The following is a 57,671-nucleotide window of genomic DNA, read 5'->3' as shown; positions in this document are numbered from 1 at the left end:
GTTCCCAAGTCCCATGTGGAGCTGCTTGAGAGAGCAATTTAACGATGTAGGCGTTGATGCTCCGACCATCAGCGTCAGCAGCGCTAGATAGGCGTTCAAACAGGCTGTCATCCATTCGTAGTAAAAAACGTTTTTGCTTGTCTTTTGCCATAATTATTGCCTCCTGATGATAGCTTAATGATATCACTTTGATATTGTTCTGGCGATTTAAATGCCCACCACAAATTCTGATGATGTTCTGGTAAAAAGCAGGTGTTAGAAGCTGAATATGGGCAATGGTCGGGGTTGCCAACCTAGACTTAGCCCAATAAAAAAGCTTAGACGCGACTCGTCTAAGCTCATGTTTGCTATTCGAAACTGTTCTTAACGATGTAGCCATCCTTAAAGATCAGGACGGGGGCTTGACTGCCAACGCGAATCTTAAAGGTGTAACCATTACCCAATGACTTTTTCAGTGAAGCACTGGTCTTGGCAAAGCTATTGGCGAACTGTGGCCACTTTGCCTTTTTGGCTTGACTAGGATCTTGCTGTAAGGCCGCAATCGTTTTCTTAAGATTCGTATCCGTCACAGTGACTTCATAGGTCTTTGAAGCATGATCAAAAGTGACGGTGCCCATCTTGTTCAGTGACTTTTGTAACTGTTGTTGAATCTTTTTTTCGGTACTCCGGCGGTCAGTGGTCGTCGTGCTAGAACCAAATGCCCGTCCGGAATGTGAATTTAATTTTGCCTTTTTAACGGTGTGACTGGTGGTTGGTGCCGCTGGTTCATGCGACCAGTAGGGCAACTTCCAGACGGATAAACCGGTTAGGATCAAAGCAATTATCAGAACCAATCCGGGTCCAACTTTAGATTCGTGTCGTTGAATCGCAAGTGTTAATGAAAAAATAGCAATGATGGTGATCAAGCCACAAATAATGGCAAAGCCAAGAACCATAAAAGTTCCTCCCCACGGGTACTTGTTGATGACCAATTAAAATTGGTCAAACTTATTTTCATTAGTATAGCATGAATCAGTTACAGAATAAATTGGCACTACCTGGTTGCTCAAATAGTCGAACATTAGGTCATATGAGGGTGAAAACGCTTAAATTATCATTTTATAACCGAATATTAATTAAAAATATGTCGTAAAAGGTTAAGCTTTCCAGTATAATAAAGTCATCCCGTTAGACGACCACCTTGTCAGCTTGGGTGGCTACGGACAATGTAGAGAAATGAGGAGATTAGTGTGACCAACGTTTACTTAGCAGGACCGTTTTTTGATGATGAACAGATTTCCCGAATTGAACGCGTAGAAAAGGCCTTAGCCGCTAATCCGCGGGTTGACAACGTCTTCAGCCCCCGGTTAGGCGAGATTCCCGGTTTAACTGTCGGCACGCCTGAATGGGCCACGCAAACCTTCCAAATGGATATTCACGAGATCGAACAGGCCGATGTTGTGGTCGCTTTAGTCGATTTCGTAGACGACCAAGTGGATTCTGGGACCGCCTTTGAGATTGGGTACGCCTTCCATCTGCAGAAGCCGGTTGTGGTCCTGCATGAAAAGGACACCGTCTTAAACTTGATGATTGCCGAAGGCCTACACGCTTATCTGCGTGAAGCTGAAGCTTTGGCAGCATATGATTTCAGCACACTTCCTGAGAGTCACTACCAGGGGAAAGTCTTTTAGGTTTGATTCGTTAACAAAGGGTGGAATTAAGGGGAGATAATAACCTTAATTGCCCATCAGTTGCTTTTTGACACCTGTTTTGAGAGAACATAAGAAGGGTCTGAGACAAAAGTCTCAGACCCTTCAATTTATCCTAATTTAGTGAACATCGTCGCGGAACAGGCCCACAACTTTACCTAAAATGCTGACGTGATTCAAGATAATTGGCGCCATGGTGTCATTTTCGGGTTGCAACCGGAAATGATCGGCTTCCTTAAAGAATCGTTTGCAAGTAGCTTCGTTTTCTTCAGTCATCGCGATAACGACGTCACCATTGTCGGCAGATTGTTGCCGGCGGACAATGACTTGATCACCATTCAAGATGCCAATGTTGATCATACTTTCGCCACGAATCGTCAACATGAAGAGGTCGTCTTCATCGTGATCGAATTCAGGTGGAACCGGGAAGTAATCCGTGGCTTCCTGAACGGCTAGGATGGGTTCACCAGCGGTAACGGTGCCCAATACAGGAATCTGCGTTTGCTTTTCGTGAACGCCGAGTTCCTCCAAACCAGCCGGTGTGATTTCTAGGGCACGTGGCTTAGTTGGATCCTTAGTCAGTAACCCCTTCTTTGTCAGGCGGGCGATGTGACCGTGAACTGTAGAAGTTGAGGACAGGGCAACGGCCTCACCAATTTCGCGGACGGTTGGGGGATACCCTTTTTCATTGACCCGTTCCCAAATGAAGCGAAGAACGGCGATTTGTTTACTTTCAGAAGCTTTGCTCATATTTTTTGCCACCTCGTTCGTCATTCGTAGTATAGTTTAGTCTTAGTGTAGCATAGGTTGTCGTCGTTTTCAAACAGATGTTCGGGTAAATGAGTTGAATTCTGAAAATAACCCTGATATGATGGACTGTGACTTGAAAGCGGGGCGGGTCCCCAGCTACTGGCCAACGGGTTATTCGGTTGACCAACCGCGAAGTCATGCGGGTTGCCGTGATTGTGACGGCGACGAACACAATTAAATATTTTAAAGGAGGATCGTTCATGGCAGAACCAACAATGGACACCCTATTAACAAGAATCAATGAACTGGCACACAAGGCCAAGGCAGAAGGCTTAACTGATGATGAGACTGCAGAACGGGATCACTTGCGGAAGCAATATCTGAAATTGTTCCGTGAAAGCTTCAAGAGTCAGGTCGAGATGCTACAGGTCTACGATAAAAACGGGAAAGAAGTTACCCCAGAAAAAGTTCGCGAAATTCAACGAAAAAAGGGTCTACGGGATAATTAATTACGGAAGCGCGTCTTTTTCCGGGATTCGCGCTTTTAATTTGTCTTAAGTTTGTGTAGAATTGTTAAATGAATGACTTCAATGAAGGAGGGGAAATCGTCTTGGCAACTTGGATCTGGATCTTAATCGTCATCGCTGTCGGTTTAGCTTGTGCGGCCGGTGGCTTTTATGGCGCACGCAAGTACATGGAGAAATACCTGAAAGACAATCCGCCAATTAACGAAGACCAATTACGTGCGATGATGTTGCAGATGGGGCAAAAGCCATCCCAACGGAAATTACATCAAATGATGAACGCAATGCAACAAAATGCGTCTTCACCACGTAAGAAATAATCGTCTTGGTTTTTTCAGACTCGCTTCCAGATTTCTTGGAGGCGAGTTTTTTTAGTTGCATTTTATTAATATTTCGGTAAAATTAAAAAGTCTGCGTTATATTTTAATCATATTCTAATTTTAGGAGGGGTGTTCGTGAGTATCTTTCGCAAATTGTCGTGGTATTTCCGACTTGAATGGCGACGATATTTGACTGGAATCATTGGTTTATTGTTAACAGCCCTAATTGCCATTATTCCCCCGCGGATCATTGGTAACATGGTGGACGGCATTCACGGGCAATCAATGACTGGACGTTTATTACTCATTGATCTCGGTTTGATTACGCTTGCCGCGTTGGCGCAGTATGGAACGCGCTATATTTGGCGTAATGCAATTTGGGGTGGGGCAGCCCACCTGGAACAGCTGTTGCGGAACCGCTTGTTTAACCATTTTATGCGGATGGATCGGGTCTTCTACCAAAAGTATCGGACGGGAGACTTGATGGCGCACGCAACTAACGATTTGGAAGCTGTCCAACGGGTTGCTGGTGGCGGTATCCTGCAGTTTGCAGATGCCATCATTACCGGCGGTACGACGTTGATTGCGATGATGACGCTGATCGACTGGCGGTTGACTTTGCTAGCGATCATTCCGTTTCCATTTCTGGCAGTTATTTCTTGGTATCTGGGTCAAAAGATTCACCGGGCCTTTGGCGAGTCACAAGCGGCCTTCTCTCGACTGAATAACAAGGCTCAGGAAAGCATTAGCGGAATCAAGGTCATCAAGGCTCTCGGTCAGGATGATGCCGATGTGGCAGATTTCGATTCACAAGTTGACAGGACGATCGACATCAACCGCCGCGTCAACCGCTTGGATTCACTCTTTGACCCGTCGATCACGCTGGTCATTTCCATTTCCTACGTGGCAACCATCGTCTTGGGTGGGCTCTTTGTGGTCCACAACGTGATTACGATCGGTAACTTGGTTTCCTTCATTAGCTACTTGGCAATGATGGTTTGGCCAATGTTTGCTGTGGGGATGCTCTTTAACACCATGGAACGTGGGAATGCCAGTTATGACCGGGTCATGGAGCTTTTGGAACAAAAGACGCATATCATTGACCAGACGGACGGCATCACGGAACGACCACAGGGCACATTGGACTATCACGTTTCACAGTTCGACTATCCAGACGATGCTGGTGCTAGTCTTAAGCGGATCGACTTTACGTTACCAGCCGGGCATACGCTGGGAATCGTGGGGCGGGTCGGTGCCGGAAAATCAACGATTATGAAATTGATTCTGCGGGAGTTCGACAATTACAATGGTGAAATCATCTTTGGGGGTCACAATATCAAAGACTACGCTCTGGACAGCTATTTGCCAGCGATTGGTTACGTGCCGCAAGAGAGTTTCCTATTCTCAACCAATATTTTTGAAAATATTCGTTTTGCCCGTCCTGAGGCGACAAAGGAAGAGGTCGAGGCGGCTGCGGCCAAAAGCGACCTTGCTGGGCAGATTGACAACTTACCTGCTGGCTATGATACCCAGGTCGGTGAGGAAGGGATTTCACTGTCTGGTGGCCAGCGACAACGGTTGGCAATTGCCAGAGCGCTGTTGATCAATCCGGAATTGTTGATTCTGGACGATGCGCTATCTGCGGTCGATGCGGAAACGGAAGCCGAGATCCTGGCGAACCTGAAGGCTGAACGGGCCAACAAAACAACCATCATTTCCGCTCACCGGTTGAGTTCCGTCATGAATGCCGACGAGATTATCGTGTTGGACGACGGTCACGTGATCGAACGGGGGACGCATGATGAATTGATGGCGACTCACGGTTGGTATCAACGGATGTTTAACCAGCAACAATTGGAAACGCAAGTGAAGGGAGGCGTTCAATAATGGCAGATAAGCCTTACGAATCGGCGTGGGCTCACAGTATGACCACCAAGGAACAAGTCACGGTGATCGGTCGCCTGTTTAAGTTCGCTGCGCCTTACAAATGGTTCTTCATCGTGTCGGTCATTCTCTCAGCCACCATTAGTGCGGTCAACGTCTTCTTACCTTGGTTGCTGCAAATGTACATGGACCGTTATCTGCGGACCAGTAATGCAACGCTGGCCATCATGTGGATGTTTGCCGGCCTTTACTTTCTGGGTATGGTGACGCGAGCAATCATGCAATTTTGGCAAAACTACACGAGCACCATGGGCGCTGAATATATGCTTGAAAATGTCCGGCGTAAATTATTTAGTCAGCTTCATAAAAAGGGCATGCGGTACTTCGACCAGACGCCAGGAGGATCGATTCTTTCACGACTGATGAACGATACCATGACCTTTTCCAACTTTTGGGCCCTATTAAATACGTTAATGTTGGCAACTTTTGCGGTCATCTCGTCATTTATTGCCATGGCTGCTACCGATATGACTGTTGCTTTGTGGACATTGATTCTGGTCCCATTTCTGGCGTTAACAATTTGGTATTACCAACACTACAGTTCCAAAGTGTACCGCCGGATGCGGGAACGACTGAGCGAACTGAACACGAAGCTTGCTGAAGCCATCACGGGAATCAGTGTGATTCAGGAATTTCGGCAAGAGAAGCGGACGGCAACCAACTTTGAAAAGACCAATGAGGCCTATTACGATACGCGTAAAGCCATGATTCGGACGAACTCATTACTGCTGAGTCCCATCATTAACTTGTTCTACGCGCTAGGAACGGTCATTGTTCTGAGCATCTTTGGGATTCGGGGATTACACGAAGTTGTGGCGGCCGGGGTTATTTACGCCTTCATTACCTACCTGAACAACTTCTATAGTCCGATGAGCAACATGATGGACAGTCTGAGTGACTTTCAAAATGGGATGGTGGCCGGATCGCGGGTATTAAAGGTAGTTGATGACCAAACCCTCGCACCAGCCCAGCACCCCGTGGCCGATGCAAAGATTACGCAAGGAAAAGTTGAGTTTCGCCACGTTACTTTTGCTTATGACCAAGAACATCCGGTGTTAAAGGATGTCTCATTTGTCGCTGAACCGGGCCAAACGGTGGCCTTGGTTGGCCAAACAGGATCTGGAAAAACCTCGACGATCAACGTGCTCATGCGTTTTTACGAGTTTCAGTCCGGCGAGGTCTTAATCGACGGTCGCGATATTCGGGAGTACCCAGCCGAAGAATTGCGATCCAAGATGGGACTAGTTCTGCAGGAGCCCCAACTTTTCTATGGGGATATCCAGACTAATATTCGAATGTTCAATCCAGCTATCTCGGATGACCAAGTTCAACAGGCGGCACACTTTGTTCAGGCGGATGAATTCATTGAACGGTTGCCCCAGGGGTACGCCACTCCCGTTTTGGAACGGGGAACGGAATATTCTGCTGGGCAACGGCAACTGATCACATTTGCCCGTACGGTGGTCACCGACCCGAAGATTCTGATTCTAGATGAAGCAACGGCCAACGTTGATACCGAAACCGAAACAATGATTCAAAATGGGCTGGACCGGATTCAAGAGAATCGGACGACCATTGCCATTGCGCACCGGCTCTCCACGATTCAAAACGCTGATTTAATTTTGGTCCTGAACCAAGGGAAAATCGTTGAGCGGGGAACCAATGATGAGTTGATGGCGCAACATGGCTACTATTACGACATGATTCAACTGCAAAATGCAGCGCATGCAGAATAGATCGTCGTTCAGTGTGCGAGAAGAGAGAGTTCTTCACAGACGAAAGCCATCTTATCTAAGTCTAGCCAGGCAAACACTGCTGCTTAAAGACAAAAAGACCGCACCGGTTAATCCCTTTAGGGCTAGTCGGTGCGGTCTTTTGTGTAGCTGAGTCGCGAAAACTAATCTTTTTTGCCAGTGACGTCGACGTAATGGAAGTTCGGATCGATTTCCTGATCGAGCTTATCAAAGGCGGCTTGCATCTGTTTTTCGATTTGGGCTTGGCCCTCTTCGTTGAGCTTCAGCTTGCGGTCGATGGTGATTGGTGTGCCAAAAGCTACGGTGACCTGTTTGTGTGAAAACAGCCGTTTGAAGGTCAGTGGTCCTTGATACACGGCGGGAACTAAGGGAACACCGGCCATTTTAGCAATGACCGCGGCGCCCCCCTTAAGCTCTGCGGAGTGCCGGGAGCCCGAGGGAAACATGATCAGTGATAGGTCGCCTTGGCGTAAGATCCGGACGGGCGTTTTAATCGCGGATGGCCCGGGATGATCTCGATTTACCGAAAAACCATTGACATGGTAGAGCAGCCATCGGAAAATGGGGTTTTGGAACAACTCTTCTTTTGCCATGAAGCTGAACTTTCTGGGACTTGCGGCTAATGCAAAATAAACCGGGTCAAACCATGTTCGGTGAGGCCCAACCAAGACGTAGGGCCCATCCGGTAAGTCTTCACGGTGTAAGTAAGTGGCACGGCCGTTGACCAAAAATAAAATGGCCCGGATCAAGCCACGTAGAAATGAATAAAACATGTGTCGCACTCCTCTCGCAACGTTGCTATTTAATCCAGTATGCAAAAAAAGCGTCGCGGTTGCAAGTTATCTGAAAAATATTTGAAAAGGAAGTGGTGATTGTGACGACCTTAAGACCCGGTGAACGAATCGATCAATTATATAGTCAAGATATTCAAATCATTCAAAGTCCAGAGGTGTTTGCGTTTTCATTGGACGCCGTATTACTCGCTAATTTTGCGAAATTACCGTTGCGCGCGACGAGTCAGACCGTCGACCTGTGTGCTGGCAATGGGGCGGTAGGCTTGTTCATGAGTCATCAGACCCGTGGAAAAATTGCGGAGGTCGAACTCCAACCCCGTTTAGCCGATATGGCACGTCGGAGTGTTGCTCTGAACGATTTAGGCGACCAATTAACCGTCTACGAAGGGGACTTGGCAACGGTCAATCAGTGGATTCCCAAGGACTCCGTGGACGTGGTCACCTGTAATCCACCATACTTTGCTGACCTGCCGCAGAGTCAGAAGAATCCGAACCCCTATCTGGCAATCGCCCGTCACGAAATCACGACGGATCTCGCGACAATCGTGACGACGACCAGCGGGCTACTCAAAATGAACGGGAAGGCCTATTTTGTTCACCGACCAGATCGCTTACTACAGCTGCTAGAGTTGATGACTGCGAATCGCTTGGCACCCAAACGTGTCCGGCTGGTTCATCCTAAACCAGGTAAAGAAGCCAACATGGTCTTAGTCGAAGCAATCAAAGATGGCAAACCCGGTGGCCTACGTTTTCCAGCACCGTTAGTCGTTTACGATGAAAACGGGGAGTATTCAGCCGAAGTGGGGGCGCTACTCTATGGCAGCCACTAAAGCCTACTATTTCTATGTGCTACTCTGTGCGGATCATTCGTTGTACGGTGGGTTTACGACCGATGTTGCGAAGCGCTTTGCCACCCATCTTGCTGGCAAGGGGGCGAAGTATACGAAGGTCCATCGTCCACTGAAAGTCCTGTACAGCGAGTCGTTTGCAAGCAAACACGATGCCTTGCACGCCGAGTGGGCCTTCAAGCATCAAAGTCGAGCAAAGAAGCTTGCTTTCTTAGCTGAACGAGGTATCTCCATAACTGGGTAAGCGTTTGACTAAGCAAACGCTGTCGTCTATGGTAGACTGAATCTGTGTAGTCAACTAAGATAGTTCAGCACCCTAAGGAGGAGCTTATTGTGAAAATTATTGCCTATGGAATTCGAGACGATGAACAACCTTACTTAGAACAGTGGTCACAGCAACAGGGTATCACGGTTACAGCCGTCAAAGACCTACTGGATGACCAGACTGTCGACCTCGCAAAGGGGTACGATGGCGCGGTCGTTTATCAACAGAAGCCTTACACGGCAGAAGTTCTTGACCGGTTAGCTGCGAACGGAGTTACCAATCTCTCCTTGCGTAACGTTGGGGTCGATAATGTGGATGCAGATGCCGTCAAACGGAATGGGTTTAAGGTCACCAATGTGCCGGCTTACTCACCAGAGGCCATTGCTGAATTAACGGTGACGCAATTGCTGCGGTTGTTGCGGCGGACGCCAACGTTTGACCGGAAGCAAGCCAACGGGGATCTCACCTGGGCACCAGACATTGCTGATGAATTAAACAAGATGACGGTCGGTGTCGTTGCTACCGGTCGAATTGGTCGTGCAGCGATGAAAATCTATCAAGGATTCGGCGCAAAAGTCATTGCCTACGATGTATTCCACAATCCAGAGTTGGAGAAACAAGGCGTCTACGTGGATACGTTGGATGAGTTGTATGCCCAAGCTGACGTGATTTCCTTACATGCACCAGCAACCAAGGACAATAACAAGATGCTTAACGATGCGGCCTTTGCGAAGATGAAAGATCACGTCTGGATTTTGAACCCAGCGCGCGGGGCGTTGATCGATACGGATGCTTTGATTCGAGCATTGGACAGTGGCAAGGTCGCTGGTGCAGCGCTGGATGTATACGAGGATGAAGTTGGGATCTTCAACACTGACTTCGGCAGTTTCGATGCGATTCCCGACGAACGATTGAAGAACCTGATGAAACGGGAAAATGTGTTGGTTACGCCACACATTGCTTTTTACACCAAGACGGCTGTGAAAAACATGGTCCAATATGCGTTAAATAACAATAAACAATTGATTGAAACCGGACAGGCTGAAAATGAAGTTGCGTTTTAACTAAAAAAATGTGGGGCTAGCGGCGGTTGAGGTATCTCAACTAGCGCTAGTCCCACGTTTTGATTAGGCGTGTTTGATGTATAAGCAGGATCTGTGCGGATGTCTGCTGGCTGGTAAGGCGACTTAAGCCCTATGTTAGCTAGTTTTAGGTCCATTAGTGTGACTAGAACAGGTATAGCCAGTACTCCGGAACTTTCAACTTTTAGTTAAGTAACCCGCACAAAAACAGTGACGACTTACCCTGAAAGGAAAGTGTCACTGTTTTTGGATACGACTTAAGTTTCGGCAATGGCGGTCAAAGCAAGCAGTAGATCCTGCAGTTCGAATGGATCGCCAACGGTTTGATCCGGAATCCAGTCACCATCAGGCATAGCTAGATTTCGGTGATTAAACCAGAACGCTTGCCAGCCAGCTTTCTTGGCTGCACGAACATCCATGCTGTAGCAGTCACCAATGTAAACGACTTCACTCGCACGGAGGTTCAACCGGTGATTCATCAGGGTGAAGATCTCGGGGTCGGGTTTCGCCAACCCAGTCTCTTCAGACGTCATGATGGCATCCCGGTTGATCCACCGGTGCATCTCTAATTGCATCACTTTTGCCAATTGGTGTTGCGTTTTACCATTGGTGATGATGCCTAATTTATAATGTTCCTTGAGCTGATCCAAAGCGGTGGCTAGTCCAGGAAAAAGCTTGATTTTTTGCAGACCGGCGCAGTAAGCGTCTTGGAAAGCTAGGGCAATCTCGGTGGTCACCGAGGGTATATTTTGACTGTGTAAAGCGGCATTCAACCGTTTAACAGCCATTTCTTCGTGAGACCAAATACCGGCGGCGCTTTGTTGCCGGTAAGTTTGAAAGGCCAAACTGAGATCCGTGGCTTCGGGCAACTTGAGTAACGGTGCTAGTGCTGCCGTGAAGGGGGTCTTTTGGTCATAGAGCGTGTCATCGACATCGAAGACGACCGCTTTTATCATGCTACTTCCTCCTCATTTGTGACCTAAGCAGTTTACCATACTCTTCTGGGAAAGCCAATTTTATTGGAAAATTTAGGATTTTAGCTTGTGTTTAGTCAGTCAGTTTTGTATAATAACTTTCGGTGCGTATGCGCCAATTCACACCTCGCGTGATGACCGGAGGGGTGCTCGCTTGCGAGTTCTTCAGTCAATTGAGCGTGGGGGAGGAAATCAAAAACTATTTGGAGGCATTTTATCATGGCTGTTATTTCAATGAAACAACTGCTCGAAGCCGGTGTCCACTTTGGTCACCAAACCCGTCGTTGGAACCCAAAGATGAAGCAATACATCTTTACGGAACGTAACGGTATCTACATCATCGATTTACAAAAGACGGTGAAGTTGATCGACGTTGCTTACAACTACATGAAGGACGAAGCTGCTAAAGGCGCCGTTGTTCTGTTTGTTGGGACTAAGAAGCAAGCACAAGACTCTATCGAAGAAGAAGCTACCCGTGCTGGTCAATACTACGTTAACCACCGTTGGTTAGGTGGGACTTTGACTAACTGGGAAACTATCCAAACGCGAATCAAGCGTCTGAAGTCATTGAAGAAGATGGCTACTGACGGTACGTTTGATGTTCTTCCTAAGAAGGAAGTTTCTTTACTTAAGAAGTCTCAAGACAAGTTGGAACGTTTCTTAGGCGGTATCGAAGATATGCCTAAGTTGCCTGACGTTATGTTCATCGTTGACCCTCGCAAGGAACAAATCGCTGTTCACGAAGCACAAAAGTTGAACATTCCGATCGTTGCTATGGTTGATACGAACACTGACCCAGATGAAATTGACGTGGTTATCCCATCTAACGATGACGCTATCCGTGCCGTTCGTCTGATCACTTCTAAGATGGCTGATGCCATTGTTGAAGGCCGTCAGGGTGAAGACCAAGTTGACGAAAAGACTTTCGAAGGCCAAAAGTCCGATGCCGCTAAGGGCGACAAGAAGACCGCTGACAACTCGATGGAAGACATCGTTAACGCCGTTGAAGGCGACAACAAGTAATTAAATGCAAGGTGTCGTTCGCGGCACTTTCCAAATATTAGATTTAAAGCACCTTAGGCTGGCTTAATGTTTAGGACCGTTCATGGCCTGAGATTGAGTCAGTCTTTTTTGGTGAATTAGATGAATTGATAAAAGGAGGCCATTACACATGGCAAGCAAAATCACTGCGGCACAAGTAAAAGAATTACGGGACAAGACCCAAGTTGGGATGATGGATGCTAAAAAGGCCCTTGTTGCTTCTGAAGGCGACATGGACAAGGCCATTGATTTCCTGCGTGAAAAGGGAATTGCTAAGGCAAAGAAGAAGAGCGGCAACGTTGCTGCTAACGGTTTAGCTCGGGTGAAGGTTAGTGGAAACACCGCTGCCATCGTTGAAGTTAACTCAGAAACTGACTTCGTGGCAACGAACGACACGTTCAACGCTTTAGTTGACGAAGTTGCTGACACGATTGCTGCACAACAACCAGCCGACTTAGATGCTGCGTTAGCTTTGAAGGCTGACAATGGCGAAACGTTAAACGAAGCCATCATCAAGACGACTCAAGTTACCAGTGAAAACGTGCAATTACGTCGTTTTGCCGTTGTTAAAAAGACCGACGGCCAAGTCTTCGGTGCTTACTTACACCAAGGTGGCCAAATCGCTGCTGTCGTTGTCTTAGACGGTGCTGATGAAGCAACTGCTAAGGACGTTGCGATGCACGTTGCTGCGATCAACCCAGAATTCGTCTCTCGCGACGACATTCCTGCTGACCGTTTAGCACATGAACGTGAAGTATTGAAGCAAGAAGCTTTGAACGAAGGTAAGCCTGAAAAGATCGTCGAAAAGATGGTTGAGGGTCGTTTACACAAGTTCTTGTCCGAAATCAGTTTAGCTGACCAACCATTCGTTAAGGATGGCGACCAAACTGTGAGCCAATTCGTTGCTAGCAAGGGTGGCAAGTTAGTAACCTTTGTTCGTTACGAAGTTGGTGAAGGAATCGAAAAGCCAACTGTTGACCTGGCTAAGGAAGTTCAAGACCAAATCAACGGTTAAGCAAACCGTAAGAAAGCGTAGATTCCGCTAAGGGGCCTACGCTTTTTTATTAGCGTTGACGGGCTTGCCGAACAGCTGACACCTGATGTTAGTAAGTGTTCGGTGCGGTGGCGATAAGTGTGGTTGTCGTCGAGACCAAAATGGTTGCCGGACCACCAGTCAGCGGGTGAATACCCGATATAAAACTTTTTAGTGACAAACCTGGGATTTCGTACCCCCTGACTATCACTAACGGGGGTAAGTATGATAGAATTATTGTCAGAATACAATAGGAGGAAACACAATGGCGGACGTAAAGTATAAGCGGATTATGCTCAAACTCAGTGGCGAGGCTTTGGCCGGTGACAAGGGATTTGGGATCAATCCGCCAGTAATTAAAACCGTAGCGGAAGAGGTCAAGGATGTCTATAACTTAGGGATCCAAATCGCTATTGTGGTTGGTGGCGGTAACATGTGGCGTGGCGAAGCTGGCGCACAAATGGGCATGGAACGCGCGCAAGCCGACTACATTGGGATGTTAGCAACCATCATGAACGCATTGGCACTACAAGACAACTTGGAGTCAATTGGCGTGCCAACCCGGGTTCAGACTTCTATTGAGATGCGGCAGATTGCTGAGCCGTACATTCGACGGAAAGCAATTCGGCACTTGGAAAAGGAACGTGTTGTTATCTTTGCTGGGGGAACCGGTAGTCCTTACTTCTCAACAGATACGACCGCTGCTTTACGGGCAGCCGAAATCAATGCAGATGCCATCTTAATGGCTAAGAATGGGGTCGACGGTATTTATTCTGCTGATCCAAACAAGGATCCTAAGGCCGTTAAGTTTGACAAACTGACGCAACTGGATATTATCAACAAGGGCTTACATGTCATGGATACGACGGCTAGCTCACTTTCAATGGACAATGACATCCCATTTGTTGTCTTCAATTTGAACGAACCTGGTAACATTCGGCGGGTCGTTGAAGGCGAAAACATCGGGACTACAGTTAGGGGAAAATAGATATGGCTGATCAGATAATTACTACTGCAGAATCAAAGATGAAAAAGGCGGAAGAGGCTCTCAAGCGTGAATTGGGAACGATTCGTGCTGGTCGGGCCAACGCTAGTATTTTAAACCGGGTCATGGTGAACTACTATGGTGCACAAACACCATTGAATCAAGTCGCTTCCATCACGATTCCTGAACCTCGTATTTTGATGGTGACTCCATACGATAAGTCTGCACTTGAAGACATCGAAAAAGGAATCATGGAATCAGACGTTGGGATTACCCCTGCCAATGATGGGACGGCCATTCGGTTGGTCATTCCACAACTGACTGAGGAACGGCGTAAGGAAATTGCTAAGCGTGTAAAGGCCACTGCCGAAGAAGGCAAGGTTGCTGTGCGGAACGTTCGTCGGGACGCCATGGACAGCATCAAGAAGGGCCACAAAGACGGCGATTACACTGATGATGACTTGCACAACCTAGAGGATCAAGTCCAAAAGGTGACTGACAAGGCTATCAAGGGTGTCGATGCAATTGCAGCTGATAAAGAAAAAGAAGTCTTAACTGACTAAATCTGATTAGAGTAAGGAGCGTTTTAAGATGGCAGAAGATAACCAAGATCAACAAAACGTAGAAATCACCCCAGGCACGGAAGAGTTTGGGAAGATGGTTTTTCGTCTGAACAACGAAGTTAACGCTGAAAATATTTCAATCTTGAACTATAACGGTGCAGAACTGGAACAAATTCAAGACGGTGTGTATGCCCAACCCGCCTTTGTCAGTGATGACTTCAACTTGTTCTTCGTGGTAACCCAATTGATTGGGGACGATTGGATTGTTGCGTTCTCTAAGGCAACGATTGAAAACGGCAATGAAATTACCGATTTATCTGACCCACTACCAACTGGGGAAGGCTTGAACCTCTTAGGCCAAGTTAGTGCCGATGACGCCAACAAGCTGCTAAGCTACTTCGGCACGTTGGCAGATGCTAAACGTGGTGAATGGCGGTTAATCGAGTAATCAGCCGGTCAAAAGCTAAAGATTTCGCTCAATTTGGGGGCCGGGATAGTTTCCCGGCCCTTTTTTTGTTATGATGAGAGGTTGTAAAGACCAATGGAGGTGCGCTGTGTTTTCATTCTTAAATAAAAATCAATCGACGGGCGAGGTGGAAGAGCTTCACCTTGATGAAGCCAATATCCCCGCTCACGTCGCTATTATCATGGATGGTAATGGCCGGTGGGCGCAACAACGCCATTTGCCACGAATCGCCGGTCACAAGCAAGGGATGGATACTGTGAAGACGGTGGCCACCGCGGCTAGTCATTTAGGGGTGAAGGTGTTGACGCTGTACGCCTTCTCAACTGAAAATTGGAAACGGCCAACCGCTGAAGTCAATTACCTCATGAAGTTGCCCGTCGACTTCTTTGGAACGTTCGTGCCAGACTTGATCAAAAATAATATTCGCGTTAAAGTCATGGGCTACACGGATAAGCTACCGGCGGCAACGCAAAAGGCCGTTCGCGATGCGATTGCCGATACTGCGAATTGTACTGGGATGGTCCTGAACTTTGCGTTAAATTACGGTGGTCGGGCTGAAATCGTTACGGCAGTGCAGAAGCTTGCTGAAGCGGTCAAGGCGGGTAAGTTGGATCCGGCAGCCATTGATGAAGTAGCGATTGACCAGCAGTTGATGACGGCGGACCTGGCTGAGCTTCGTGATCCGGATCTGTTGATTCGGACAAGTGGTGAGGAACGTCTGTCGAACTTCATGTTGTGGCAAGTTGCTTATAGTGAATTTGTGTTTACGCAACAACACTGGCCTGATTTTGATCAGACGGCGTTAGAACAAGCGATTTATGAATATCAACAGCGCCACCGTCGGTTCGGTGGGTTGACGCCCGCTAAGGGGTAATTTTAAGAAACTAAGGAGCTTGGAAGATGAAACAACGGGTTATCACGGCGGTTGTCGCCTTAATTATATTTATTCCCATTATCGTTGCGGGTCATATTTGGATCGATATTGCGGGATTTGCACTGGGGCTAGTGGCCTTATCGGAAATTCTGATTATGCGCAAGAAGTTGTTGGTGAGTGCAGAAGCCATTATTTCTGGAATCGGGATTCTAGCAGTCATTGCACCACAGAGTTGGTGGGCGGATTTGCCAAAATTCCTGAGTCCTTGGTACATCGTGTACCTATTCGTGCTGTTACTTTTGTTACGGACGGTGGTGTCACGCAACCGGTTCTCCTTTGACGATGCTGGGGTGATTACCCTGAGCATGCTGTATATCGGAATCGGGTTTCATTTCTTTATTGCTGCCAGAGCGGTTAGTTTAGTTGCCTTGCTGTACGCGTTGTTTATTGTTTGGACGACGGATTCTGGCGCCTATATGATTGGTCGGAAGTTCGGTCGAAACAAGTTGGCACCGCACATTAGCCCTAATAAGACCTGGGAAGGGTCTATCGGGGGTTCCGTTGTCGGGACCATCGTTGGGAGTGTCTTTTGGTACTTCTTCCCAGTGGGTCATTTGAGTTTAGGCGTCATGATCCTATTGACGTTGATCTTCTCTGTGGTCGGTCAATTTGGGGATTTAGTCGAATCTGCGCTGAAACGCTACTATGGCGTAAAGGATTCTGGGAAGATCTTACCGGGCCACGGTGGTATTTTGGACCGGTTTGATAGCTTACTGTTGGTACTGCCAGTCATCCACTTGTTCGGTTTGATTTAGTCCTCGCTGTTCGCTTGCGCCGTCTAGGGTGCTTAGGGTATGCTAGGTGGCAGAGAAAAAAGTTGGGGAGTTACTACGAATTGAAGAAGGGACGACATCTGTGATTACGACGATTATTACCTTTATCATTGTGTTTGGAATCTTGGTCATCGTGCATGAATTCGGTCACTTTTATTTCGCCAAGCGCGGCGGCATTTTAGTGCGGGAATTTTCCATTGGGATGGGGCCCAAGCTCGTCTATCACCGGGGCAAGGATGGCACGACCTATACGTTGCGCTTACTGCCAGTTGGTGGGTACGTCCGTATGGCGGGCGCCGAAGATGACGAGGAAGAGCTAAAGCCGGGGACTCCCGTGAGTTTATACGTTGGGAACGAAGGCAAAGTTGAACGAATCAATACGAGTAAGAAATCAACACTATTTAACGGAATTCCGTTAGAGGTTACCGGTACGGATCTGGAAAATGAACTGTGGATCGAAGGGTACGAAAATGGGGATGAAGCTGAGGTCAAACGCTACCCAGTTGCCCATGACGCCACCATCATTGAAAGTGATGGGACTGAATTACAGATTGCCCCGAAGGACGTTCAATTTCAGGCCGCCTCGTTAGGTCGCCGGTTGATGACCAATTTTGCCGGACCGATGAACAACATTTTGTTGGCCATTGTGACCTTTATGCTGATGTCGTTTGTTCAAGGTGGTGTTGCCATGGGGACTAACCAAGTTCAGGTGGCAAGCGCTCCCGTTTCTGTTGCTAAAAAGGCTGGTCTGCAGTCCAACGACAGGATTACAGCAGTCAACGGTAAGAAGACGACGAGCTGGACAGATTTGAGTACAGCGATTCAGCCTTTAGCTAACAAGCAGACAGTTCTGACCGTTAAACGTGGGAACACGACCCGCAAGATTACGTTAACGCCGGCTGGTGAAAAGTCCAACGGCAAGACGGTTGGAATGATTGGCATTACGCAAGCACAGGACAAGCACATCGGTGCGATTCTTGCGTCCGGGTTTACGCAGACTTGGACGATGACCAAGGCCTTGTTTGGGGCGTTGTGGCACATGGTTTCCGGTCACTTTAGCTTAAATGACTTGGGTGGCCCCGTGGCAATCTTTGCGACGACCTCTCAGGCCACACAATACGGGGTGATTGGGGTCTTGAATTTCCTGGCCTTCCTGTCAATTAACTTGGCAATCGTCAATTTACTGCCAATTCCAGCCTTAGATGGTGGTAAAATATTATTAAACTTTATTGAAGCCATTCGACGCAAGCCGCTTTCAGAAAATGTGGAAGCAGCAATTACGTTGGTGGGGGTAGGGTTCTTGGTTCTACTCATGTTGTTAGTGACGTGGAACGATATTGAACGTTACTTCATTCATTAACAAATTCGGTCGTTACGAGAAGGGAATATTTAACTATGAAACAATCGAAACTACTCATTCCAACTTTGAAAGAAGTACCGAATGGGGCAGAAGCGCTTAGCCATCAAATGATGTTGCGGGCAGGATACATTCGGCAGGTCACTGCAGGAGTTTATGCTTACTTGCCATTGGCCTACCGGGTGGTTGAAAATATCGAAAAGATTATTCGTGAGGAAATGGATAAGATCGATGCCGTAGAGACGTTGATGCCAGCCATTTTACCCGCAACACTCTGGCAAGAATCTGGTCGTTACGAGACATACGGCCCCAACTTGTTTAAGTTTAAGAACCGGCACGACAGCGACTTTATTTTGGGTCCAACACACGAAGAAACGTATACCATGTTGATTCGCGATGCCATCAAGTCTTACAAACGCTTGCCGTTGGTCATGTACCAGATTCAGCCCAAATATCGGGATGAAGACCGGCCACGTTATGGGTTGCTTCGAGGTCGCGAGTTCATCATGAAGGACGCTTATTCTTTCTCCATTAACGATGAAGACCTTGACCGAATCTATAGTCAAATGGAACAAGCCTATGAAAACATCTTTGACCGGGTTGGCTTGAATTATCGGGCCATCGTTGGTGATGGTGGGGCTATGGGTGGCAAGGACTCCAAAGAATTCTCTGCCATCGCACCAGTCGGGGAAGACACCATCGTTTACTCCGATTCCTCCGATTATGCGGCTAACTTGGAGATGGCGAAGAGCCTCTTCATTAGCAAAAAGTCTCATGCCCAACCAGAGGAGCTAAAGAAGATTGCGACCCCCGGTGCGAAGACCATCGATGAACTGGCCGAATTCTTGGACGTTAAGCCGTCTGCGCTGGTCAAGAGTATGTTATACGTAGCCGACAAGGAACAACCTGTGATGGTTCTCGTTCGTGGTGATCATGAAGTTAATGAGACGAAGCTGAAGAACTACTTGGGTGCAGACTTCTTAGATCCGGCAACGCCTGAAGACGCGCAAAAGTACCTGAATGCGAACTTTGGATCACTTGGCCCAGTTGGCGTTGGCGAAGATGTCAAAATCTTAGCCGACCAATACGTGGGTGACATGGCCAACGTTGCCGTGGGTGCTGATGAAGATGGTTTCCACTACATCAACGCCAATGCCGGCCGTGACTTCCGGGTAGATGCTTATGCCGATCTGCGGGACGTCCAACCTGGCGATTTGTCGCCAGATGGTTCCGGCGTGTTGAAGTTTACGAAGGGCATTGAAATCGGGCATATCTTCAAGTTGGGGACCCGGTATTCAGACGCGATGAATGCCACGGTGCTTGACGAAGGTGGCCGGCAGAAGCCAGTCATTATGGGCTGCTACGGTATCGGTGTCAGCCGGCTATTGTCGGCGATTGCCGAACAACAAGCCGACGAAAATGGCCTGGTTTGGCCCCGCAATATTGCACCATTTGACATTCACTTGGTTCCCGTTAACCTGAAGAAGGAAGACCAAGCCAACCTGACGACCGAGCTGGAAGAACAGTTGACGGCCAAGGGTTACCGTGTTCTGACTGATGACCGCAAAGAACGGCCAGGCGTTAAGTTTGCTGATTCTGATCTCATGGGAATTCCTGTGCGGATCACGATTGGTAAGAAAGCTGGCGAAGGCATCGTTGAAATTAAGATTCGTAAGACTGGTGAAACGGTCGAAGTCATTAAAGACGAAGTTGCTAGCACCGTTGAGATCTTATTCAAAGACATTGACTAGCACACTTGAAAAGGCCAGCAAAGATGCTGGCTTTTTTCATTCTAATCGCATCGGTTGGACGACAATGGGTGCTGTGCAGAATGATAATCTGTAATAGTTGTATATCAAGATAACTTGTAAGCAAGACAGTTGAAAGGAGTTCGCTCGTGGACGAAGATCGCCATGCTTTATTTGAAAAGCTCTTACAACAATTAGATTTAACCAGTGCGGCCGAGCAACCGTACTTTCAAACAGCTACGATTGACCACTTGACGGTTCATGAACAATCACGGCGGTGGCATTTCTATTTAAATGTGCCCAGTATTTTACCATTTACGGCCTTTGCGGAATTCCAAAACCACCTGCAGATGGCCTTTCGGGAGATTGCAACGGTTGAAAATACCTTTTTAATCGCTGAACCGACGCTCACGAACCGTGCTTTAGGCGACTATTGGCAGTGGGTCGTCAAGAATAGTGGGCTGACCAGCAACTTAATTCAGGAGTTGTGTCAGTCCCAGGTACCGGAACTCGATCCGGATGGCCGGGTACTCTTGTATGCACAAAATGAGGTCGTGAAGGACTTCTTGAGTAATCAGGCGTTAGGGCCAATTGAGGATACCTACCGCAACGCGGGTTTCCCTAAGTTTAATATTCACGTCATGATCGATGAGTCGAGGTCACAAGCTAAGATTGACGAGTTCAAGGCCCGGCAAGAAAAAACGGACGCTCAACTTGCTCAACAGGCTGCGGCGGCCATTGAGAAAGCAAACCAGAAACGACAGAGTCAGGGCGATACACCAGCCGCTGAGGGTCCCACACAGATTGGGAAGACCATTAAGGGTGATCAACCCATCATGCGGATGGTTGACATTGTTCAAGAGGAGCGCTCGGTCATCGTTGAAGGTTACGTCTTTGACAAGGAAGTGCGGAAACTCCGTTCTGGTCGGCAATTGTTGACGATTAAGATCACTGACTATACGTCATCGATCGTGGTCAAAAAGTTCTCCCGCGGCGCCGAAGATGAGGCCCAATTTGCCGGAGTCACCGAAGGAAGCTGGGTCAAGGTTCGGGGAAGTGTCCAAGAGGATAGCTTTATGCGTGATCTGGCACTGAACGCCTACGACATCAACGAAGTTAAACATGCTAGTCGCCAGGACACGGCACCAGCTGATGAGAAACGAGTCGAGCTTCACCTGCACACGACCATGAGTCAGATGGACGCCACCAATCCCATTGAAGATTACGTGAAACAAGCGAAAAAATGGGGCATGCCGGCACTGGCAATTACGGACCACGCCGATGTGCAAGGCTTCCCCGCTGCCTTTAACGCTAGTGCTAAGGCCGGTATTAAGATGCTCTACGGGGTCGAAGCTAACCTAGTGGATGATGGGGTGCCAATTGGATATAACAGCGCACACGTGCCATTAGACGGTGCCACGTACGTCGTCTTTGACGTGGAAACCACCGGATTATCTGCCATTTATGACAAGGTCATTGAATTGTCAGCCGTTAAGATGCAGCACAAGAACGTCATTGACCAGTTTGAAGAGTTCATCGATCCGGGGTTCCCACTATCCGAGCAGACCACGAATTTGACGAGTATCACCGATGACATGGTTGCCGGGTCGAAGTCGGAAGAAGAGGTTTTCAAACTTTTCCGGGAATTCTGTGGCGATGCCATTATCGTTGGGCATAACGTGACGTTTGACGTTGGGTTCATGAATACGGGTTATCAACGGCACGGCATGTCGGAAATCAGTAATCCAATTATCGACACCTTAACGCTGGCGCGGTTCTTGTACCCCACACTAAAGAGTTACCGGTTAAACACGTTGGCCAAGCGATTCCACGTGAGCCTGGAACATCATCACCGGGCGGTCTATGATGCGGAATCGACCGGTCACTTGAACTATCTGTTCTTGAAGGATGCTGAGGACCGTTACGATATCCAGTACCATGATCAGTTGAACGATCACATGACTGATAACGATGCCTATAAACATGCGCGACCGAGTCATGCCATTCTAATTGCGAAGACGCAGGCGGGTCTGAAGAATATGTTCAAGCTGGTTTCTGCTTCCAACGTGGATTATTACTACCGGGTGCCACGAGTACCACGGAGCGTGCTCGACCACTATCGTGAGGGAATCATCGTTGGTTCCGCTTGTTCTTCGGGTGAAGTCTTCACGGCGATGATGCAAAAGGGGCAAGTCGAAGCGGCTGCTAAGGCGAAGTACTACGATTATCTCGAAGTGCAACCTAAAGCGGCTTATCAACCTCTGATTGACTCCGGTTTAATTGCCGATGAGGCAAACCTGAAAGAAATCGTTGGCAATATGGTCAAGCTGGGCCATGACTTGAACAAACCAGTTGTAGCAACGGGGGATGTGCACTACCTGAATCCCGAGGACTACATTTATCGAAAAATTCTGATTCATTCGCAGGGTGGGGCTAACCCGTTGAACCGGCAAGAATTGCCAGATGTGCACTTTTTGACGACCGACGAAATGTTGGCGGACTTTGCCTATTTGGGCGAAGACGTGGCCAAAGAAATCGTCGTGACGAACACGCAGAAGATTGCCAATGATATCGACGAAGTCCATCCTTTGAAGGATAAGCTGTATACGCCTCGAATGGAGGGTGCCGAAGACGAAATTCGGCAACGGACCATGGATACCGCCCATGCATGGTATGGCGATCCACTACCAGAATTGGTCCAGCATCGAGTTGACCGAGAATTGAAGTCGATCATTGGTAACGGGTTCTCCGTGATTTATTTGATTGCCCAACGGTTAGTAGCCAAGTCCAATAAGGATGGGTATTTGGTTGGGTCACGGGGGTCCGTTGGATCCAGTGTTGTGGCGACATTTACCGGAATTACCGAGGTTAATCCCTTGCCGCCACACTACCGCTGTCCTAACTGCCAGTACTCGCACTTCTACACCAAAGGGGAGTACAGTTCGGGATACGATTTACCCGAAAAGAACTGTCCAAAGTGTGGCACGCTGATGATTGGCGATGGGCACAACATTCCGTTCGAAACGTTCTTAGGATTCAAAGGAAACAAGGTTCCTGATATCGATTTGAACTTCTCTGGAGACTACCAACCCATCGCGCATAACTATACCAAAGTTTTGTTCGGTGAGAAGAATGTTTACCGAGCTGGGACGATTGGGACAGTCGCTGATAAGACTGCCTATGGGTACGTGAAGGCTTACGAGCGCGATACGGAACAGACTTTCCGGGGCGCTGAGATTGATCGCCTGGCGAAGGGGGCCACCGGGGTTAAACGGACCACGGGTCAACACCCCGCGGGGATCATCGTTGTGCCAGATTACATGGAGATCTATGACTTTACACCAATCCAGTATCCGGCCGATGATCAGACCGCTGCCTGGCAAACGACCCACTTTGATTTCCATTCGATCCATGATAATATTTTGAAAATCGATATTCTGGGACATGATGACCCGACCATGATTCGGACTTTGCAAGATTTGTCCGGGGTCGATCCGCAGACGATTCCAATGGACGACCCAGGTGTGATGGCCCTGTTCTCCGGTACGGATTCGCTGGGTGTCACACCAGAACAGATCCAGTCTAAGACAGGGACCTTGGGTGTGCCGGAATTTGGGACGCGCTTTGTCCGGGGAATGCTGGAAGAAACCCACCCCAAGAATTACTCGCAGTTGCTCCAAATCTCTGGTCTGTCCCACGGGACGGATGTGTGGTTAGGCAACGCTGAAGAGTTAATCAAGGCAGGAACCGCAACCATTGCTAACGTGATTGGTTGTCGGGATAACATCATGACCGACTTGATCAACTTCGGTCTGGATTCCGAAACCTCCTTCCAAGTAATGGAACACGTGCGGAAGGGTCGCGGGATTCCTGACGAGTGGCAAGAGAAGATGAAACAAACGGACTGTCCGGACTGGTACATTGATTCTTGTCTAAAGATCAAGTACATGTTCCCGCGGGCCCATGCCGCCGCTTATGTCTTGATGGCGTTACGGGTGGCTTACTTTAAGGTTTACTTCCCAATCATTTACTACGCCGCTTACTTTTCCGTCCGGGCTGACGACTTCGATGTTGTGGCCATGTCACAAGGGAAAACGGCTGTGAAGGCAGCGATGAAGGCAATTAATGACCAAGGAATGGATGCGTCGACCAAGGACAAAAACTTGTTGACGGTACTGGAACTGGCCAACGAAATGCTCGAACGTGGCTTCAAGTTCAAGATGATCGATTTGAACCGCTCCGATGCGGCCGATTGGATCATTGATGGCGATACACTAATTGCACCGTTCCAAGCCGCACCAGGGCTGGGGTTGAACGTCGCTAAGCAAATCGTGGCTGCCAGAAACGACCGCCCCTTTATTTCGAAAGAAGACTTGGCTAAACGGGGCAAAGTTTCCAAGACGATTATCGACTTCATGACAGAAAATGGGGTTCTAACTGGGTTACCAGATGAAAACCAGTTGAGCTTGTTTGATGACATGATGTAAGCCGGCCAGGCTACCAAGTTGCCTACTTTTAGGGCTACTGTTGTTGGTAGAACAGGCATGAACCGTACTTTGGAGCTTTCAACCTTTAGTTAACGACCTAAGACTGCCACTGTTATCTGTTTCTATTGGATAGCAGCGGCAGTTTTTTATCGTGTTTTGGAAAAAATTGGCGGTTGTCGCGGACGTAACAGTGACTGCTATAAAAGCGGCACCTCTAGTAGCCGTAGGGCAGTCGACTTTTAACCGATATTGCTGTAAATGAGCTAGCTAAACTCGTATGATTAACCAGTTGTAACCGCTTACAAAACGACTGTTTCATGTTATACTAGTGGTGAGGAATAATAGAACCATTAATAAACTTTACCGAAAGCGGGTGTTCACCATGTTACGGCGATTTGTAGGCTTACCAGATGGGTGGATTTTTCTAGCAGGTTATTGTTTGATTGGTTTGGGATATATTCTGTTCGGCACTCTGGCAACCGTGGCTGCGACCCCATTCTTGGCGTTGGTTGTGGCTTACTTCCTGGCAGCATTTGTACTGACGGTTATCAAGGCTATCAGTTTACGGGCGATGGCAACGACGCGGTTGAACTTTCTGGTGTTTGAGTTTATTACGGCAGCCGGATTCATTTTGCTCCTGCTGACGTGTGAATAGCAGGTGGCGCAATGGTTGCAATCGCCGGAGAACTGGTGTATTCTAGTGTTTGTAGTTAAACTCGTTTTTTAAATGAGTGAGCAGTCAATGCTCACTCTTTTTAATGGAAAAATGTAGGAGGCGGAATTTTTTGAGTACTGTCGTCGAGACCGTAACAGACCTAGCTCAGCCAATCGTGGCGCAGCATCAGTTTGAATTAGTTGACGTTGAATTTGTCAAGGAAGGTAAGAGCTGGTACCTGCGGCTCTACATTGATAAGCCTGGTGGTATCAACATTGAAGAATGCGCGATGGTCAGTGATGAGGTGTCCGAAAAAATGGACTCGCTTGATCCAGATCCTATTCCTCAAGCGTACTTCTTGGAGGTATCTTCACCGGGAGCTGAACGACCGTTAAAGAAGCCGGAAGATTTTGAACGAGCCGTGGGTGATTACATTCACGTTTCGCTGTATCAAAAGATCGGCCAAAGCAAGGTTTATGAAGGAACGTTAGTAACGTTGACGGATGATAGCATGGATCTCAAGGTTAATTTGAAGGGGCGCATTAAGACCCTGACGATTCCTCGCGATGCCATTGCGCAAGCCCGTTTAGCTATCAAGTTCTAACTAAATAAGGAGCGTAGCACACCATGAGTAAAGAATTATTGGGGGCCTTAGACGTCCTCGAAACGGAAAAGGGAATCGACAAACAAATCGTGATCGATGCCCTGGAAGCCGCTTTAGTTTCAGCGTACAAGCGAAACTACGATCAAGCCCAAAACGTTGAAGTCAACTTTGATCAACGGAAGGGTGACATTCACGTTTTTGCTGTGAAGAAGGTCGTTGACCAAGTCTACGATTCACGCTTGGAAGTTAGCTTAGATGAAGCCCTGACGATCAACAAGGGTTATGAACTGGGCGATGACATTAAGTTTGAAGTAACGCCAAAGAACTTTGGTCGTATCGCTGCACAGACGGCTAAACAAGTCATTTTGCAACGGGTTCGAGAAGCTGAACGAAACATCATTTACAACCAATACAGCCAATACGAAAATGAAATCGTTACTGGTGAGGTTGAACGCCAAGATTCTCGTTTCGTTTACGTGAGTTTAGGTAAGGTCGAAGCCGTGATGGGGCGTCAGGATCAAATGCCTAACGAAACGTACCGGATTCATGACCGAATCAAGGTTTACGTGACCCGTGTTGAAAACGCAACGAAGGGCCCACAAGTCTTCGTTAGCCGGACGCACGCCGACTTGTTGAAGCGTTTGTTTGAACAAGAAGTTCCAGAAATTTACGACGGGACCGTGGAAATCATGGCGATCGCGCGTGAAGCTGGTGACCGGGCCAAGGTGGCTGTTCGTTCAAATAATCCTGATATCGACCCAGTGGGAACGAGTGTTGGTCCCCGTGGTCAACGGGTTCAAACCATCGTGAATGAACTTGGTGGCGAAAACATGGATATCGTTGAATGGACTGAAGACGAAGCGAAGTTTATTGCGAACGCTTTGAATCCTGCCGAAGTCTTAGATGTTATCTTTGATCCCAATAACGAACGTGCTTGTGAAGTCGTCGTTCCTGACTATCAATTGTCCCTGGCTATCGGTAAGCGGGGCCAAAATGCCCGTTTAGCCGCTAAGTTAACCGGTTATAAGATTGATATTAAATCAGAATCCGAAGCATCTGCTATAATGGAAGCTGATCAGGAAAATGACGCGTCAGCAGACGTAGCTCCTGATAACGAAGATGTCGCCACTGACGACGTTGAGACGGCTGATGCAGAAGCTACGGTGACGCCAGCTACGGCTGCAGATTCAGTCGCCACTGATGATGCACCTGAAGCCGATGACGCACCTGAGACGGATGCCGCAGAACCAACGAGTGAAACTACCAGCGACGCTGACGACCAAACGGCCGAATAACGTCCACCTTAAGGAGGTTTGGGTCCATGAAACAACGGAAAGTCCCCATGCGCAAGGATATTGTGACCGGGGAAATGGCGCCCAAGAAGCAATTGGTCCGCATTGTCCGGAACCAAGAACAAGAGGTTAGTATCGATCCGACCGGCAAGCAGTCTGGCCGTGGCGCCTACATCAGTTTAGATGTGGCCATCGCTAAGAAAGCTAAGCAGGAACGGACTTTCGACCATACCTTTGGCGTTAAAATCGATGATCAATTCTACGATGATCTCATTGCGTACGTTGACCATCAGCAAGCACGGCGGGAATTATTTAACAATGACTAATTCTGAGCGCGCTTTACAATTGTTGGGGTTGGTTCGGCGAGCAGGTAAGCTGGTCACCGGCGAATCCTTTGTCTTAGCTGCTGTGCGTGACGGTTCTGCGAAACTTGTGTTAATGGCCAGTGATGCTGGTAAGACAAGTCAAAAACAGTTTCGTGACAAAACAACGAGCTACGATGTCCCATTGAATGAATCGTTTACCAAAGACCAGTTGAGCACGGCCATCGGGTCGGCGCGCACGGTCATTGCCATTACTGATCCGGGATTTGTCCGGAAGTTACACCAACTATTAGAGTAGCCACCTGACGTTCTCGTGATCGGTAGAATATGAAGGAGAGTGAAGATATGGGGAAAAAGCGAATTTATGAACTCGCCAAAGAAATTAATGTCTCCAGTAAACAGATCATCGCGAAGGCCGAAGAAAAAGGCTTTCCGGTGAAAAACCATATGTCAACGCTCGGCGAGAACGAAGAACGTCAGTTACGGGCTGCTTTTCAACCAAAGCAGTCAACCTCTAAAGCAACATCCTCGGCCAAACAACCCGTGAAAATGCAGGCTGCTCGGCCGGCTAACCACAGCAACGGGACGGGGAACCAGACGACCCATAAGGCAACTGCTAATGGCGGCAACAGTCATCAGGGGAAGCCAGCCAATAGCCGGCCGCACAGTAACAACAGTAATAATGGTGCGGCCAGTGGTAACCGAAATGCTAGTGGGAACAATAATCAACAACGGAACAACAATAAAAATAATGGCCAGACCGGCAGTAATCACAGTGAACAACACAATACCGGTACCGGCAGATTTGGTGGAAGCTTGAATAATAATACAAATAATAGTAATGGTCGGCGGAGTAGCAATAGCAGCAACAGTCGCGGGGGCCGGAATAACCGGAACAACCGCAATAACCGTCGCCGAAACAATAATAATAACCGTTATAAGAAGAATCAACGGATTAAAGATACGAACCAACACAAGGGCGCACCAGAACGTAAGAACAAGGCTTTACCAGAAGTCTTAGTCTATACGGATGGCATGAACGCGCAAGACTTGGCAAAGATCTTACACCGTTCTTCAGCTGAAATTGTGAAGAAACTCTTCATGTTGGGTGTCATGGTCAACCAAAACCAATCCTTGGACAAGGATACGATTGAAGTCTTAGCGGACGACTATGGTATCGAAGCACAAGAAAAGGTTGAAGTCGACGTTAGTGATATCGACAAGTTCTTTGACGCCGAAATGGCTAACAAGGATCACCAAGTATCACGGGCACCTGTCGTTACGATCATGGGTCACGTTGACCATGGGAAGACGACGTTGCTGGATCATTTGCGTCATTCTCACATTACTGAGGGTGAAGCCGGTGGGATCACACAGGCCATTGGGGCTTACCAAGTCCACTACAATGACAAGCTAATTACCTTCTTGGATACGCCAGGACATGCGGCCTTTACCGAAATGCGGGCGCGTGGTGCCGAAATTACCGACATCACCGTGCTGGTCGTGGCTGCCGATGATGGTGTCATGCCACAAACCATCGAAGCCATTCACCATGCGAAGGCTGCGGGGACACCAATCATCGTTGCCGTGAACAAGATCGATAAGCCGGGTGCTAACCCGAACCACGTCATGGAACAACTGACGGAATACGAATTGATTCCTGAAGACTGGGGTGGCGACACCATCTTCGTTGAAATTTCTGCGAAGTTTGGGAAGAACATCGACGAATTGCTCGACATGATCTTACTTCAATCCGAAGTGCTTGAATTGAAGGCTAACCCTGTTCAAAATGGTGCTGGTAGTGTGATCGAAGCACGTTTGGATCAAGGCCAAGGTTCCGTTGCAACCTTATTGGTTCAACAAGGAACCCTGCACGTTGGGGACCCAATCGTGGTTGGGAATACCTTTGGTCGTGTCCGGACGATGGTCAACGAACGTGGTCGGCGGATCAAAGATGCCGTACCTTCTACGCCAGTTGAAATCACCGGGTTAAATGATGTGCCAGAAGCCGGCGACCGGTTTGTCGTCTTTGATGACGAAAAGACGGCCCGGGCAGCTGGTGAAGAACGGGCCAAGGAAGCCTTGGTCAAGGAACGTGGTAACACCAGCCATGTGACGTTGGACAACCTCTTCGATTCCCTTAAGGAAGGCGAAATGAAGGAAGTTGACGTCATCATCAAGGCTGACGTTCAAGGTTCCGTTGAAGCCTTAGCTGGTAGTTTGAAGAAGATCGATGTTTCCGGTGTTCGGGTCAACATTATTCACTCCGCCGTTGGGGCTATCAATGAAAGTGACGTTACTCTGGCTGAAGCCTCAGACGCCATCATCATTGGGTTCAACGTTCGGCCAACACCACAGGCCCGGGCACAAGCCGATGGCGACAAGGTCGACATTCGCTTGCACAACGTCATCTACAACGCCATCGATGAAATCGAGACGGCGATGAAGGGGATGCTGGAACCAACCTACGAAGAAGAAGTTATCGGTGAAATTGAAGTTAAGGATATTTTCCATGCTTCTAAAGTCGGTACAATCGTCGGTGGGATGGTTACCGAAGGCTACGTGACGTCAGATAGTGACGTTCGCTTGATTCGTGATGGCGTTGTCATCTACGAAGGTAAGCTGGGCAGTCTGAAGCGTTTCAAGGACGACGTCAAGCAAGTTAAGATGGGTTATGAACTAGGATTGACTATCGAGAACTACAACGACATCAAGGTAGACGACGTTATCGAAGCCTACGTGATGAAGGAAGTTCCCGTTAAATAAAGATTCGGAGGCAAAACGTCTATGGCACAATATCGAGTTGGCCGGTTGGAACAAGAGATCCAACGGGAAGTTACGGATATTTTACTAAAGCGTGTCCGCGATCCGCGGGTCGAGGGTGTCACCGTTACTGGTGTGGAAGTCACTGGTGACTTGCAGCAAGCCACAATTTACTACAGCATTTTATCAGACAAGGCGTCTTCTGCTGAGAAGACCCAACAGGGACTCAATAAGGCCACTGGTTTGATTCGCTCTGAATTGGGCTCACGCTTAAGCATCTATAAGACACCAGAACTGACTTTCGAACAGGATTCGTCAGTCCGTTATGGGAGTCATATCGATGAACTCTTAAATGAACTTCATCACCGCGAGTAATTGCGGTCGTTAAAAGGCATTGGTCGGTGATGATCAATGCCTTTTTTGAACCAAAATTTGGAAGTTGGTGGTCGTCGCAGTTTTCAGGAGAGTTGTCAATCACCAGCCGATAACCCCTGGGGATCACTCGTCGAAGATTAACCCGTTGCCAAATCTGGGGCGGAATGTGGCGGGAAGAATGGCCAAAGTAGCGAGGAAATAGGAAATTGTGGTAAACTAAATGTTACGCCGTGTACGGTTTTTTTAGCAATGCACATGATCGTATTTTAGCTGTCAGTTCAAGTGTGGCAGATGACCTAAACGAATGATTAAGAAGATAAGAAGCGGAGGCACCATCATGGACGGGATTATTCCCCTGTACAAAGAACGTGGCTTGACCAGTTTTGACTGCGTTGCTAAGCTGCGTCACATTTTACACACGAAGAAAGTCGGTCATAGTGGGACGTTAGATCCTAGCGTCGATGGCGTTTTGCCGATCTGTATCGGTTCAGCAACGAAGGTTGTGCCTTATCTGATGGGATCCGGAAAGATGTACCGGGGAACCGTCACGCTAGGGTTAGCCACGACTACGGAAGATCTTGACGGTGACGTGATTGATCGACAACCACTGACGCAGCCGTTCACGTTGGCACAGTTGACTGCAGCCACGACCAAATTGACTGGGACGATTCAACAAACACCACCGATGTACTCGGCGGTCAAGGTGAATGGTCGTAAGTTGTATGAGTATGCCAGAGCTGGTGAGACCGTTGAACGGCCAACCAGGACCATTACCGTGGAGCACTTTTCGTTGACAGATGCGGGGACGTTTGACGCTGCAGCTGGGACGCAAACGGTGGCATTTGAAGTGGCGTGCTCCAAGGGGACGTATGTCCGGACACTTGCCGTTGATTTAGGCCGTCAGTTAGGTGTACCAGCTGTCATGGCTTCTTTAACGCGTCATAAGAGTGGCGGCTTTACGTTGGCCCAGACGGTGACCTTGGCGCAAGTTGAGGCCGCGATGGCTGCGGATGACCTGAGTACGATTCTACGGCCCATCGATTATGCCCTGCAAGATTACCCCCATGTCGCCCTCTCCGATAAGCTGTGGGGGCTGGTCAAAAATGGTGTTTTCCTAACGCCAGAGGAAATGGCCAGTACGGCGCCAGTCGTCGCGTTGACCTACCAGGGCCGGACTAAGTGCCTTTACCAGTGGGTGCCAGAAAAAAAGCAATATAAACCACTAAAAATGTTTACGGTTAATTAATTCTCAGTAAAGGAAGTTCACCATGGAAGTTATACGCATACATCATCCATTAGATTCACGTCAGATTCCTGATGAGCCAGTTGTCCTCGCCATGGGATTCTTTGATGGCGTTCACTTGGGTCATCAGGCGGTCATTGAACGGGCAAAAATGATTGCTCAGGCCAAGGGTGTCAAGTTAGCCGTATTGACCTACGACCATCATCCGGCACTGGTCTATCGGCCGCTGGAAGCCGATGACCGTAAATACTTAAGCACGACGGACCGCAAACTGCATCAGTTGGACCGGTTGGGCGTTGACCGGGTCTTTTTGGTCAACTATACCGGTGAGTTTGCTTCCCAGACGCCACAACAGTTCGTTGATCACTACCTGATTGGGTTTCATACGATCGTGGCTGTGGCGGGTTTTGATCACACGTATGGAAAAAAGGATGTGGCCACAATGGCACGGTTGCCTGAATACGCTCAGGACCGTTTTGAGGTCGTCACGGTTGCGGAAAAGGCTAGTGGTCATGAAAAAATCAGCTCTAGCCGCATTCGTCAAGCCATGAAGGCTGGTGACATTGATAAGGTCAACCAGTTGCTGGGCTACACGTATCGCTCAAATGGCCTCGTCGTTCATGGTGAAGCCCGGGGCCGCACGATTGGTTATCCCACGGCTAACGTGATGACGCCAGAAAATGAGTGGATCCCTGGAATTGGTATTTACACGGCACGGCTAAAAGTTGGGGCCATCTGGTATCCTGGAATGGTCTCTGTCGGTCGAAACGTGACCTTCGGCGATGATCGCCCCATTACGGTTGAAATGAACCTGCTTGACTTTCAGGGTAATCTATATGGGGAACCGGTCGAAGTGGAGTGGCACCACCGGTTACGGGGCGAAATTAAGTTTGCTGGCGTGGACCCGTTGGTTGTGCAATTAAAGCAAGATGAAGCAGCGACGCGTGAGTACTTTCAAGGCGTGGCCAACAAAATTTAGGAATGACTGAAGTGATGATCTTGATGGCCGAATAGGTTGATGAGGATGGTCACTTTTTTGATTGGTCATGGCAAAGGCGGTACGGCAGCGTGTCAACCGGAGATTGGGAGTTGATAGATTAGTGGCGAAGTCGTGACCATTTAGGTAGAATGGCACGGTTAACCTACAGGTGAGCAGGTTTAAGTGCCATGGGTCGAGCTTAAACGGGGGAGGTTACCTAGAAAAAGTCACGGTGGTTATGGCTTATGGCGAAGTTAATCAGAGTTGGAACCCGGTTGCTTTAATGAAAATAAGGTTAACTCGAAAGCAAAAAGAACTTTTTTAGCACTTAATAGCCGAGATTGCTAAAAAGTCTACCAGATTTCTTGACTTCAAAACCGGGTTTTGCTACATTATATATGTGTCTTAGCACTTGTATTGTTTGAGTGCTAAAAAAGGGGTGATTGTGATGCTTTCAGAAAGACAAATGATGATTCTGCGAGCCGTTGTCCGCGACTTTACTAACACCGGGGTTCCGGTGGGGTCAAAGGCACTAGCCAAGCAGTTGCCCATCCACGTAAGCTCAGCGACAATTCGTAATGAGATGGCGGCGTTGGAAGAATTGGGCCTGATTAAAAAGACCCACTCGTCTTCTGGCCGAATTCCTTCAGTTGAAGGCTACCGGTATTACGTTGACCATCTCGTCAAGCCGGATCCATTGCGACCCAACGATATGGACGTGATTCAATCGTCGTTAGGCGGGGATTTTCATAAGATTGACGAAATTATTTCGCAGTCCGCGACAATTCTGTCTAACCTGACGAGTTACACAGCGTTCACCTTGAAGCCGGAGTTGAAGGACAGTCGCCTCAGTGGATTTCGTTTAGTCCCATTGGGGAAACGGCAAGTGATGGCCATTCTCGTGACCGATAGTGGTGATGTGGAGAACCAAACATTTGACGTCAACGAGTCCGTCACTGGTGACCAGTTGGAGGCGGTCGTCCGTTTGATCAATGATCAATTGGTCGGCTTGACCTTACCAGAAGTGGTGAAGAAGTTACAGGCGGATATTCCGATGAAGATCGCCAATTATCTACAGAGTCCACAAGGGTTCTTGGATATCTTTGGGGATGTTTTGACCAGGGCAGCCCAAGAACGCTTCTACGTTGGCGGGCGGCTCAATCTACTGAACTTCTCTCAGGATAGCGATGTGGATTCACTGAAGTCGTTGTACTCGTTGATCGACAAGACCGACGACATCGCTAATGTCTTAGGTCGACCGGACGATAAGATCTCCGTTCAGATCGGTAATGAGATGACCAACGATGCGTTACGGAACTTCAGTTTGATCACCGCCACTTACGATGTGAACCAGCATGGCCGTGGCATGATTGCCATTCTAGGGCCCACGCGAATGCCTTATTCGCGAATGCTGGGAATTGTCGGTGCGTTTCGTGAAGAGCTCGCGAAAAAACTACTGGATTACTACCGGTTTTACGACGAGTAAAGAAAGGGAGGTTTTATCGTGGCTGACAAGCAACAACCGTCCACTGATGACCAAACGGCGACTAAAGCCGCCGCACAGCAATCCGCTGGCAAAGCCAAGGATGCGCAAGCAAAAGACCAACCAAAGACCGACTCGAAGGCCGCTACTGAAGCTGCTAAGCCAGTAGCAACGGCTGCCGAGGTCGCTGCACTGAAACAAAAGGCAAGTGACTTTGAAGATAAGTATCTTCGGGCCGAAGCCGAAGTGCAGAACATGCAGACTCGTTTCCAAAAGGAACAAGCCACGTTGATCAAGTATGATGGTCAGCAACTCGCTAAAGATGTGCTTCCCGTGATCGACAATTTGGAACGCGCTTTAGCGGTGGAGGCAACGGAAGATACCGCCGCACAGCTGAAGAAGGGTGTCCAGATGACTTATGATCATTTGGAGGATGCTTTGAAGCGAAACAACGTGACGGAAATTTCCGCCATCGGTCAAAAGTTTGATCCAACGCAGCACCAAGCCGTCCAGTCGGTCCCCGTTGAAGCGGGACAAACGGCTGATACCGTGGTGAAGGTGCTCCAGAAGGGTTATCTATTGAAGGACCGAGTTCTTCGACCAGCAATGGTCGTCGTTGCACAATAAATTTATAAATAAACTATAAAAGAGGGAATTTTTGATGGCAAGTAACAAGATTATTGGGATTGACTTAGGGACGACTAACTCAGCCGTTGCCGTTCTTGAAGGTAGTACCCCGAAGATTATCGCGAACAAGGAAGGCGCTCGGACGACGCCATCCGTTGTTGCATTCAAAGATGGTGAAACGCAGGTTGGGGAAGTTGCCAAGCGGCAAGCAATCACCAACCCAAACACGATTTCATCGATCAAGAGTCACATGGGTGAATCCGGCTACAAAGTTACTGTTGATGGTAAGGATTACTCCCCAGAACAAGTTTCTGCGATGATCTTACAACACTTGAAGGCCTTCGCTGAAGACTACATTGGTGACACGGTTGACAAGGCCGTTATCACGGTGCCAGCTTACTTCAACGATGCCCAACGGCAAGCCACCAAAGATGCCGGTAAAATCGCTGGGTTGAACGTTGAACGGATCATCAACGAACCAACGGCCGCTGCCTTAGCTTATGGCTTGGACAAGCAAGACAAAGATGAAAAAGTCATGGTTTACGACCTTGGTGGTGGGACATTTGATGTGTCTGTCCTGGACTTAGGTGATGGTGTCTTTGACGTTCTGTCTACGAACGGGGATACCCATTTAGGTGGGGACGACTTTGACCAAAAGATCATGGATTGGTTAATTGCCGGCTTCAAGGAAGAAAACGGTGTCGACTTATCCAAGGACAAGATGGCAACGCAACGGTTGAAGGATGCTGCTGAAAAGGCCAAGAAGGACCTTTCTGGTGTGACTGAAGCACAAATCAGTTTGCCATTTATCTCAGCTGGTGCTAACGGTCCTTTGCATTTGGAAAAGAGCTTGAGCCGGGCTAAGTTCAACGAATTGACCGCTGACTTAGTTGAAAAGACGCGGATCCCTGTTGAAAATGCGTTGAAGGATGCTGACTTACAGGCTAGCGACATTGACGTTGTTATCTTAAACGGTGGTTCCACGCGGATTCCAGCCGTTCAAGAAGCCGTTGAAAAGTGGACAGGTAAGGAATCTAACCACTCTATCAACCCTGACGAAGCCGTTGCCTTAGGTGCCGCCGTTCAAGGTGGGGTCATCACCGGTGACGTGAAGGATGTTGTTTTGCTTGATGTGACGCCATTATCCTTGGGGATTGAAACCATGGGTGGTGTCTTCACGAAGCTGATCGACAGAAACACGACGATTCCAACCAGCAAGTCACAAGTCTTCTCAACGGCCGCTGATAACCAACCAGCCGTTGATATCCATGTCTTACAAGGTGAACGGCCAATGGCTGCTGACAACAAGACGTTGGGTAACTTCCAGCTGACTGACATTCCTGCTGCCCCTCGTGGTGTTCCTCAAATCCAAGTTACTTTCGATATCGATAAGAACGGGATCGTTAACGTTTCCGCTAAGGATATGGGCACGAACAAGGAACAAAAGATTACGATCAAGAGTTCCGATGGCCTTTCCGACGACGAAATCGAAAAGATGATGAAGGAAGCTAAGGAAAACGAAGCTGCCGACAAGAAGCGTAAGGAAGAAGTCGACACTAAGAACGAAGTCGACCAATTACTCTTCCAGACGGACAAGACGTTGAAAGACGTTAAGGATAAGGTTTCTGATGATGAAATCAAGAAGGCTGAAGATGCTCGTGATGCCTTAAAGAAGGCCCAAGAAGCCAACAACCTTGATGACATGAAGACTAAGAAGGACGATTTGACGAAGATCATCCAAGACCTCTCCGTCAAGCTGTATCAACAAGCCCAACAAGCACAAGGTGCTCAGGGTGGTGCTGATGCGGGTGCTGCTGGTCAAGCTAGCGGCGACGCTAAGAGCGATGGTAAGGATGGCGACACCGTTGACGGTGACTTCCACGAAGTTAACGACGACGATAAGAAGTAATCCGTTCCATTGGCTTAAGAGAGTTCAGACAAGAAGTCAGAGTCCGTGGGGCTTTGGCTTTTTGTTTCGAGTATGCTATTCTTACTAGTAGCGAAAAATTTCGGAATGGATTGGGAGGAAAAAGATGGCGCAATCGGATTTATATGGCGTATTAGGCGTTGCAAAGGATGCCAGCCAAGCAGAAATCAAGAAAGCCTATCGGCATTTGTCAAAGAAGTATCATCCAGATTTGAACAAAGCCCCAGACGCGGCTGAAAAGTTCAAAGAGGTTCAGGATGCCTATGATGTTTTAGGTGACGAACAAAAACGGGCTAACTATGACCAATATGGATCAGCCGATGGCGCTCAAGGCGGCTTTGGTGGTTTCGGTGGCGGTCAACAAGGCGGCTTCAGCGGTGGCTTTGGTGGCGGTGGTTTCGATGATATTTTCAACCAATTCTTTGGTGGCGGCGGTGGCCAGCGGAATCCTAACGCGCCACGGCCTGGTCGGGACCTTCAGTACCAGATGGACTTGAAGTTTGAAGAAGCCATCTTTGGGAAGAAGACGAAGATCAAGTACAACCGGGAAGCCCAGTGTCATACCTGTGGTGGTAACGGTGCCAAGCCAGGAACCTCACCCGTGACGTGTTCTCGGTGTAATGGATCTGGCTATGTGACAACGGTAACCAACACACCGTTGGGCCGGATGCAGAGTCAACAACCTTGCCCGGTTTGTCACGGAACTGGTAAAGAAATCAAGGAAAAGTGCCCCACTTGTGGCGGTTCTGGTCATGAAGAAGAACGGCATGAAGTTGAAGTTACCATCCCTGCAGGGGTCGATGACGGTCAACAAATGCGGTTACAGGGTCAAGGTGAAGCCGGTCAAAACGGTGGGAGCTATGGGGACCTCTTCATTATCTTCCAAGTAGAACCAAGCAAGGACTTCCGGCGAGACGGCACAGAAATCTACTTTAATCAGGAGATTTCGTTCGTTCAAGCGACGTTGGGTGACGACGTGACGGTCAAGACGGTTCATGGTGATGTCAAGCTCAAGGTGCCAGCTGGAACGCAAGGTGGGACGACCTTCCGTCTGCACGGTAAGGGAGCGCCTCGTTTGCGTGGTAATGGCAACGGGGATGAACACGTGACGGTCAAGGTCGTTACCCCTAAGAACCTGAACAAAGGGCAACGGGATGCTTTACGTGACTTTGCGAAGGCTAGTGGCGAAAATGTCACAGGGAGTGGCAAAGGTAACTTATTTAACAAAATGCGCGATAAATTCAACGAAAATTAGTCAACAAACGAAAGTGCGATAATGACTAATCTATCAAGGCTGCTGAAGATTTTCAGTGGCCTTTTTTGTGTCCCACAAGTAAACTCAGTTTTTTGAAAATAAAAGAAAACATTAAGGTTGAGTAGTGTTGTTTGCAATCCCTTGGTAGCAATGATAACCTCAGAATATAGGGAGTGTGGCAGGGGCCACAAATCTCCTCTTCAGGGCCGAATCATTCGTCGGAAAAATGGATTCCGGACTTGAGGATCGATCGGTAGTCAGCTTCGGGGGACGAATGAGCTGGCAAATTTTGGGGGTGAATTTCATGAGAGCAAAGTGGCTGGCTTTTTGGCATCAGCCAGTGGTAGCGTTCATTGGTTGGACCGCATTCTACTTTGTGATTTTGATGGCTTTAGTTTATTTATACGGTTACAGTGGGTTAAACAACTCGACATTTATTTACAACGAGTTCTAGTTGAGGGGTCAACAACTAACCATGTAATCGAGGAGTCTTTGGGGGGGATAGATAATGATTAGAAATATGATCACGGCGATCGACGAAATCGCTGTACGTGATCCGCAACGGATTGCTTATGATGATTTAGGACACACGAACACTTACGGTGAATTAAAACAACGCTCTGACGCTTTGGCAGCCCACCTGGACGGTTTAGCTTTGCCTCGTGAGGCACCCATTATGGTGTTTGGTGGCCAGACGTTCGATATGATGGCGACCTTCTTAGGGGTCGTTAAAAGTGGCCATGCCTATGCACCAATTGACACGCATTCGCCGCTGGAACGAGTGACGACAATCAATGAAATTGCCCAACCGGCTGCAGCAATCGCTGTGAGCGAGTTGCCAACAACTTTAGGAGCAACACCGGTGATCACACCGAGTGCGTTAGCTGAGATTTTTGATCAGACCGTTGACTATCAGGTCGACCATGGCGTAACCGATGATGAGAACTACTACATCATCTTTACGTCGGGCACGACGGGTAAGCCTAAAGGGGTTCAAATTTCACATGCTAATCTGTTGAGCTACGTCAATTGGATGCTGAGTGATGACTTTGATTTACCAGCAGCTCCACGGACGCTCTCACAGGCACCCTATTCGTTTGACTTATCCGTGATGGACTGGGGGCCGACATTAGCCGCTGGTGGCACACTGGTGGCATTACCGAAGGTCGTTACCGATAACTTCAAGCAATTATTTGAGACTTTACCAACGATGAACTTAAACGTGTGGGTATCCACGCCATCCTTCGTGGATATTTGCTTAATGGAACCGTCATTTGACGCGGCTCATTATCCAAACTTAAGCCGCTTTCTGTTCTGTGGTGAAGAATTAACGCACGCCACGGCACAGAACTTACACAAGCGGTTCCCAGCAGCACGGATTTTCAACACGTATGGGCCAACGGAAACGACGGTTGCCGTGACGCAGGTTGAAATTACGGCACAAATTTTAGCCGATTATCCGCGCTTACCAATCGGGTATGCTAAGGATGATACGGAGATCATGGTGGTCGATGACCAACTTAACCCAGTGCCTGCGGGAACTGAAGGCGAGTTGCTGATCTGTGGACCATCGATGTCCAAGGGGTACCTAAACAATCCAGAGAAGACAGTTAAGGCCTTTGTGCCACTAAACGGGCGGACCGTTTACCGGGCAGGAGACTTAGGTGTCCAATTGGATAATGGGTTGATTATGTATCGTGGACGAACAGATTTTCAGATTAAGTTACATGGTTACCGAATCGAACTGGAAGAGGTCAACCATTACCTGTCACAAGAAGATCATATTCAAGTGGGGGTTGCAGTACCACGGTATGACCGGAACCATAAGGTCAGTCAATTGATTGCCTGGGTCGTTCCGGCCGACCATAACTTTGATAGTGAATTAGCTTTAACTAAGGCGATTAAGGAAAATTTACAGGGCGGTGACATGATGGAATACATGATTCCACAACGTTTCGTCTACAAAGAAAGCCTACCGATGACTCCCAACGGCAAGGTTGATATTAAATCCATTATTGCCGAGGTCAATCAGTAATGTTGACGTTTGAACCTTACGGCAACCCAACGTATTTCGCCTTGTTGGGCGTGGCATTATTGCCACTGATGATTGGTCTCCTGTACGGCAAACGGTCACGCTTGTACGAAACGTTGATTTCAATCTTCTTCTTGGTCTTAACCTTTGGGGGTTCGAAATGGACCCAAGGGGTGGCCTTGATCATCTACATTTTGTACGAGGTGGGATTGACCTGGGGGTATGCCGTTTACCGGAGGCATAAAAATTCAGGACCGTTCTTCTATCTAATGGTCATTCTGGCCATTGCACCGCTAACCATTGTCAAGGTGACACCGGCCGTCGAAAATGGGCAGTCGTCACTGATCGGCTTCCTGGGAATCAGTTACCTGACGTTCCGGGCGGTTCAGACCATTATGGAGACGCGGGATGGCACGTTAAAGAACTACAATCTGATGACGTTCCTGCAATTTATGCTCTTCTTCCCAACGATTTCTTCAGGACCGATTGACCGTTACCGGCGGTTTGAAAAAGATTACCGGTCCGTGCCAAGTCGTGAACAATATTTGGGAATGTTACAAAAGGGTATTCGCTATATTTTTGTTGGGTTTCTGTACAAATTCGTTCTGGCGTACTACTTTGGAACGATGCTGATGCCGAAGCTTCAACTGATGGCGATGCACTCGCGCGGCGGGTTCTTGGACCTGTCCTGGCCAGTGGTCGGGTACATGTATGCGTACAGTGCCGACTTGTTCTTTGACTTTGCGGGGTATTCGTTGTTTGCGGTCGGGACATCCTATATTATGGGGATTGCCACACCGATGAACTTCAATCAACCCTGGCGGTCACCGAACATCAAGGACTTCTGGAATCGGTGGCACATTACCTTGTCCTTCTGGTTCCGTGACTTTATCTACATGCGACTGGTCTTCTGGTTCATGAAGCATAAGATCTTTAAGAAGCCGACCACGACCGCTAACGTGACCTACATTATTAACATGTTAGTCATGGGGTTCTGGCACGGGGTGACGTGGTACTATATCGCTTACGGCCTGTTCCACGGGGTAGCATTAATGGTCAACGATATGTGGTTGCGCTACAAGAAGAAACATCGTAAGAGCATTCCACATAACGGTTTCACCCAGATTTTCGCGATCTTCTTGACCGCCAACCTGGTCTGCTTTAGCTTCCTGATCTTTTCGGGATTACTCAACAAATTGTGGTTCAACTAACTTAGGTTATTAATTTCATCGAGGGGGAAATTATCATGGATATCAAAGAAACTGTATTGGAAATTTTGAACGATTTAACGGGGAACGATGTTAGTGGCGCAATGGACGACAACCTGTTTGATAGCGGGTTACTCGACTCCATGGGGTCCGTACAACTCTTATTGCAATTACAAAGTGAACTGGACGTTACCGTGCCAGTTTCTGAATTTGAGCGGTCAGAGTGGGACACGCCCAACAAGATCATTGCGAAAGTGGAAAGCCTGGCCTAGCCAATGGCAAAGCGACTTCTACGGATCTTTGGTCCGTTAATACTCGCGGCAATTCTGGTTTTTGCGGTGTTGGCAATGCCCGTCAAGTTGGGCCTTAGTAAGGTCAGTGCGAATCGGGAACGCCAAGCGGCCGTCTCACTTTCTCCGAATGTGATGAAGGGCAAGTACATTAAGGACGCAGCGTTAAAGGGCAAATATGTCCCATTCTTTGGGTCATCAGAATGGTCACGGTTTGACCCGTTGCATCCGTCCGTCTTAGCTCAGAAGTACAATCGAAGTTACCGACCGTTTCTACTTGGTGCGCGGGGATCACAATCCCTGACTCAATACTTTGTTATGCAAAATATTCAGAGTGAATTGCGCAACAAGAAGGCTGTCTTTGTGATTTCACCGCAATGGTTTGTTAAAGATGGGACGCGTAAGGATGCCTTTGGGTATTACTACTCACAACTGCAAACGACTGAGTGGTTGACCCATTTCCGGCACGATGCCATTGATCAGTACGCGGCAAAACGGCTGTTACAGATGCCAGTAGCCAACTCGGATCACTTTATCTACCAGGCCTTGCAACAGGTTGCAGCGGGGAAGAATTTGACTAAGTATCAACGTTTTTACTTGCAAACACGCAAGAATATGTTGACCCACGAGGATCAATTCTTCTCAGGTATTGACCTACCATCGCAAAACTTGAACCGAGTCAACCAGCAAGCCAAGAAGTTACCCACTCATTATTCTTACTCGGCACTGGATGAACTTGGTGGTCAGATTGGGAAAGCAGAAACGGGAAACAACCCATTCCGAATCAGTGATAAGTTTTATAATCACGGGTTGAAACAGGAACTGAAGAAGGGAAAGTTGAAGGGCTTCCAGAAGAACTTGTCTTATACCGAGTCGCCGGAATTCGCAGACTTTCAACTTTGCCTGGATCAATTTGCCCGCTTGAACACGAACGTCATGTTTATTATTCCGCCAATCAATGCTAAGTGGCAGAAGTACACAGGGTTGTCCGCGTCAATGTTGAAGCAATTTGACCAGAAGATTCACTATCAATTACAATCGCAAGGGTTCAACAACATCGTTGACCTGAGCGACAAGGGGAACGTGCCGTACTTTATGACCGACACGATTCACTTGGGCTGGCGTGGTTGGCTGGCAGTCGACAAGCGGGTTGACCCGTTCTTGACCAAGCAACAGCCACAACCATCCTATTCGATTAGTGATAAGTTCTATTCAACGAAGTGGCAAAACTTGGCACCGTCTCAATTGAAACAGTATGAAAATAACACGAAGTAAATGTGTGAAGAAAACGGGTTTCTGCCAATGATGGTGGGAACCCGTTTTATTAGCCTTGAGATTTGGTCAACGTTACACTGCTGAAGTGACTTGCAGTCAGCCGGCTAACGTCAAGTTTGTATTTAGGGCGGCTGGTTTGGTATAATTGTCCAGACATGGCGTTTAAGAAAGTAGGAAATCAACATGGATCTTGAGAAATTAAAAAACCATCAAAAATACATTCGCAACTTTTCCATTGTGGCACATATTGACCACGGGAAATCAACGTTAGCGGACCGCATCTTGGAGCTAACGGATACCATCTCCAAGCGCGATATGCAAGATCAAGTGTTGGATAACATGGACCTTGAGCGTGAACGGGGAATTACCATCAAGCTGAACGCGGTGGAATTGACTTATCACGCTAAGGATGGCCATGACTATGAGTTTCATTTGATCGACACCCCAGGACACGTAGACTTCTCCTATGAGGTCTCACGGAGTCTGGCAGCGTGTGAAGGGGCCATCTTGGTCGTTGATGCTGCCCAAGGGGTCGAGGCGCAGACGTTAGCCAACGTGTACTTGGCGTTGGACGACAACCTGGAAATCGTGCCCGTCGTAAATAAAATTGATTTGCCAGCCGCTGATCCAGAAAAGGTTAAGCAAGAAATCGAAGATGTGATCGGTTTGGATGCCTCCGATGCCGTACTGGCCAGCGCCAAAAAGGGGATTGGGATTCCAGAACTTCTGGAACAGATCGTCCATAAGGTGCCGGCGCCAACTGGTGCTTTGGACGCGCCCTTGAAGGCCTTGGTCTTTGACTCGGTCTATGACGATTACCGGGGAGTTGTGCTGAGCGTGCGGCTCTTTGAAGGGACGGTTCAACCGGGCGATAAGATTCGTCTAATGAACAGCGGAAGCGAATATGAGGTGACCGAGGTCGGCGTTAACTCGCCAAAGCCAATCTCTAGGGATAACCTGATTGCGGGTGACGTGGGTTATATCACGGCCAGCATTAAGGATATTACCGACACCCGGGTTGGGGACACGGTTACCAACGCCGCTGATCCAGCCGAAAAGGCCTTGCCAGGTTACCGGGAGATGAGTCCCATGGTGTATGCCGGGCTGTACCCAACTGACAACGCTAAGTTGAATGACTTGCGTGAGGCTTTGGAAAAGTTGAAGCTAAACGATGCTGCGTTGGAGTTTGAGCCAGAAGCTTCACAAGCCTTAGGATTTGGGTTCCGGTGTGGGTTCTTAGGGATGCTGCACATGGACGTTATTCAGGAACGGCTTGAACGGGAATTCGATTTAGACTTGATTACCACGGCCCCATCCGTAACGTACCACGCATACTTGACGGACGGCGGGATGAAGGAAGTTGAAAACCCAGCAGAAATGCCAGAGGCTTCCGCCATCAAACGAATCGAGGAACCGGTGGTCAAGGCAACGATTATGGCGCCTAACGATTACGTGGGGGCCGTCATGGAGCTCTGCCAACATCGTCGGGGCCAATTCCTGACGATGGAGTACTTGGACGACTACCGGGTGAACATCATCTACAACATGCCGTTGTCAGAAATCATCTTTGACTTCTTTGATAAGCTGAAGTCCAGCACGCGGGGGTACGCGTCATTGGACTACGAAATGAATGGTTATCAGGCAGCCGACTTGGTTAAAATCGATCTGTTGCTGAATGGCGACAAGGTCGATGCGCTGAGCTTCATTGCCCACCGGACATTCGCCGCAGCTCGGGGTCGTGAAATTGCGTCCCGCTTGAAGAAGATCATTCCACGCCAAAACTTCGAAATTCCAGTGCAAGCGGCCATTGGGGCAAAAATCATTGCCCGGACGACCATCAAGGCCTACCGGAAAGATGTGACTGCCAAACTTTATGGTGGTGACCGTACCCGGCGGATGAAGTTGCTGGAGAAACAGAAGGTTGGTAAGAAGCGCATGAAGGCTGTCGGCAAGGTCGATATCCCGCAGGAAGCGTTCATGGCAGTTTTGAAGACTGATGAGGATGAAACTGAGTAATAAACAGCAGTCCATATTGGGTATGATTTTGCCTAATGGAGACTGCTTTTTATTGATAAAAGATAATATTAAACTGATAAATGAGTGTGTAATAATTGTATTGAGTATGTGTAAAATAAAAACAGAATTTTCAGCGTTGACATATAAAGAAGGTAAGGGGTAGAGATGGAATATCTTCGGGTAAGAATATCTAAAGAAACAGCACAAATCTTCCAAGCATTAAGAGATGTTTATGAGCAAGCATATGGAAAGCCTATGACACAGGCAATGATAATTTCTAAAGCTTTGGATGATATATCTAACTTAAGTCGATGGGATAAAGTGATAAATAACACTTCAGCCAGTATAAAAACGTTAAAGGAAATAACAGAAAAAGATTTACGGATTCGAGTTCAATTGAGTCCACAAATGCAAGAAACTATACAAAATTATAAGTATTACTTGCCTCAATTTGCGGGGACTAGAAGCATTACTTTAGGAGTAACTCTAAAGTTTATTTTTAAAGGTGCCATGTTAGTTCAAAATGATTCAACTTTACTTGATTCTGAATCGAGAGATATTGGTAGCATCCTAAGCGATTGTGAGTCCAGACTGGCAGAGCTGATTGCTCCAACAAACAAAGATACTTTTGAGAGTCTTTTTAAAGAATTAAAGCATGAGATCTTAGCTTTGAAAAAATAGGAATATCCTAAGATAACTGTTTGTTGGTAATCAAATTACTTGATTACTGGCAACAGTTATTTTTTGAGTATAATTTGGAAGCCAAATAAATAAAAAATCAAACACTGTCGAAATTTATGGGCATGAAAAGACGTGGAGACGGGCATTAAAGCTTCAAAAAGATGTAATAAACTTATCAGTACACATTACTGTGTGAATATTGTAAGTTGTAAGGAGAGTAGAATCATGTACGAGGATTAAGAGGATGATTTAGATGGAAGAGACACTCGGGAAGAATTTGCGTATCTTTGGGCCATCGGGCACGACGATTTTTAGGCTGATGATAAGGGAGTTGATCATTCATACGAGTAATAGCTTTCAGAAGCTTTCAAGCTTGACAAAGTAGAAATGTCTTAATATGTCCGTTATTGGTGAGAGGTTTAATTCACTTACGAATTGAAGCTCTTTTCTGACAAAATGAAAGCTTATTTGCATTTTAATCGCTACTCAGCCCATGGTCTAGAGAAGGTCCAAAAAGAAAGTGGAATTCTCATCCTGGCCTTGAAAACTTTCAAGTTGGTTTCCATCAGGAAAATGTGGCTTAAAAATCAAGACCGTGGAAATAAGGCACGAAACCAAAGTTCTATTTCGTGCCTTGTCTTTATCCTAAAGAGGCCAAATACGTCACATGATAAAATACTGTAGTGATAAAAAGTTAAAATGATTTATATGGACACAAAAAGTGAGAATTTCAGATTCTCTTGACCGTTTTTTAAAATCATGTTACACTTATTAAGGTTAGAAGGAGGTGGAATCATGTACGAGGATCAAGAGGATCAAGAAGAAGACGAGAAGGAAGCCCAAATCACAAGGGAAGAATTTGCGTACCTTTGGGCCATCGGGCACGGCGATTTTTGGACTGATGATAAGGGAGTTGATCATCCATACGAGTAATAGTTTTCAGAGGCTTTCAAGCTTGACAAAGTAGAAATGTCTTAAGATATTCGTTGTTGGTGAGAGAATTTTGAGAGGCCTGTGACATAACTGGCCTCTGTAGGATAAAGATAAGGCACGAAACTGAACTTCAGTTTCGTGCCTTATTCCATGCTCTTGATTTTTAAGCCACAATTCTCCTGGTGGAGACTAACTTGAGAATGTTCAAGGCCAGAACGAGAATTCCACTTTCTTTTTAACCTTCTCTAGACCACGGACTGAGTAGCGATTAAAACGCAAATAAGCTTTCATTTTGCCAAAAATTGGCTTTACTTCAATCTTTCGAAGCCCGTAGATAGCCTTATTTTCTGGTTTTGAAAGCTGTGTGCGCTCCTTGGATTTAAAGTATTCACAGGATTAATTCACTCTAATTCGACGAAGATTTTTCTTTGGTGTTAGGGCGGCTGGGATTTCTTCATGGTTTTCATCATATTTTTCGACTTCATATTCTTTTAATTTACGTGTAAGACCATATTTATCAGTGCTTTTTCGATAGGTTTTGAAGTTAATCGAACGCCCTTCGAATCCACAAAATAGTCACTTTTATCGTAATAATTCCAGTTCATTACCTTTCCCGAATTGTCTCATAAGGCACCAAGACGACGTGTTTGTTGATTTCATCTTTGCAATAGTGGTAGTTACTTTCCGAACCGTAACCTACATCGGCCACAATGACTTTACTAGGCACATTTTGCGATTTCAACCTTGCTAAAAATAGTGGAAAGGTTCGTGTACCGGTTGGTTTTTGGAACAGATTGTATCCGGTAATAAATTGATTACTCGTTACGATTTGAAGATTGTAGGCTAGTTTGCATTGGATCTTCATTAACCCTCATGCAAATGGCATCATAATCAGTCTTAGAGTAACTGTTTCGTTGACCGTAGGTTGCTTGCTGTTGCTGATGTTCAATCATCTTGTCCCGTCGTTGGTCTAGTTTTCGGCACTGTGATTTAAGAAGCCGTCGCTGTTTCTTGGCTGGGTTGGGTGAGATTTTCCTAATTGCCTGAACTTCTTCGTCTAAGGTAACCAACTTATCCTCAACTTTTCCAATGACGGCGTCCAACATACTCTTCATAGGATCAAATCCAGCGGGGACTTCACTGATGAGCTTTGCTTCGTGGAGTTCGCCCAAAATCGAAACCAGTTGGTCCCGATTCATTTTGTCAAAACGGATGGTGTTCTTCCGCCACATGAAACTATACTTATTGGCATCGGCTAGAATTTTAGTCCCATCAGTAAATGTGCCGTCGTCAATTACGCCGGTATCTTTCAAAAACGATGTTAATTTTTTTAAACTTTGATGTGTCAGGTTAGCTAATTTATCCGAAATACAAAAACGACAAATAGTTCGATATGAAGGAACCGGGTCGGCAGTTAGCCAACCAGCGGGTGTATTTTCACGAGCAAGTTTCTTGATTTTACGACTACTGAAGATTTCATAGGTATAAGCTAGATGGTGGTATGTCACCTTTTAATGCAAAAAATATTATTGATGGATTTCTCCATCAATAATAAATGTCACAAAGAAAAAAGCTAATAGCATTAATCTGGACACCTTTTTCTAAAATGGTCATAAAAATCTGTTGTAAATCTCGTTGATATATTATACACTAGCTAAGTGGTTTGAAAGAAATTCGTGTATTTGGGGAATAAGCAAAGAGAAGGAGTGCGTTACTAATCACTGATTTTATGCGACGAGATATTACTAGAGATACTAACTTTGAAAGAAAAGAAAATAATAAGCATCCGGATGTGGAGTCATCACTGGCTGCAATGGAATTTTTATGGATTACATATAGCCATGTTCAGTGGAAGTTCTCAGATGATGTTTGGTTTAGCGATGGAAGTATTCGCTTTAATAAAGGAGTTGCATTCTTATTCAAACAGGGTTCAAAGAGCCGTCAGTTATTTGGAGATGAAGCTGCGGTAACGGGAAGTTTAGACTTCAAGTTCGATGAAATACCAATCGCTGTTTTTGATCAACCAAGTGAACCAGAATCAGCACAAAAATTAAATGATCTTTGGACAGATTGTGTTAGACGAACTTCTAGCTATCTGAATTTTAGCTTAATGCCAATTTTTGATGGTAGAAGATTGCCTAAGTCACGATGGTTGCCCGTATTCTTAGTGGAATTGAACCACTATTATACGGAAAATTCACCGCGTATATTTGAAGGATTTACACATCATGAGCAGAAAATGTTTAAATCTTACTTGGATAATGCCTTTGAATCAAAAAGCTTCAGGAATCAACTTAGTGGAATTGGCGATTATTGTCGTCAAATTTTATTTTTAGAAGATCCTTGGTTACTGGATGCCATTTATGAGTTTGGAGAACGATTTCAACAAGCAGAGGATGCCGGTAAACCGCTATTGCAGGATCCTGTTGAAGTTCGTAAGCTGATTTACTTGGCTCGGTGGTATTGGGCTGAGAAAGAGGCCAATCATCCCTTTCTTTGAGATAATTAATAAGGAGAGCTAAGTAAAATAATGAAGATAGTTTCTATTAACATTCCACCATTAGCGAGAAGTCATCCCATGTTACGAGAAAATGATATCTCGAGTGAACTAAGAACCGTTCGAATTATAAATACGATAAAATCAATACGCCCAGATATTATTTATTTTACCGAAGAGGATCCGGTAATCTTTAGCCTCATATCCTGTGCACTATTAAACGACTATGTATTTTACTACCCCCAAGGCTTTAATCGTTGCTGGTATGCTGCTGTTGTTGTTGCTGTGAGAAAGTCAGTGAATCGTCATAATCGTCTTGAAGGAGCCAAGGATGGAACTGGAATCGTTTCCAAATCAGCAAAGTGGATGAGCCTGAAGCTTGATAGTCTAACAGTTCTTGGGGTGCATTTCCCACAGCCCAGTAATCCAACCTATGAAGACTTCTTTAGACAGGTTGTTGAGTTTGGAGAAGGAGACACTAGTACTAGTGTGATCATTGGTGATTTCAACCCAGAACAGGCAACGAGCGTTCGGCTACCTAATTTTAGGAGTGCCTTGCCAGAAGGATCAACATCCATGTTTGGTACGCAGTTAGACTACGTATTTATTAGGAAGGGGCGAGCTTATCAGCATGTGTTCATCGATGACTCCTGTATGGTGAAAGGAGAGAATCTTTTCTCAGACCATGCAATTATTGGGGTAGAATTGTAGGCTGGTATACACCAGTAGTAATTAATTGGGGATTATTGGGCGTCTCAATAGCGCCACATATCGGGTGGGTGTTTAACCTGATATGTGGCGCTTTTTAGTTAGGCATTTAAAATTTAAACCAAATTAGATTTCACAAAGCCAGTTTCGTAAGCGATATTGTCGTTACTGGTTTACTCGTTGCGCAATAGCAAAAGCATAGAATTTAATGGCTTGAGGACCGTTATCAGTGGTCTTATTACCGGTGGTATTTTCAGCAATGTTTAGCCCAATTTGGTAATTCTTTAGACTGTTTAGTTTGGCAGTAGTTAATCCGTAGTCTTTTGCTAGGATCCGCTTAACTTGCTTGAGCCGGGTAGCGGTTGCGACGGTATTACTTCGCTTTAAATAGGCAGTAACCTTAGGGAAGTACATGATATGCGTGTAGTTTTTCGTCTTTAGAGAGCTAGATTTAATGCCGGGACGAGATAGATTTTCGTCAGACATATTTTCTCCGAATTTATAAGCTGCAATGTTAGTTAAATCTAGGCTTAACCGCATATTTGGTAATGCGTTGACTAAAGCCTGAGTAATCTTTTGTGATTTTGAGTGGTTAACGTAGCTTGCGTAGTCCTTATTGTTTGAGAATGATTCTAATGGAACATAACGACTTTTGAGAAGATCCATTGCTAATCCTTTGGTCAAATACCCGTTCCAAACATAACCGAGTGTTTCCTTAGGATGGCTTTTGGTACCACCAGCACTGACGTAATAATAAGTGCTTTTTTTATTGTTATGTTGCAGGACCGTAATCGAACTACGTGAGAACGTTGTATTGGGACGATCATTCAAATAGCCATATCGTTTAGTGTGCTTTTTATTCCAAAGCGCAACCTTTTTACTAGGATACTTTGCCCGATACGCTGGTCGTGCAATGGGCCATTTTTCCGAAACGACCGTATACGTTGTGGCAGCTTGAGCTGATTGGGAAGATTCCAGACACAATGCTATGCCAAACGTTATCCCTAAAACAATACTAAGCTTACTGTTTAATTTCATAATAGCCAACTCCTCTTATTTGAGTTTACCATGAAACATCATGCTTTGAACATGGTTAGCGAAGACGGTATAATTTAGTATAAAGAAGGGTGTTAGATATGATGAAATTAAGGCATTTACTACTAGCAATGGTGGTCGCGATGGGAACATTAGGGATGACAACACAGGCTCAAGCAAAGAAAAAGGTTTTTAATTTTTATGAAAACTATGGCGCTAAAAAAGTTCATAAAAATTATGCTAGTAAAAAAGCCTATCCACTTAAAAAAACATTTCGCTTTAAGAATTCAAATTATAAAATAAGACTGAATAATTTGTATATCTATCAGGTTTCAAACCAGAATGCAAAATACGCGACTTGGGCCAAAGTCACCGGGACGGCCTACAATAATAGTGACGCTGGCTTTTACAGATTTGGGAGGAATAGTATGGATGGTATTTCCAATTACAACCTTGTTGGATTTGAAAACACAATGAAGTCCAATTTTATATTCTCCGCCAAAAATAGTAAGAGTAACCATATGTTGGTCAACGTGACTTATCAGAACGCAATTACGGCCGGCCCTAATTCGGCTTCCTCTTACTTGAAGCCGCATCAAAAGAGTCACTTTGAGATGTTATTGTATTCAAGAAAACGCGTGACCAAGGTTGGAAAAATTGAGTTGTCATTTGCGACCGTAGCATATGAAGGACCAAAAGCCGATAAATTGGTTACTGGGATCTACGATGGCCGTCAAAAGCTCAACTTAAAATGAGCGGTGGGCACTCTACGTTTATAGCCAACTAAAGTAACGGTCATTCGCGCCTTATTTTAATTACTTGCGTGGAACAAGAGTTTCGATAGTAATGCCTTGAATGATGTTGGTTGACTAGTAGGATAGTCATCAATCTGCATGGCGTTCTTGGAAGCTCTTTTTCTTTTGGTATTTCATGGCGCTACATCCCTTACAATCCGCCGCGTAGATAGAGGCAAACTAAAAAGATCACGACTTGTTTTTGAGGCCAAGCTTGTAGCCGTGATGTCATTGGGGTGTGTTGTGCAGAGAATTAAGGCGAGCGTGGAACCTGGTCGGATTCTAAACGGATGCAGGCGATTGATCAGATGTCTGAAAGTGGTTAGGGCGTTATCCGATTGAAAATCTCAGTCGGGTAGCGCCCTTTTTAATAAGAATTCATGGCTAAGAATCGTGTGATTTTTCAAAAAGAAAGTATTAATTCAATATATATTTGAAATTTAATGAAATATACTGCAAACAAGTGGTATAATTATGATTGTCCAGAGGAATAATCTTCAGTGCGATAGTTAGATACCACAGCGTATACATCAGTCGGACTAATCTAAGAAAGTTGAATCTAAAAAAGCCCAGAGCTTAGTGCTTGGGCAAAAAGTGAAATTCAGTTGTTCGGGGCGAAAAAAGTGCGGCGATGGTCAGGCCCTTCATGCTGTAAGCTGTGAACATCTGGTCAACTTCTTCGGGAGAAAAGGTGTAGTTAGATCGATCAGAAAGATTGGTCAGTAAACGTAGATCGTGTAGCACGCGACTCATCCGCTTCTCAGCCAGACGACGGAAACGATTATGAGCCGTCTGAAATTCCGGTGGAAGGGTTGAGGTGTTATCAAAAGCAAAGCTACTAGGCATTTCATTATAGCGAGTAGGGCCTTGAAAGTAAGCTCGGGCTGCCTCACCTAGTTTTTGGTAGGTCATAAAGAGCTCGTCAATATCGTCTGGCGTGTAACGATATTGTGAGTCGGAAAGATTAGCAATGAGATTCATCGTTTGGAATATGCGACTGAGCCTTTTTTCACCTAACCTTCTGAACTTGTCGTTGTGTGTTTCCATAGGGCACCTCCATAAACTTTAATTTTAAGGGTAGGTTATTGTTTGGTCAATACTACCAAATGGCGAATCGTTCACGCTGAAATGAATTAAAGAACCAAACAAATTTGATAAGACACTTATTGTAGGAGGTTTAACGATCATGAAACCCGTAATTGCCGTCAGTGATCTACACGGGCAGATGCTAGTCCTACCAAAGGTTAAGAAAATCCGCCATCGCTTTAAAGATGCCCCCATCGTCTTCGATGGTGATTACCAAGATTCCTTCCATCACCATACAGGGTTTAGTGTTGCACAAGAAATCATGCAGTGGCAGCAAAAAGATCCAGAACACGTATTTGCTCTCAAGGGGAATCACGACGAAGATGCTTACGAAAGCCTGACAGGGAAAAATAGCTACTGGCTGGAGGCAGGTGGTGATGACGTGATTGCTGAAGCTGTGTTGGGTGCTACTCAGGCGCCAGGTAGTTTAGAAGAAGCCATTGGGATGGTAAAAAGAGACTATGCACCCCTGATTACTTGGATGGGAAAGTTACCAACAACGCTGCAGATTGGCAAACTAGTCTTTGTTCACGCAGGACTTGACCTCACCCTGGCTAATCCCATAAAGGATACCCCGGAACGCGAGAAGCTTTGGCTCCGTGAACCATACTGGTATACAGCCATCTATCCCCACTATGCACACAATCCTTTACAAAAAGCAATTATTACTGGCCATACCCCAACTAGTCTGATAACGGGCGTTTATGATGGTCAGGCAGCTGCAGAAACTCTGCGAAATCGGAGCGTGAGTCCGCGGGGGATTTTGACCGTTCAGTACGAAGGCGAATATGCGCGTTTCTTTATTGATGGAGGAAATCATTCTGGTCCAACCATTAATACGGGTAATATTGGTGTCTTTGATGCGGATACCGGACGATTGATCGAAGCGATAGAGGATGACAATAGATAGATTTAGCGACAAATGGGCAATAGCAAGTGAGGCTGGCTTGGGGATTAAGCCGATTGCGCCATCAGAGACAGCTAACGCTGGAGACGTAGTGTTTAACACGCTGTTAGTTTTCTGAACTGATTGCCAAGCGTCCGGGTGAGGTGACGGGCTTACTAGCGATTGGTGAAAATGGACATGCAAGTTGTCGTTTTTTAAGTGGCATTGCAGAATGATTGTGAAGACCTAGGTTCTGAAGTGAGTAGAGGAGAGAGCGGATATGGGAATTGTTATTGCACTGGGAGATTTGCACGGCCAGTTGGGGACACTGACGCGTTTGCGGCGGGTACAGGCACAGTTTCCAGAAGCCGTGACCGTCCTGATTGGTGACTACATTGATTGCTTTGGCGTGAATCAGGGGTTCGACTTAATTGAAGACATTCGCGCGATGCAGTTGGCCGAGCCATCACGGACCGTTGTGTTAATGGGGAATCATGAACAAGCGGCCGTAGATTTTTTTGACGATGCACAACGGCGCGATTGGCTGCAGTTTGGTGGTGACAACACACTACAATCAGTTGCGACATCTTTAGGCGCAAGCAATGGTATCACCCAGGACCGCCAGTTAGTCTTGGATCGTAAGCATGAGTTACTCGATTGGATGCGAGCACTGCCACTGACTTACACGGTAGGCAAGCTGTGCTTTGTCCATGCTGGATTGAATCTGGCTTTAGAGAATCCGATTCGTGACTCATCCGATGATGATCGGTTGTGGGCACGAGATGACTACTGGTATGCGGGCTCACCAAGACACATATTTGGCCGGAATCCACTGGCAACTAGCATTATTACGGGACATACAGCCAATGGTTGGATAGCTGGAAAATACGCTGGTTCGCTGGGAAGTGACGTTCCGGATGACAAAATAAAGTCGACTGACAATTCCATTTATGCCATTCGTTATCCCGGGGAATTTCCCCGCTATTTAATGGATGGTGGCGCAGGTGGTGGTGACCCACAAGTACTGGGGAACATTGGCATATTCGATAGTGATACGGGTATGCTGATTGATAAGGTCGAAGATTAAGTTGAAACTGCCGATTGTGCTCAGACGATGTCCTGGAAAGGAATTAATACGATGTCAGTAATCTACGCAATGAGCGATATTCACGGGTGTTATCCGGCTATGAAGCAAGCACTGGCAGGCGTACACTTGAAGACCACCGACCAGTTGATTTTTGTCGGCGATTATGTGGACGGCGGGCCCAACTCATTTCAAGTTTTAAGCGAAATCATGACTCTTGAGCGAAACAACCCTGGTCAGATTGTTACCTTACTGGGGAATCATGATGAATGGTTATGTAATTGGCTGTTTCCTAAAGACGATGCAGAAGGGCGTCAAGCAACCATTGTGGACTTTAAAACCGTGACGAGTTTTTTTAATGAAGTTGAGTTACAGAGAATGGCTCAGGCGCTTCAGCTAACTGAGCATACGCCTAGGGTTTTAGACGACTTGCTTCGTGAGAAGCTCCTGCAAAATGGCAGAGCTGAAAAGGTATTAAGCTGGCTAAAACAAAAGATGACTGCTCAACGATACTATGAGCTCGAAAATCAAATTTTTGTTCATGCTGGCATTGATGAAGAGACTGGACACTTTTGGAAGCAGGGCACGTTAAATTCTACGTTCACAGAGAAATTTCCTGCAACGAAGGGATCGTTTTTTAAGGATATTGTCAGTGGTCATATTCATTCTGAAGAGGTTGCGAATGATAGCACCTATTTGGGCGCGGTGTATTGGGATGGGGATAGTCACTTTTTTGTTGATGGTCATACGGATACGAGTGGTATTGTGCCAATATTGAAGTATGATACTGAGACGGGGCACTACACCGCCTTTAAAAGGTCAGAAAACGGTTGGGAAGCGTATCGTCTGAAGTAAGCTCTGTGTTCAGGATTCACTGGTAAAATTAGGTCAATCAATAGATCCAGTTAGCAAATGGAGGGCACAACTATTTTTAAATCAATACGATTAGTCTATCAAAGTTTTAAGAATCGACGTTTTGAACGTAAGTATGAGGGGGTTATGCGACCAACCTATTTACCTAAAAAGGAGCTATGGGTCGTCGATACGCCATACCAACAGCGTTGGCGCCGAAAAAATCGTAAAACAAAACTAGAAAAAGAGATGCGTAGAACACTAGGATGGCACTTCCTGGAACGCATGAGTTTTCGAGTGATGGATGGTCCTGAGATTGGCGACATTGACTGGGTCATGGGCACATTCACGAAGAGTGGGTTATTCTTTCGCTTCTGGGATGAAAATTCGCGTCAACACAACTGGCCGGGGGAAGCGCAGTCGTTTAGTGAGGTATTGGGATTTCTAGCGCATGATCCCAAGGGATTTGATGTGGAAGGCTTCGAAAGCGATTATTCTAAACAGGAACTCGAATTTTTGACAGCCATCAAAAGACGGTATGCAGAACTTGATGAAGGGAGTTAACTATGGGCGACGAGAAATCGACAAACGGAAAAATCATCTACGCTTATTTAGGCTTACCAGGGGCAGAATCCTGGTTGCGGGCTCACGGGCTGGAAAAACAGGTGATTTCTGAACAGCGTCTGCGACTGGCGGTTGGCAATCCGCAACTGCTGCTGAACGAGGAAGGGCAGCTGACAACTTCTGTTAATCCGAGCATTGTGCCATTGGTTGACCGGATTCTAGCTGAACTCTTGCGAAAACGATTCGATTCCGCTGAGACGGTTATTTTAGCCGTGAATCTGCTATCCAAGAGCCGGCTCCACTTGTTTCGTCGTTTACTAGCTGATGCCTGGGGGTATAAGGTGGTATTCGTGAATGCGATGGACTTGCCGATCAAGCCGGCTGATGCGATTGCTATGGGCTATGACGATGGGGTTCGGCAGCGTTGGTCGCGCTACTTAGCACGGTATACGGCGGTAGATTGGTCGACCATGGGAACCGTCATCGGTCTGGATAAGTTTCTGCAAGACTTGCAACAACCGCTACAATTTAGAAAAGTAAGTGCGACGACAAAGCGGTTAGTGGTTTTTAGCGATGTGCACGGTGACGCCGACAATTTGCAATCACGTTTGTCAAAACTAGCATCCTCACAAACTGAAGTTGTGTTTCTCGGCGATGCCATTGATCGTGGTCGTGATTCAGCGGGGGTCATTAGAACGTTGCAGGCATACAATACGGGACTACATCTTCTCGGCAATCATGAACATCGCCTGCTGACCTGGTACCTAGAACACCGGCTGAGTCGGTCCGCTACTAAGGATTTTGGGCAGGTGACCTTGCCCCAACTGGAACGCGCCCACGTCAGCCAAGACGAAATTCATCAATTTATTAATGGATTGGGCACATACCTAGCGCTTAAATTCGCTGGCCGCAAGTTTCTATTCAGTCATGCTGGGTTAGAGCCGACGCAAGTGATGAGCTGGTTGAAACCCAAAACGTTGACCGAAAGCATTGCCCTTGCGCCCGCAGATGTTTTTATCCATGGCCTAAGCGTTGCGGGAAAGTCTGTCTACTCACGAGATATCGATAAGGTTTGGGCAGACGCCAAAGCGGTTCGGGACATTATTTCAGTTCACGGTCATCGGAATCGATTTGATCGCGATGTGGTAACTAATCAAGGGATGAGCTTTAATTTGACCGATGCGGATGGCAGTTCTTTTCGCTATCTCGTTTTGACAGCAGAGGATAGGCGATTTGCGTTGCATATTGACCAGCGGAATGGCGAGCAGAAGCGAGTTATTACCGGTGTTTTTTAAACCCCAGTTGATTGCCTATTGAGTAAATGATAAGGCTAGAAGCTGAATGTAAATTGGAAACGCAGCAACAAGAACTTTGTTAGTTCGTCAATTGCACTATCCAGACAAGAGTTATCCTGTGCATGGTCCTCATAGTAAATGGTAAGCTATCCTCATCAGTAGGGTACCTGTGACTACTAAGGGGGAGTATCAATGACTAAAGGATTAATTTTTGCGTTCCATGGGGGGCCGGCGGCATTTGTTAATCACGTCAACGAGGTTGCTGACCAGCTTGACGATGTTGATTTGGATTTGCTGGAACGGTTATGCGAATGGTCTAAGGAAAATGGGTCCGTTATTCCAATGGGGAGTCTTGATCTGACAGTGGAGGATGTTCAATTTCGACTAGAGAAGTTGGAGCAGCTAGACCTCATCGACTTTGGCGTCCGCCTGTAGACCAAGCAAAAGGTCAGGAACATAACTCAAAAGTCAGCTTTTTCAGTGTACTAGTCCCTGTCAAGTTGACAGGTAAAATAATATAATTTTTCGAGTCCTGTCTAAGCGGCTTTGCCACGGTATTCTACCGCGGTAAAGCCGCTT

General features: G+C 46.9%; 55 protein-coding genes and 1 pseudogene (1 of these 56 running past the window's edge). 48 read left to right on the top strand and 8 right to left on the bottom strand.

From position 1 onward, the window contains the following. Both FAY32_RS09285 and FAY32_RS09280 read right to left on the bottom strand, forming a co-directional pair. A protein-coding gene (locus FAY32_RS09285) for a toxin-antitoxin system HicB family antitoxin (RefSeq protein WP_143463164.1) crosses the window boundary here: on the bottom strand, nucleotides 1-151 show its start. The gene continues 179 nt to the left of window position 1, outside the view; the window shows 151 of its 330 coding nt (coding positions 1-151); its start codon is at nucleotides 149-151; its stop codon lies beyond the left edge, outside the window. 196 nt (nucleotides 152-347) lie between these two features. Then, nucleotides 348-935, bottom strand: coding sequence for a hypothetical protein (locus FAY32_RS09280; protein ID WP_143463163.1), 588 nt, complete (start codon nucleotides 933-935; stop codon nucleotides 348-350). Nucleotides 936-1,229: 294 nt separating this feature from the next. Between FAY32_RS09280 and FAY32_RS09275 the strand changes: the two genes are divergently transcribed. Next, on the top strand, nucleotides 1,230-1,670 hold the full coding sequence (locus tag FAY32_RS09275; protein WP_143463162.1) for a nucleoside 2-deoxyribosyltransferase: 441 nt from the start codon (nucleotides 1,230-1,232) through the stop codon (nucleotides 1,668-1,670). Between the two features lie 138 nt (nucleotides 1,671-1,808). Here the strand turns inward: FAY32_RS09275 and lexA are convergent, their stop codons facing one another. Further along, a complete protein-coding gene (lexA, locus tag FAY32_RS09270; RefSeq protein WP_143463161.1) occupies nucleotides 1,809-2,438 on the bottom strand; it encodes a transcriptional repressor LexA in 630 nt (209 codons plus the stop codon). Nucleotides 2,439-2,698: 260 nt separating this feature from the next. On the opposite strand from lexA, the gene FAY32_RS09265 reads away from it, so the two are divergent. The 4 genes from FAY32_RS09265 (at nucleotide 2,699) to FAY32_RS09250 (ending at nucleotide 6,962) form a co-directional block, all read left to right on the top strand. Continuing rightward, a complete protein-coding gene (locus FAY32_RS09265; RefSeq protein ID WP_143463160.1) occupies nucleotides 2,699-2,947 on the top strand; it encodes a DUF896 domain-containing protein in 249 nt (82 codons plus the stop codon). A 101-nt stretch (nucleotides 2,948-3,048) separates the two neighbouring features. Next, nucleotides 3,049-3,282: a YneF family protein gene (locus FAY32_RS09260; RefSeq protein ID WP_143463159.1), complete on the top strand. Its 234-nt coding sequence runs from the start codon at nucleotides 3,049-3,051 to the stop codon at nucleotides 3,280-3,282. Between the two features lie 135 nt (nucleotides 3,283-3,417). Next, nucleotides 3,418-5,169, top strand: a complete 1,752-nt coding sequence (locus FAY32_RS09255) for an ABC transporter ATP-binding protein (protein WP_143463158.1) — start codon at nucleotides 3,418-3,420, stop codon at nucleotides 5,167-5,169. Further along, complete coding sequence (locus FAY32_RS09250) at nucleotides 5,169-6,962, top strand: ABC transporter ATP-binding protein (RefSeq protein ID WP_143463157.1); 1,794 nt, start codon at nucleotides 5,169-5,171, stop codon at nucleotides 6,960-6,962. The genes FAY32_RS09255 and FAY32_RS09250 overlap by 1 nt, the downstream gene beginning before the upstream one ends. A 161-nt stretch (nucleotides 6,963-7,123) precedes the next feature. Here FAY32_RS09250 and FAY32_RS09245 read toward each other — a convergent pair whose 3' ends face one another. Further along, nucleotides 7,124-7,753 carry a lysophospholipid acyltransferase family protein gene (locus FAY32_RS09245; protein ID WP_143463156.1) on the bottom strand — a complete coding sequence of 210 codons (630 nt, stop codon included), beginning with the start codon at nucleotides 7,751-7,753 and terminating at the stop codon, nucleotides 7,124-7,126. A 95-nt stretch (nucleotides 7,754-7,848) separates the two neighbouring features. On the opposite strand from FAY32_RS09245, the gene FAY32_RS09240 reads away from it, so the two are divergent. The 3 genes from FAY32_RS09240 (at nucleotide 7,849) to FAY32_RS09230 (ending at nucleotide 9,951) form a co-directional block, all read left to right on the top strand. Further along, entirely contained in the window at nucleotides 7,849-8,604 is a 756-nt protein-coding gene (locus tag FAY32_RS09240; protein ID WP_404820134.1) for a tRNA1(Val) (adenine(37)-N6)-methyltransferase, read from the top strand. Further along, nucleotides 8,591-8,866 (top strand): GIY-YIG nuclease family protein, encoded by a 276-nt coding sequence (locus FAY32_RS09235; RefSeq protein ID WP_143463154.1) that lies wholly within the window; start codon nucleotides 8,591-8,593, stop codon nucleotides 8,864-8,866. Before FAY32_RS09240 ends, FAY32_RS09235 begins: the two co-directional genes overlap by 14 nt. A gap of 89 nt (nucleotides 8,867-8,955) precedes the next feature. Then, nucleotides 8,956-9,951: a D-2-hydroxyacid dehydrogenase gene (locus tag FAY32_RS09230; protein WP_143463153.1), complete on the top strand. Its 996-nt coding sequence runs from the start codon at nucleotides 8,956-8,958 to the stop codon at nucleotides 9,949-9,951. Nucleotides 9,952-10,226: 275 nt separating this feature from the next. Here the strand turns inward: FAY32_RS09230 and FAY32_RS09225 are convergent, their stop codons facing one another. Further along, nucleotides 10,227-10,925, bottom strand: a complete 699-nt coding sequence (locus FAY32_RS09225; RefSeq protein WP_143463152.1) for an HAD family hydrolase — start codon at nucleotides 10,923-10,925, stop codon at nucleotides 10,227-10,229. Nucleotides 10,926-11,162: 237 nt separating this feature from the next. On the opposite strand from FAY32_RS09225, the gene rpsB reads away from it, so the two are divergent. The 31 genes from rpsB to FAY32_RS14630 all read left to right on the top strand — a co-directional run bounded on the left by rpsB (nucleotide 11,163) and on the right by FAY32_RS14630 (nucleotide 46,291). Further along, nucleotides 11,163-11,966: a 30S ribosomal protein S2 gene (gene rpsB, locus FAY32_RS09220; protein ID WP_143463151.1), complete on the top strand. Its 804-nt coding sequence runs from the start codon at nucleotides 11,163-11,165 to the stop codon at nucleotides 11,964-11,966. A 148-nt stretch (nucleotides 11,967-12,114) separates the two neighbouring features. Next, nucleotides 12,115-12,999, top strand: a complete 885-nt coding sequence (gene tsf / locus FAY32_RS09215; RefSeq protein ID WP_143463150.1) for a translation elongation factor Ts — start codon at nucleotides 12,115-12,117, stop codon at nucleotides 12,997-12,999. Between the two features lie 283 nt (nucleotides 13,000-13,282). Further along, complete coding sequence (gene pyrH, locus FAY32_RS09210; protein ID WP_143463149.1) at nucleotides 13,283-14,005, top strand: UMP kinase; 723 nt, start codon at nucleotides 13,283-13,285, stop codon at nucleotides 14,003-14,005. A gap of 2 nt (nucleotides 14,006-14,007) precedes the next feature. After that, complete coding sequence (gene frr, locus FAY32_RS09205) at nucleotides 14,008-14,565, top strand: ribosome recycling factor (protein ID WP_143463148.1); 558 nt, start codon at nucleotides 14,008-14,010, stop codon at nucleotides 14,563-14,565. A 28-nt stretch (nucleotides 14,566-14,593) separates the two neighbouring features. After that, nucleotides 14,594-15,013, top strand: a complete 420-nt coding sequence (locus FAY32_RS09200; protein WP_143463147.1) for a hypothetical protein — start codon at nucleotides 14,594-14,596, stop codon at nucleotides 15,011-15,013. A 106-nt stretch (nucleotides 15,014-15,119) separates the two neighbouring features. Next, nucleotides 15,120-15,905, top strand: a complete 786-nt coding sequence (locus FAY32_RS09195; protein ID WP_225428325.1) for an isoprenyl transferase — start codon at nucleotides 15,120-15,122, stop codon at nucleotides 15,903-15,905. Nucleotides 15,906-15,931: 26 nt separating this feature from the next. Continuing rightward, nucleotides 15,932-16,720, top strand: coding sequence for a phosphatidate cytidylyltransferase (locus FAY32_RS09190; RefSeq protein WP_143463145.1), 789 nt, complete (start codon nucleotides 15,932-15,934; stop codon nucleotides 16,718-16,720). Between the two features lie 100 nt (nucleotides 16,721-16,820). Next, nucleotides 16,821-18,098 (top strand): RIP metalloprotease RseP, encoded by a 1,278-nt coding sequence (rseP, locus tag FAY32_RS09185; RefSeq protein ID WP_143463245.1) that lies wholly within the window; start codon nucleotides 16,821-16,823, stop codon nucleotides 18,096-18,098. A 35-nt stretch (nucleotides 18,099-18,133) separates the two neighbouring features. Beyond that, complete coding sequence (locus FAY32_RS09180; protein WP_143463144.1) at nucleotides 18,134-19,846, top strand: proline--tRNA ligase; 1,713 nt, start codon at nucleotides 18,134-18,136, stop codon at nucleotides 19,844-19,846. A 146-nt stretch (nucleotides 19,847-19,992) separates the two neighbouring features. Next, nucleotides 19,993-24,330, top strand: coding sequence for a PolC-type DNA polymerase III (locus FAY32_RS09175; protein ID WP_143463143.1), 4,338 nt, complete (start codon nucleotides 19,993-19,995; stop codon nucleotides 24,328-24,330). A 382-nt stretch (nucleotides 24,331-24,712) separates the two neighbouring features. Beyond that, nucleotides 24,713-24,985: a hypothetical protein gene (locus tag FAY32_RS09170; RefSeq protein ID WP_143463142.1), complete on the top strand. Its 273-nt coding sequence runs from the start codon at nucleotides 24,713-24,715 to the stop codon at nucleotides 24,983-24,985. 130 nt (nucleotides 24,986-25,115) lie between these two features. Beyond that, entirely contained in the window at nucleotides 25,116-25,589 is a 474-nt protein-coding gene (gene rimP / locus FAY32_RS09165) for a ribosome maturation factor RimP (RefSeq protein ID WP_143463141.1), read from the top strand. A 23-nt stretch (nucleotides 25,590-25,612) separates the two neighbouring features. Next, nucleotides 25,613-26,884, top strand: coding sequence for a transcription termination factor NusA (gene nusA / locus FAY32_RS09160; protein WP_143463140.1), 1,272 nt, complete (start codon nucleotides 25,613-25,615; stop codon nucleotides 26,882-26,884). A gap of 26 nt (nucleotides 26,885-26,910) precedes the next feature. Next, nucleotides 26,911-27,207 carry an RNase P modulator RnpM gene (gene rnpM / locus FAY32_RS09155; protein ID WP_143463139.1) on the top strand — a complete coding sequence of 99 codons (297 nt, stop codon included), beginning with the start codon at nucleotides 26,911-26,913 and terminating at the stop codon, nucleotides 27,205-27,207. Continuing rightward, a complete protein-coding gene (locus FAY32_RS09150; protein ID WP_143463138.1) occupies nucleotides 27,200-27,502 on the top strand; it encodes a L7Ae/L30e/S12e/Gadd45 family ribosomal protein in 303 nt (100 codons plus the stop codon). The genes rnpM and FAY32_RS09150 overlap by 8 nt, the downstream gene beginning before the upstream one ends. Nucleotides 27,503-27,549: 47 nt before the next feature. After that, on the top strand, nucleotides 27,550-29,970 hold the full coding sequence (gene infB, locus FAY32_RS09145; RefSeq protein WP_143463137.1) for a translation initiation factor IF-2: 2,421 nt from the start codon (nucleotides 27,550-27,552) through the stop codon (nucleotides 29,968-29,970). Between the two features lie 21 nt (nucleotides 29,971-29,991). Further along, entirely contained in the window at nucleotides 29,992-30,342 is a 351-nt protein-coding gene (gene rbfA / locus FAY32_RS09140; protein ID WP_048735925.1) for a 30S ribosome-binding factor RbfA, read from the top strand. 337 nt (nucleotides 30,343-30,679) lie between these two features. After that, the gene (gene truB, locus FAY32_RS09135; protein ID WP_143463136.1) at nucleotides 30,680-31,588 is read left to right on the top strand and encodes a tRNA pseudouridine(55) synthase TruB; all 909 of its coding nucleotides are present in this window, start codon (nucleotides 30,680-30,682) and stop codon (nucleotides 31,586-31,588) included. 22 nt (nucleotides 31,589-31,610) lie between these two features. Continuing rightward, nucleotides 31,611-32,564, top strand: coding sequence for a riboflavin biosynthesis protein RibF (gene ribF / locus FAY32_RS09130; protein WP_143463135.1), 954 nt, complete (start codon nucleotides 31,611-31,613; stop codon nucleotides 32,562-32,564). 448 nt (nucleotides 32,565-33,012) lie between these two features. Next, a complete protein-coding gene (hrcA, locus tag FAY32_RS09125) occupies nucleotides 33,013-34,050 on the top strand; it encodes a heat-inducible transcriptional repressor HrcA (protein WP_143463134.1) in 1,038 nt (345 codons plus the stop codon). An 18-nt stretch (nucleotides 34,051-34,068) separates the two neighbouring features. Continuing rightward, on the top strand, nucleotides 34,069-34,674 hold the full coding sequence (gene grpE / locus FAY32_RS09120; RefSeq protein ID WP_143463133.1) for a nucleotide exchange factor GrpE: 606 nt from the start codon (nucleotides 34,069-34,071) through the stop codon (nucleotides 34,672-34,674). A gap of 34 nt (nucleotides 34,675-34,708) precedes the next feature. After that, nucleotides 34,709-36,583: a molecular chaperone DnaK gene (gene dnaK / locus FAY32_RS09115; protein ID WP_143463132.1), complete on the top strand. Its 1,875-nt coding sequence runs from the start codon at nucleotides 34,709-34,711 to the stop codon at nucleotides 36,581-36,583. A gap of 124 nt (nucleotides 36,584-36,707) precedes the next feature. Continuing rightward, nucleotides 36,708-37,856, top strand: coding sequence for a molecular chaperone DnaJ (dnaJ, locus tag FAY32_RS09110; RefSeq protein WP_143463131.1), 1,149 nt, complete (start codon nucleotides 36,708-36,710; stop codon nucleotides 37,854-37,856). A gap of 304 nt (nucleotides 37,857-38,160) precedes the next feature. Continuing rightward, entirely contained in the window at nucleotides 38,161-38,310 is a 150-nt protein-coding gene (locus tag FAY32_RS09105) for a teichoic acid D-Ala incorporation-associated protein DltX (RefSeq protein ID WP_125685746.1), read from the top strand. Nucleotides 38,311-38,364: 54 nt separating this feature from the next. Next, a complete protein-coding gene (dltA, locus tag FAY32_RS09100; protein WP_143463130.1) occupies nucleotides 38,365-39,891 on the top strand; it encodes a D-alanine--poly(phosphoribitol) ligase subunit DltA in 1,527 nt (508 codons plus the stop codon). Next, nucleotides 39,891-41,099 carry a D-alanyl-lipoteichoic acid biosynthesis protein DltB gene (gene dltB, locus FAY32_RS09095; protein WP_143463129.1) on the top strand — a complete coding sequence of 403 codons (1,209 nt, stop codon included), beginning with the start codon at nucleotides 39,891-39,893 and terminating at the stop codon, nucleotides 41,097-41,099. Before dltA ends, dltB begins: the two co-directional genes overlap by 1 nt. Before the next feature lie 35 nt (nucleotides 41,100-41,134). Then, nucleotides 41,135-41,368, top strand: a complete 234-nt coding sequence (gene dltC / locus FAY32_RS09090) for a D-alanine--poly(phosphoribitol) ligase subunit DltC (protein ID WP_143463128.1) — start codon at nucleotides 41,135-41,137, stop codon at nucleotides 41,366-41,368. A 3-nt stretch (nucleotides 41,369-41,371) separates the two neighbouring features. Next, on the top strand, nucleotides 41,372-42,661 hold the full coding sequence (gene dltD, locus FAY32_RS09085; protein ID WP_143463127.1) for a D-alanyl-lipoteichoic acid biosynthesis protein DltD: 1,290 nt from the start codon (nucleotides 41,372-41,374) through the stop codon (nucleotides 42,659-42,661). 183 nt (nucleotides 42,662-42,844) lie between these two features. Next, a complete protein-coding gene (lepA, locus tag FAY32_RS09080; RefSeq protein WP_143463126.1) occupies nucleotides 42,845-44,677 on the top strand; it encodes a translation elongation factor 4 in 1,833 nt (610 codons plus the stop codon). Nucleotides 44,678-44,842: 165 nt separating this feature from the next. Continuing rightward, entirely contained in the window at nucleotides 44,843-45,358 is a 516-nt protein-coding gene (locus FAY32_RS09075; protein ID WP_143463125.1) for a hypothetical protein, read from the top strand. Between the two features lie 795 nt (nucleotides 45,359-46,153). Next, nucleotides 46,154-46,291 carry a hypothetical protein gene (locus FAY32_RS14630; RefSeq protein ID WP_158727573.1) on the top strand — a complete coding sequence of 46 codons (138 nt, stop codon included), beginning with the start codon at nucleotides 46,154-46,156 and terminating at the stop codon, nucleotides 46,289-46,291. Nucleotides 46,292-46,332: 41 nt separating this feature from the next. Here FAY32_RS14630 and FAY32_RS14905 read toward each other — a convergent pair. After that, a pseudogene (locus FAY32_RS14905) lies at nucleotides 46,333-47,784 on the bottom strand (transposase); the annotation flags it as partial. A 236-nt stretch (nucleotides 47,785-48,020) separates the two neighbouring features. Here FAY32_RS14905 and FAY32_RS09060 point away from each other — a divergent pair. Together FAY32_RS09060 and FAY32_RS09055 are read left to right on the top strand one after the other, a co-directional pair. Continuing rightward, nucleotides 48,021-48,791: a hypothetical protein gene (locus FAY32_RS09060; protein WP_143463123.1), complete on the top strand. Its 771-nt coding sequence runs from the start codon at nucleotides 48,021-48,023 to the stop codon at nucleotides 48,789-48,791. A gap of 78 nt (nucleotides 48,792-48,869) precedes the next feature. Then, nucleotides 48,870-49,499 carry an endonuclease/exonuclease/phosphatase family protein gene (locus tag FAY32_RS09055; RefSeq protein ID WP_143463122.1) on the top strand — a complete coding sequence of 210 codons (630 nt, stop codon included), beginning with the start codon at nucleotides 48,870-48,872 and terminating at the stop codon, nucleotides 49,497-49,499. Between the two features lie 162 nt (nucleotides 49,500-49,661). On the opposite strand, the gene FAY32_RS09050 is transcribed toward FAY32_RS09055, so the two are convergent. Further along, complete coding sequence (locus tag FAY32_RS09050) at nucleotides 49,662-50,534, bottom strand: hypothetical protein (protein WP_143463121.1); 873 nt, start codon at nucleotides 50,532-50,534, stop codon at nucleotides 49,662-49,664. A 98-nt stretch (nucleotides 50,535-50,632) separates the two neighbouring features. On the opposite strand from FAY32_RS09050, the gene FAY32_RS09045 reads away from it, so the two are divergent. Next, nucleotides 50,633-51,286, top strand: coding sequence for a hypothetical protein (locus FAY32_RS09045; protein ID WP_143463120.1), 654 nt, complete (start codon nucleotides 50,633-50,635; stop codon nucleotides 51,284-51,286). A 615-nt stretch (nucleotides 51,287-51,901) separates the two neighbouring features. On the opposite strand, the gene FAY32_RS09040 is transcribed toward FAY32_RS09045, so the two are convergent. Further along, nucleotides 51,902-52,372 (bottom strand): hypothetical protein, encoded by a 471-nt coding sequence (locus tag FAY32_RS09040; RefSeq protein ID WP_143463119.1) that lies wholly within the window; start codon nucleotides 52,370-52,372, stop codon nucleotides 51,902-51,904. 139 nt (nucleotides 52,373-52,511) lie between these two features. Between FAY32_RS09040 and FAY32_RS09035 the strand changes: the two genes are divergently transcribed. The 6 genes from FAY32_RS09035 (at nucleotide 52,512) to FAY32_RS09010 (ending at nucleotide 57,527) form a co-directional block, all read left to right on the top strand. Continuing rightward, complete coding sequence (locus FAY32_RS09035) at nucleotides 52,512-53,321, top strand: metallophosphoesterase (protein WP_143463118.1); 810 nt, start codon at nucleotides 52,512-52,514, stop codon at nucleotides 53,319-53,321. Between the two features lie 256 nt (nucleotides 53,322-53,577). Next, nucleotides 53,578-54,384, top strand: coding sequence for a metallophosphoesterase (locus FAY32_RS09030; protein ID WP_143463117.1), 807 nt, complete (start codon nucleotides 53,578-53,580; stop codon nucleotides 54,382-54,384). A gap of 51 nt (nucleotides 54,385-54,435) precedes the next feature. Beyond that, nucleotides 54,436-55,236 (top strand): metallophosphoesterase, encoded by an 801-nt coding sequence (locus FAY32_RS09025; protein WP_158727572.1) that lies wholly within the window; start codon nucleotides 54,436-54,438, stop codon nucleotides 55,234-55,236. Between the two features lie 144 nt (nucleotides 55,237-55,380). Then, nucleotides 55,381-55,797, top strand: a complete 417-nt coding sequence (locus FAY32_RS09020) for a hypothetical protein (protein WP_143463115.1) — start codon at nucleotides 55,381-55,383, stop codon at nucleotides 55,795-55,797. Nucleotides 55,798-55,799: 2 nt separating this feature from the next. Next, entirely contained in the window at nucleotides 55,800-57,092 is a 1,293-nt protein-coding gene (locus tag FAY32_RS09015; protein WP_143463114.1) for a metallophosphoesterase, read from the top strand. Between the two features lie 192 nt (nucleotides 57,093-57,284). Further along, the gene (locus FAY32_RS09010; RefSeq protein ID WP_143463113.1) at nucleotides 57,285-57,527 is read left to right on the top strand and encodes a hypothetical protein; all 243 of its coding nucleotides are present in this window, start codon (nucleotides 57,285-57,287) and stop codon (nucleotides 57,525-57,527) included. Nucleotides 57,528-57,671: the final 144 nt, after the last annotated feature.

The sequence above is a fragment of the Levilactobacillus enshiensis genome, assembly GCF_007115095.1.
GTDB lineage: Bacteria > Bacillota > Bacilli > Lactobacillales > Lactobacillaceae > Levilactobacillus > Levilactobacillus enshiensis.
Note: the sequence above shows the minus strand (reverse complement) of the source record. Positions and strands in the feature narration are given on the sequence as shown.

Coding starts and splice junctions, on each gene's coding strand:
- FAY32_RS09280 (WP_143463163.1), bottom strand. CDS start 935: ATGGTTCTTGGCTTTGCCATTATTTGTGGCTTGATCACCATCATTGCT.
- lexA (WP_143463161.1), bottom strand. CDS start 2,438: ATGAGCAAAGCTTCTGAAAGTAAACAAATCGCCGTTCTTCGCTTCATT.
- FAY32_RS09265 (WP_143463160.1), top strand. CDS start 2,699: ATGGCAGAACCAACAATGGACACCCTATTAACAAGAATCAATGAACTG.
- FAY32_RS09250 (WP_143463157.1), top strand. CDS start 5,169: ATGGCAGATAAGCCTTACGAATCGGCGTGGGCTCACAGTATGACCACC.
- FAY32_RS09245 (WP_143463156.1), bottom strand. CDS start 7,753: ATGTTTTATTCATTTCTACGTGGCTTGATCCGGGCCATTTTATTTTTG.
- FAY32_RS09235 (WP_143463154.1), top strand. CDS start 8,591: ATGGCAGCCACTAAAGCCTACTATTTCTATGTGCTACTCTGTGCGGAT.
- FAY32_RS09225 (WP_143463152.1), bottom strand. CDS start 10,925: ATGATAAAAGCGGTCGTCTTCGATGTCGATGACACGCTCTATGACCAA.
- rpsB (WP_143463151.1), top strand. CDS start 11,163: ATGGCTGTTATTTCAATGAAACAACTGCTCGAAGCCGGTGTCCACTTT.
- tsf (WP_143463150.1), top strand. CDS start 12,115: ATGGCAAGCAAAATCACTGCGGCACAAGTAAAAGAATTACGGGACAAG.
- pyrH (WP_143463149.1), top strand. CDS start 13,283: ATGGCGGACGTAAAGTATAAGCGGATTATGCTCAAACTCAGTGGCGAG.
- frr (WP_143463148.1), top strand. CDS start 14,008: ATGGCTGATCAGATAATTACTACTGCAGAATCAAAGATGAAAAAGGCG.
- FAY32_RS09200 (WP_143463147.1), top strand. CDS start 14,594: ATGGCAGAAGATAACCAAGATCAACAAAACGTAGAAATCACCCCAGGC.
- FAY32_RS09190 (WP_143463145.1), top strand. CDS start 15,932: ATGAAACAACGGGTTATCACGGCGGTTGTCGCCTTAATTATATTTATT.
- FAY32_RS09180 (WP_143463144.1), top strand. CDS start 18,134: ATGAAACAATCGAAACTACTCATTCCAACTTTGAAAGAAGTACCGAAT.
- FAY32_RS09170 (WP_143463142.1), top strand. CDS start 24,713: ATGTTACGGCGATTTGTAGGCTTACCAGATGGGTGGATTTTTCTAGCA.
- nusA (WP_143463140.1), top strand. CDS start 25,613: ATGAGTAAAGAATTATTGGGGGCCTTAGACGTCCTCGAAACGGAAAAG.
- rnpM (WP_143463139.1), top strand. CDS start 26,911: ATGAAACAACGGAAAGTCCCCATGCGCAAGGATATTGTGACCGGGGAA.
- FAY32_RS09150 (WP_143463138.1), top strand. CDS start 27,200: ATGACTAATTCTGAGCGCGCTTTACAATTGTTGGGGTTGGTTCGGCGA.
- infB (WP_143463137.1), top strand. CDS start 27,550: ATGGGGAAAAAGCGAATTTATGAACTCGCCAAAGAAATTAATGTCTCC.
- rbfA (WP_048735925.1), top strand. CDS start 29,992: ATGGCACAATATCGAGTTGGCCGGTTGGAACAAGAGATCCAACGGGAA.
- truB (WP_143463136.1), top strand. CDS start 30,680: ATGGACGGGATTATTCCCCTGTACAAAGAACGTGGCTTGACCAGTTTT.
- ribF (WP_143463135.1), top strand. CDS start 31,611: ATGGAAGTTATACGCATACATCATCCATTAGATTCACGTCAGATTCCT.
- hrcA (WP_143463134.1), top strand. CDS start 33,013: ATGCTTTCAGAAAGACAAATGATGATTCTGCGAGCCGTTGTCCGCGAC.
- dnaK (WP_143463132.1), top strand. CDS start 34,709: ATGGCAAGTAACAAGATTATTGGGATTGACTTAGGGACGACTAACTCA.
- dnaJ (WP_143463131.1), top strand. CDS start 36,708: ATGGCGCAATCGGATTTATATGGCGTATTAGGCGTTGCAAAGGATGCC.
- FAY32_RS09105 (WP_125685746.1), top strand. CDS start 38,161: ATGAGAGCAAAGTGGCTGGCTTTTTGGCATCAGCCAGTGGTAGCGTTC.
- dltA (WP_143463130.1), top strand. CDS start 38,365: ATGATTAGAAATATGATCACGGCGATCGACGAAATCGCTGTACGTGAT.
- dltB (WP_143463129.1), top strand. CDS start 39,891: ATGTTGACGTTTGAACCTTACGGCAACCCAACGTATTTCGCCTTGTTG.
- dltC (WP_143463128.1), top strand. CDS start 41,135: ATGGATATCAAAGAAACTGTATTGGAAATTTTGAACGATTTAACGGGG.
- dltD (WP_143463127.1), top strand. CDS start 41,372: ATGGCAAAGCGACTTCTACGGATCTTTGGTCCGTTAATACTCGCGGCA.
- lepA (WP_143463126.1), top strand. CDS start 42,845: ATGGATCTTGAGAAATTAAAAAACCATCAAAAATACATTCGCAACTTT.
- FAY32_RS09075 (WP_143463125.1), top strand. CDS start 44,843: ATGGAATATCTTCGGGTAAGAATATCTAAAGAAACAGCACAAATCTTC.
- FAY32_RS14630 (WP_158727573.1), top strand. CDS start 46,154: ATGTACGAGGATCAAGAGGATCAAGAAGAAGACGAGAAGGAAGCCCAA.
- FAY32_RS09060 (WP_143463123.1), top strand. CDS start 48,021: ATGCGACGAGATATTACTAGAGATACTAACTTTGAAAGAAAAGAAAAT.
- FAY32_RS09055 (WP_143463122.1), top strand. CDS start 48,870: ATGTTACGAGAAAATGATATCTCGAGTGAACTAAGAACCGTTCGAATT.
- FAY32_RS09050 (WP_143463121.1), bottom strand. CDS start 50,534: ATGAAATTAAACAGTAAGCTTAGTATTGTTTTAGGGATAACGTTTGGC.
- FAY32_RS09045 (WP_143463120.1), top strand. CDS start 50,633: ATGATGAAATTAAGGCATTTACTACTAGCAATGGTGGTCGCGATGGGA.
- FAY32_RS09040 (WP_143463119.1), bottom strand. CDS start 52,372: ATGGAAACACACAACGACAAGTTCAGAAGGTTAGGTGAAAAAAGGCTC.
- FAY32_RS09035 (WP_143463118.1), top strand. CDS start 52,512: ATGAAACCCGTAATTGCCGTCAGTGATCTACACGGGCAGATGCTAGTC.
- FAY32_RS09030 (WP_143463117.1), top strand. CDS start 53,578: ATGGGAATTGTTATTGCACTGGGAGATTTGCACGGCCAGTTGGGGACA.
- FAY32_RS09025 (WP_158727572.1), top strand. CDS start 54,436: ATGTCAGTAATCTACGCAATGAGCGATATTCACGGGTGTTATCCGGCT.
- FAY32_RS09020 (WP_143463115.1), top strand. CDS start 55,381: ATGCGACCAACCTATTTACCTAAAAAGGAGCTATGGGTCGTCGATACG.
- FAY32_RS09015 (WP_143463114.1), top strand. CDS start 55,800: ATGGGCGACGAGAAATCGACAAACGGAAAAATCATCTACGCTTATTTA.
- FAY32_RS09010 (WP_143463113.1), top strand. CDS start 57,285: ATGACTAAAGGATTAATTTTTGCGTTCCATGGGGGGCCGGCGGCATTT.